Consider the following 57,671-nt stretch of genomic DNA (forward strand, 5'->3'; position numbering starts at 1 on the left):
AAATGAGATAAAAGCCTGGTTAGCTGCATAGCGCAGCGCCCCCCATTGGTCCAAATGGGCCAGTCCGCCAGGGGTATAGGTGACTCGTTCTCCGTTAATGCCGGTCGTCCAGAACTGAATGTTGCGTTCCACCGATGCTGTGAATTTCGGATCGCCGGTAATCCGGGCAAGCAGCAACTGGGCGCCATAGTGCTTGTCGTCCCAGGCATGTGTCCATTTGTAATCCCAGAGACCTTGCTGATTGATTCCCCATGTATCGCTAGCCGTAATCGCTTTGTCCAAATAAGTCTGCTCACCCGTGGCAAGATACAGCCAGACAGCCCCCCAGCTCAACTCATCCTCATATCCGCTCCAGGAATTGTAGAACTGCTTGGCGTCGGTGATGCTGTCGGAATATTTACCGCGGTATTGATCGGCGAAATTGTACAATTGCCGGGCATGCTGCAGCAGCTTGTCCGAATATGCCGGGTCGCTATTCTTGAAGATGATGGAAGCAGAGGCCAGCGCAGCGGCTGTTTCACCAGCCAAATCGGAGCCAGGATGCGTTGCATCGATCTTATAGGATGGACGCTGCATTTGCATAACCTCGGCAGGACCCCACCAATTATGATCTGCCGTTCCGTTGCCGACCTGTCCGTAAAATTCATTGGGTGCAGTATGAGCCTTGATAAAATAGTCTGTTGCCCAGCGAATATTGTCTAATATCTCATCCAGTTGTCCAGCCTTCTCATACCCTTCGCGATATTCATATACCGACCAGGCCAGCATTGTAGCGGTTGCCGCCATAGGGAGGCCGAATTTGACATGGTCTCCGGCATCATACCAGCCACCGGTCAGGTCATGTCCAACATCCGCTCCGTCTTGCAGTCCGGAATCCCCGCGCCATTCAACGCGATTATCGGCTGGCAGCTTCCCGGACCTTTGCGCCTCATAGAAATAGATCGATTTCTGCAGGGCTTCAGCGTAATTGTAGTCGGCAGAGGAAGCGCTGGCGACAGGGGAAGATGGGGAGAAGCCCGAATATGCTGTAAGCGCTAACAAAAAACTGAATGATAGCAAGCAGCTTTTCTTGATCCATGTTCTCATATTGTCTTGTCCCTCCTTCATTGTAATTAACTAATTATGTGCGGGATGCTTGTTCCAGGCTGCGGGTTGCAGGTTCCAAGTGAGAGATTATGAGATAAGTTCATCTTGTGGCTTGGCAGAGGAGTAACTTAATTTATGACAATACAAAAAAGCCCGTTCACCTCACTTTCCGTAAAAGTAGGGGACGCGCTGTCTTAAAATATCGACATTTTTCTCTGGTCCTATCCAGAATATACCATATAGACATATATATTACTATATTTTACAGTAAAAAAATTCTATTATTTCCGAAAAACAGCCAGGATCCTGTTTTAATAGGATCGCTGGCTGCTCGAAAAGAAGCAAATTACGCTTGTTTGCTGCGCGCTTGCTGAATGATCTCCTGCTGAAGCTGGTCGAGCGTCTCAATCATAGTTTGTGAAACGAGCTCCAATTCCATGATCCGCTTGTCAGCCTGCACATGCTGGTTGGATTGTATATAATCCATAGCTTCATTTGCTAGATGATGAACACTTTCGTGCCGTTCCCCTAAAGAGCGGAAGGCGGACAGGGAGGCCAGCCTAGGGTTGTCCTTGTTCTCCTTATGCCATTGAGTCAAGCGGCAAGGCTCTTGAATCTGGTTTCCTTGGTGATCGGCATGATTAAAGCCAAGTGCAGCATTGTATACCCACCAACGCAATAATAGATGATCTGTTTTCACGGTACGCAGTATTTGCGAATGGCTGAGCTGAGCGTTTATTTTAAGCGTTTTCAATCGTAAGGAGTCAACTTTGCGGCTTACCTCGTAAATATCCTTCCCCGTCGCGCTGGCGAATTGCTGAATTTCCTCCTGGTGACGCAGCAAAATAGAGGTGCGTTCCGTAATATCGCTGGTTGCTGCGGCTTGTTGTTCAACAATGGAGGCCACGTTGGCCGTGTAATCACGGAAGCCCTCAATGCGTTCCATAATCTGATCAAGACTGCCAAGCGCTTCGCTTGTTGTCTCTACGCGCTCAGCGATATGAGAACCCATCGACTTGGTCTCTTCTCCAATTTGTTTGGCCGTATCCGTGAATGCTGTGATCACCCCGGTAATTTGTCCAACAGCCTCCTTAGTCTGTTCTGACAGCTTGCGTACCTCGCTCGCTACGACAGCGAAGCCAAGACCCTGCTCTCCGGCTCTGGCGGCTTCAATGGATGCATTCAAGGCCAGCAGATTGGTCTGATTGGCGACATTATTGATTACGTCGATAATATCCGTAATATGATGAATCGATTGCAGAAATTGCTCGAAGTGCTGGCTGGAACGGGAGACATCCTGGGCCGTATCGGAGAAGTCCTGAAGCGCCTCTCGAACGGAATGCTCCACTTGCTTGGCCTGTCTCATCATGTCCTCGGATTGATCGCTTAGCTGAACGGAATGATCCGCTACCTCTTGGATCGAAGCAGTCAGTTCCTGAGCCGCTGAGCTGATATTTGTCGTCTCCTGCAAGGATAGGTTCACGGAATCAATCAGCGGTTTTACTTTATCCATTTGAATCAATTCTTCGATGATCTGGCTGTTGGTCTCTATGTACTGGAAGTCGTGGGCTTCATTGTAGGCTTCAAGCACAAGCTGAGAATCCAGCATCAGTACGCGCTGCAAGGAGATGATAATCTCGGCGACTTCGCTGGCCCTTGAGAACTTGCGGACGATAGCCGGAATGAGAATCTCGTAAATTCTTGTATAAGCCCCGATAAACCATTCAGGCGACAGCTTGATTCGGTTATGGACAAAGCCGATTTTTTTACGGGAAATGACATATTCTTCGTTAAACTCTACTCTCGGGATTGATTTCAGATATTCAACAAATGTCTTTGACAGGCGTTCTCTTGTGCTGTGATCTTTAATGATTTGCAGCATTTCGGGGATTTGGAACAGTATATCGTAATTGCTATCGGTAATGGGCTTGGCCAGATTATCAATTAATTCGGTAAGCTTGCGCAGATTGTTCAGATCTGACTGACTGATTTGCAGGAAGTATAACTTCTGTTGAAGCGCTTGCACAGAGGTGAGTTCGGATTCGGAAAGAGCCACTGGCGCCCCGGAATCTGTTTTATGGCGCATACGGAACATGGTAATAACCTCTTTTCATATGTATTTTAGTAGGATTCCTGTTTTTTCTTCTGCTGGGATAAATTTCTGGATATCGCATAGAAAAGAAGATACTCACCTCATTATGGCAAGCATCCTCTCTTAGCAATCGTTGATTGTTATTCGGCCGCTTTGTTATTTTGCTGTCTAAGCAAATCGCGTATTTCTGTGAGCAAGACTTCTTCATTCGAGGGTTTAGGAGCTTCCTCCGCAGCGGGTTTGGCCTCTTCTTTGCGTTTGAATTTATTAATAGCCTTGATGAAGAGGAAGATAGCTGCTGAGATAATCAGAAAATCAATGACTGTCTGTAGGAATACGCCATAAGCCAGTTCTGCATCCCCAACCGTAAGCACCAATCCGGATAAGTTGACGCCTCCAAGAAGCATACCCACCAGCGGCATAATAACATCACTGACGAGAGAAGCGACAATTTTGCCAAAAGCGCCACCGATGACAACCCCGACAGCCAAATCAAGTACATTGCCTTTAAGCGCAAATTCTTTAAATTCTTTGAGTATACCCATTTATTCACCTGCTTGTGTAAAAATAATGATTCCTTTTTAAGAATCCATCTTTGGTAATATATCAATAAATGTTGGATTATGCAAGAATACTGGAATAGTAGGAGATTAATAATATTGAATATTTATTCATATAATAGTATTATAATTCAAAAATATAAAAGGGAGTGAACTCAAAATGGATAGCAGATCGATTGAGGAATTATCCTTGAATCATTGGCCGTCGTTATCGACGTTAGTGTATGATGGCTGGTTGCTGCGGTTCGCGAATGGTTATACGAAGCGGGCTAATTCGATAAGCCCGATCTATGGTTCAACCTATGATCTTCAGCGGAAAATGGATGATTGCGAGAAAATGTATAGGGATCAACGGCTTCCTGTAATTTATAAAATAACTCCATTTGTGCATCCGGTGAATTTGGACGAAGTGCTAGGGGAGCGGGGATATTCGCAGCTGGATATAACCAGTGTTCAGGTGCTCGATCTGGAGCATGTCAGGCAGCCGCAACTGCAAGGGGTGAAGGTAAGCGAAGAGGCTGACCCGGCGTGGATTCATGCTTTTTGTGCGATAAATCGGGTTAAGGAAGAACACAAAGCGACGATGGTCACCATGCTGGGCAATATCAAGGCTCGTAAGGCCTTGATCAGCTTATATGCTGATGGCAGAGCCATAGCTTGCGGCTGCGGAGTGCTCGAGCGGGGATATATGGGATTGTTCGATATTGTTACGGACCCCGTTTACCGCAATCAGGGTTATGCGGAACAGATGATTCTTCATTTATTGCAATGGGGCAAGCAGCATGGAGCCAGACACAGCTATTTAGCGGTGGTCGCAAATAATGCGCCTGCCCGGCGGCTTTATGAGAAGCTCGGGTACACGGAGATTTATCGGTATTGGTATAGGGTGAAGGGGATGGGAGAACGGGCAACTCATCGTTATATCCAAAAATAAAAACCTTTTATAGCATTGTCAATTGAGGCTTGGGAGTTTGTTGCAAGTAGTATCCCACTTACGGCTTCTTCCAAAGTATTACAGGTTTCCCGTTGATGCTCCGGAGCGCATGTTCCTTTAAATGTTTTATATTGATAGCCTTCTGATTCTATTTTGTTTTCTTCAATGAAGTATGTATTTAACCATGCGCTTTTTTTAAGATCGGGAAAAGTTTGCGTCACAATATATTCGACATCCGTACTTTCTTCCAAAAAGGCTGCTTCAAGCTCTTTCATTTTTTGCTTATTGATGATCTCAATTTCATCTGCAGCAATGATTAAATCTCCATTTTGAGAAGCTGACTGTCTTTTTCTCATTCTATCGATTTCGATTCTGCGTAGATCTTCCCATGCTCTTATATTTGTATATATTTCAACTGAGTCTTTCATTCCCATCCGATGTATCCTCCTATTAATCAGGCCCTCCGGAAATCCGAAGGGCCTAAGAGATGAATCAAATTCCTAATATATATTAAGCTTCGACGGTCGCCTCGATATCCTCTGCTTGAACCTTCGGGGTTACTACCGAGACAAGCAGCTCATTTGTGGCCGAGATCAGGACGAGCCCATCCGGAAGCTCAATGTCGCCAACGTGAATGGAATCCCCAATTTCAAGATGGCTGATATCTACGATAATCGAACCCGGAATCTTGTCCGGGAAGGATTCGATTTCAATAAAGGTACTTTGGGTTTGGACGATTCCGCCCAGCTTTGTACCTCTCGGAGTACCAGCGAACTCGATGTTGACCTTGGTCCGTACGAGTTCATCCTTCTTGACACGCAGGAAATCCACATGAATATATTCCTGTGTTACCGGATCGCGCTGAATCGCCTCCAGAAGAACAGGAATCGAGTCATGATTTTCAAGATTCAGTTCAATAATACCGCCACTGCCTCGTCTTATCCATTTTCCGAATTCCTTCGTGGACAAATGGATGTTCTGATTTTCTGTGCCAGATCCGAATACAACAGCAGGAAGCCGCCCTGAATTCCTCAGTCGCTTCAATCCCGTTCGATTCATTGGTATACGTTCTTCAACTTGAAAACATGTTCTCATTATACTACACTCCTCTGAAATAGTTGGTATTCAATGCCCTCAAAATCTATCGTCTATATGACTACGGATTTCGCCCCCCGTAGCTGGGGAAGCATGAGCACCATCACATCACCCTCCTTAATACATTTAATGTAAAAAGTCGTATAAATACGCGCTAAGGCACTTCGTTCTCAGCGGAACGAAATGCCTTATTAATAGGTACGATAACATAGAAAAATGGTTCTGTCGACCACATACTGGTTTAATATGGAATTTTTCGGCTGCCGGTTTTCATTCGTTCAAATTTTTGCTAATATGAAAGCATTAGTGCTGTATGTGACTGGCGAAGCAAGTGGAATTAACCACGAGGGAGCATGCGGCTGATAAACGATTCCGTTCGCCTGGGGAAAAGTATCTTCGATTGTCTCGTCCATTTGACGGGGCGCTCGTGGATGCTTTTTTTGCTTTTTTGTCAGTAAGTAGATGGATTTGTCCAATAAAATGATGGAGAGGATGTTTGGAATGACATTGCTTATGAAAGCAAAAGTGGCGGCGGATCAAGTATATGAGACGATTCGGGCCAAGGTGGAGGAACTGAAAACCAAGGGGATTCAGCCACGTATGGCAACGATTTTGGTTGAAGGAGACCCGGCCTCTGCCTATTATGCCAAAGTCAAGCAGAAGATCGCCGAGAAACTGGGCGTTCAGTTTACACTTTATAATTTGCATGCCGAGGTCACGGAAGCAGAGGTGCTGCAGCTGGTTGCGGAGTTGAATCAGGATACGAAGGTACATGGGATTATGTTGGAGCTTCCTTTGCCCAAGCCAATTTCTGCCGCAAAAATCGAGCAGGCGATTTCACCACAAAAGGACGTGGACGGCGTGACACCGGCGAATAAATGGGCCGCGATGACTGGTGAAGCCGGACTTTATCCTGCTACACCCCAGGCTTGCATCAAGCTGCTTAAGCATTATGGGTATAGCCTGGCAGGCAAGAACGTTACTCTGGTTGGCCGGGGGCAAACGGTTGGAATGCCGCTATTTCATTTATTGCAGCGGGAGAATGCCACTGTGACCGTATGTCATTCGCGTACCCCGCACATCGCCTCGCATTTAAGTCATGCCGAGATTGCTTTTGTGGCCGTTGGACGGCCTGAAGTAGTGAACCAGCAAATGGTGCATGCAGACCTGGTTGTTATTGATGCAGGGATTAACGAAGCGGAGGATGGAAAAATGGTCGGGGATGTCGCGGCTGATGTAGCTGACCACGTTCAAGCGATATCGCCTGTACCGGGCGGTGTAGGTACATTAACGACCGCTATTTTGTATGAGAATCTGCTGAAGGCGATAGAGATTCAACGGGAGGAGGCTGGCAAGCATGAGTGAAATTACATGGCAGGATTCCATTGAGAGCTTCGTAAGCAAAGCCAGCAGTTCCAGCCCCCCCCCGGGTGGGGGCAGCGTAGCAGCGCTGGTCGCAGTACTTGGCACCGCAATGACCTCGATGGTGGGCAATGAATCGCTTAAATGAGGAGTGCAGGGAGTTATTTGATGGCGATATCGCATCTTTTAACAACTATATGTCCGCTTTGAAGCTGCCGAAGGAGACGGAGGCCGAGAAGCTGGCCCGTAAGCAAGCGATCTATGAAGCTGCGATCAACGCGATCGAAGTTCCGGTTCAGCTTATGGAAGTGTGCAGGACCGGTATAGAATGTGCTTATAGCATCGCAGAGAGCTCGAACAAAAATGTCATCTCCGATCTCGGCATCAGCGCCATTTTGTTCGAAGCAGCCGCTCAATCGGCTTTACTGACCGTTGAGATCAATTTAGCCTCGCTGAAGGATCTGGAATTGAAGCAGCAGTATGCCGATAAGGTGTCCACATTAATGCAGCAAATCAGCGATTTGAAGAATAAAGCGTCGCGAATTATTCAGGATCGAATCGAGGGTTGACCCTTTAGAGCGGCCCAGTCAGGCTCGCGAATTTGCGGCTGCCTTCCCCTGGCGTGGCGTAAGGGGAGCAGTCCTTTTTAGTCTTTTTTTGGGGTTGCCTTTTTGGTTGCTTTTAGGTTGCCTTTAGGTTGTCTTTTGGGCTGCCTGGGTGGGGCGCCCAGTCTGGGTTCCCTGCCTTCAGTACACTAACGGAAGCCACAGCCCTTATTTCGAAGATTTCAGCCATTATACAGATTTAACGGAAATCTGTGCCGCTATTACCTGCCGATTAGCTACAATTCACAATAAATCCCCTTAATAAGGTCGTTCATTTCCGTTAGATTTTCCAAAGCTGCTTTTTCGACCCAATAGCGTCCCTCATTTCCGTTAGAACTTAAACCAACTAGACCCACTCATCAGCTGCAACATTTTGGCGTCTGTATATCGATAGTAGCAAGCATGTGATCCTAAGGTGAATGTCCCATACCATATTCTGTGTGTCGTAATCAGAAAAATGCTTTGTGTACCTTGATGAAATCATAAAAAAGAGGGCGAATCTTAATCCGCTCTCTTTTTAATCGGTACATACAAATCCACCTTGCATTTACCTTCAGGATCGGTGGCCGGGTCGTTCTTGCAGAACTCCAGACACGGCCTCTCATCAGGCTCGTATTCGCTGTTCGGAAGCCATTGCGCAAATATACTCTGGTAGGTGATTCCGAGCTTATCAGGTGTATCATAGAACTGGAACAAAGCGTTCAGTCCGCCAGGCAGCCGCTTGAAGCTAATGCCAACCCGCTCTTGCTTCTTGAAATGAGCGGGCAAGGTGACGCAAGCATCATAACGGCAAGCGAATTCGTCTACGGCACCCGGATCATCCAGAGAAATTCCGATAAAATATTGATCGGCAGGAGAGAGGCTATGTTCACTTGCCCAGCTCCCAATTTGAGCCCATGCATAATGGGTGTCCAGATAGCTGCCGACATGTCTTGCATAAGCTACCTCATACTCGGGTAATTCTTTGACAGATATATTCATATTCCAGATCCTCCTAAAAAAGCTGCTTTCGTTACTTCTATAGTAACTAAGAGGAGCTGTGATCTCTGCCGGAATATTGCTGGAATCTTGCGAGAAATTGCGATGTTTATAGTCGGCTCTTATCTCGCTAGGGGTCTTGTTATAGTATCTCTTAAAGGCCGAATTAAAGGTAGTAATCGAGTCGAATCCGCAAAGCTGGGCGATATCCGTAACGCTTGTAGTAGTGCTAGTCAAGTACTGGATCGCTTTAAGCAGACGTATCTCGTTGACATAGGCAATAGGCGTCTTGCCCACCATCGAAGTGAAAATTCTGCTGAAATGATACTTCGAGAAGTTGGCGTATTCCGCGAGTTCATCCAGCGTCAGCTTGCGATCGCTATGATCCTTAATGTATTGAACAACCTGGTTCATTCTTTCTAAATAATCATGATTCATCGTCGTTATTCCTTTAGATATAATTGCAGGGCAGGGGCAAACTTATAAATCAGTTTCATAAATAAGATCAGCGCTGATTTTCAGCTCTTTACTAAAAATGATGTAAATAAGGAGCTGCCTGGCCCGGCGGGCGTAGCGCCAGCATCATTCCCTATGCAAAATGTACCGTCCTTGTGAAATTCAAGAACAGCCAGAATCAACTCAGATGACATTTTCATCAGGATGGACTGCGTCAACTCAACCAATGATCAGGAACCCTTAAGTCATGAGGTAATCGGGTGTCTTGATTGCCTTTTGCGGAATTCACCTGAGCTTGACTCAGGAAAATACATCCGATCAGATTAGCCCCCGATAAATCAGCATCTCGCAAGTCGGCGCCGATGAAATCTGCTTTTCTTAGGTCAGCATTGTTCAGATTAGCCGCTATCAATAATGCGCCCCTCAAATTCATACCTTGCAGATTAGCCTCCTTCAGATTAGCCCCAATAAGATCGCGGTGTGACATGTTGTCCTGGCTGCGCTGAACATGTTCTGTGCGAACAAGTTCACTGGTATGTATGAGCAGAGGATTCACCATTGCGCGATGGCTGGATATATCGAGGTTCAGAATCTCCGCCGGGCTAAGTCTGGTTAAAGATAAAGTCAGCTCATAGATATTCAACAGCTCGTTCTTAATGGTGCGTGTTTCCGCCAAGTCCAAGGCTTGATTTAAATAGTAGAGCATCTCGTGCAATTGTTGAACAATGGGGAATACCGCATACATTTCTGTGGATAGCACCGTGCTATCTCTCCAGTCCCTGCCTTTGTAGATCTCCTGCGAGACATGCTGTCCTGCACCAAAGCATTCATAGGCAACACATCCGCGAAATCCTTTGTCTCGCAAATGCTCGTGAATGCCGCAGCGATGATCAGCCCCCAGGTTGCGGCAAGGAACCCCATCTGCTTTGCTATATGCAAAATCCGCAGATTTTGCGTACGGTAAGGCCACACAACATAATCCAAAGCATTGTTCACAATTAGAATATAGATTGCGGTTCATGAAGAACACTTCCTAGTTAAAATTTACACTACTATTGTAATGGAATATTTTATTCCCACCAATGCTTTTTCTCGATATTCCTGCATCCTACAATTTGGCGTTTCCAGGGACGGTGATTTTAATATCATTAATCGAACCTATAAACCAATGATTCCTACCAACACAGGATAGCCCATGTAATGAAGCAGAATGTTTCTATATTTTAACGCTCAGCGCCTTCCCAATCCCCACTTGATTTCTTTGCGAATCTATCATCCTCGACATCATCAGGAATAGGATTAATGCTTCAATGATAAACAGGACGAAGGGAATCACTCTACTCATCAACTTATTGTTATGTATAGCGTGAGTTATTTGCGCATCGTTGAAAGTTCGCTCTTTGCTTACTTGATCCCAATAGGGATGAAGCTTGGACTGAGCCTTAAAAACCCCGGCTATTTGTTCATTATCGTAGTCTTTCTCAGCCTCTATCATGAAAAAGCTGTCTATGATTCCAGGAATCGCATCCTGGGTTATGTAAGCTACTCCATAGCTTTTATAATCCTGGATTCCGTTCTCTTTGGTGTATTCAACATTCTCAATTAAGCCGCTAATGATAAATTCCAAGTTCTTTTCATTCGTGTTAATGGTGATTTTATCACCCACTTGAATATGATGTTCCTTGGCATAATGGGAATCCAATAAGAGGTCATCTTTTTTTGACGGCATATTGCCCTTAAAGATTGCAGGTGTATTGATTTCATTGGTGGCGGGAAGCGAATAAATTTTTAGTGTGGCCTTGTCATTCTTGAAGACCTGCGTGGCATCCAAGGTGTAATGTCCCTCCATTTTATGAATACCTTTAATTTTGTTCAAATCAGCTATACCATCCTTGGATATGCGGGTGTAATGGACATTCAAGTCGCTTAGATGGTGTTCAGCAAAGTAATCCTCTGTGCAGCCGCCAAGATTGCCGCTCAAAGTGATTAGTCCGGTACAAAAAAATGCTCCTACTGTGATAACCAGGACAAAGGCTGTAAGCTGCCCGACAGAATGATTGATATCTCTCAATAATTTGATGAATAATCTTATCATTACCACTCAATCCCTTCGACACTTTGTTTCCCCTTATTCGCCGTAATGCTCTCTATCCGTCCGCTCCCCTTGAATATGGAGAAATTCATTCCATTCAGAGCTTTCATAGATATTTCTCCCACTTTGTATTCTTTTGTTGCATCCTTTAATTTGACGAATGGATTCACTCGCTACGGCTCCTCGTCGGGTATTTATTCTAGTATTCATAATATACCGATCGGAAAATGCTGCATCATGCAGCCGATGTATCTTGCTCTCCGTCTCGGGAAGGAGATTAAAAGGCTGCTGCTCTTGCAAAAGGAAAAGAAAACCGGCTCCAAATAGGAACCGGCTTCTGTGTAAATTTACTTCTTGCACGTATTAATCTTCAGGAAACAATCGTATATCATGGGACTAAATACTCATAAATGCACTACCGATAAATCCCTGGCTATAGTAATATACTATTAAGACTAGCCAGATTTGGAGTGAACATGGTTGAAGAAGTTCTTTTATTTTTTAGGTTATTGTATATTATTGTTTGTTCTCGTCGCGAGAGGACTGCATTATACGGGGAAAATCATTTCGCACAATAAACTGAAACCGATTACGAATCAAATTGTAGCCGACCTTAGTTATTTGGCTGAAAATGATAGTTTTAATCCTACAAAAGAATGGATAAATCAATACATAGATCAGTTATATAATTCAAATATCATTAACAATAGGGAAGACATTGAAATCAGAATTTCAGAAATCGAAGACATGTATTTCATTGATGCTTACTACAGGAAATATACAGACCTATTAACTTTGCATGCACATAGCAGTAACAAGGGTTTTTTGGCCAGCCCTGTATCTGGAAATATAACTGTATCCAATGAGAAAGAAGAAACGTTCTATGAAGATGATTCTGAGCAAATCGTAAATGCACCGCTCGAACCTATAGAAAACCATGGGGATATTCCCGTAGATCATCAGATTTCATTAGATGCCTCAGCGTCCAATGCTGCTGATGATGAAGATGAACCGGGATCGGATTATTTTACGCTGCGAGACAGCTTGCCATTGCTTGAGGCAGTTTATAATAGCGATACAGAGCAAGTACTGACACTGCTCAAAAAAACAAATATAAACCTACAAGATGAAAGAGGATTTACTCCTCTAATGATCGCTGTCCGAGTTTGGGATACCGAGATGGTAAAGCTGCTGCTAAACAAAGGGGCGGACCCTGATTTAAAGGATGAAGAGGGATGGACGGCTCTTATGCTTGCCGCAGGAGAAAATAATAGTTCTTCGGTAGATGGTCCTGTTGATGGGGATAGTGATCTGTATGAGATGATGGAATACCTCTTAGATAGCGGCGCAGACCCCAATGTTACTAATCTTGATGGGTACACCGCATTAATGTGGGCAGCCCAAAGTAATGATGTCCGCATTGTTAAATTATTGTTGGATCATTCTGCTATTCCGGGTATAGTTGCATATGACGGGAACACGGCGATGAAGAATGCACAGATGGTGGAAAACAGGTCTATTCAGTCACTACTCATTCAAGCTGAAATAAATGAATGATTATGGTAAGCCATTTGGCGGAATTCGTGCTGAAAGTTCCAGTGGTATGATCCCCTTCCAAGTAGACACTCGGATGAACTTCCCTGTTAATGGAGTTTGAAGTGCCCCTGGAAGGGGATTTTTTTATGGGGATAAAAAAAGGACGTTGTTCTCTTAACGTTCCATCAGAGAGTTCATGATACTAACAATGCTTTGTTTACTTATGGGCTCAGCATGCCCTACAACACAAATATCAAAATCAAATCCTTCTATCGCAGCCATTAAAGAACGCAATTTCTCTTTATTCAAGTAGCAATCATTATAATAATCCACGCCAACCGCATCGCCTATAAATAACACTCTTTCTTGGGGGATCAAGATGCAGACGGAATCCTCGCTATGCGGTGAGGGAAGATGATGCAATTCTGCAGTAATGCCGCCCAGATCGATTTCCAAATATCCGTTGAAGGAGATATCGGAGGTTACCACTCGTATTTCCGATAATGCAGGGTATTCATTCCGGATACAGGTATCGGCAAATTCAATCTCTTCGCCTGCTTCCAATCTCATTTTCATTGCAGAATCTGTCCATTCCCATTTCGCGATCTCCGCTAATTTATCATTCGTTTTTTGATGGGCAAGGGTAGTCCCCTTCACGGCATGCATTCCAAATGTGTGATCCCAGTGCCAATGCGTAATGGCAATGATCTCCGGGTTTCTTAAACCTTCATTGCTCACGGCTTCATTAAATTCTTCCACATGATTTTTGGAATTGCCTGAGTCTACCATTAAGGAACGTTTTTGCCCATTGATATAACCAAGAACCGGCCTGTCCGATTCTTTGCTGAACATCGTATAGAATACATGATCCGTTATGCGTCTTAGTTCCATAAAACAGTTCCTCCAATATCGTATAAATTACACCCTTAGTGAGCCGCGGAATCCTCTGCTGGCATAGTAAGAATCCGCACCGTTATGATACACAAAGACCTTTCCGTAACGGAAATCGCCAAAAATGGCGCCGCCATGTGATCTGATGTCCGCAGGGGTCTTTAGCCAGCTTGATGTTTTTGTATCAAAATTTCCAAGTTTCTGCAGTTCCCTGTATTGCTCCTCCGTTAAAAGCTCTATGCCCATGGAAGCCGCCATATCCATCACGCTGTTTTCCGGCTTATGCTGTTTTCGAGACTCCAACGCTTCACGGTCATAACAAATACTTCTGCGGCCTTTTGGACTTTCCGCTGCGCAATCATAAAAGATGAACTCATTCGTCTCCGCATCGTAGCCAACAACATCGGGTTCTCCTCCGGTGAGCTCCATTTCATGAAGTGACCACAACTTCTCCGCGTTAGCTTCCAGCTTGGTTTGTACTCCAATCCATTCAAGATCTATATGACGGTCCATGCTGCTCTGAAAACGGACCTTTAATGCCTGAAGCAGTTCTTCACGCTGCTCCGGGGATAATTGCCTTTTCATCTTTTCCATAATAAAAACCTCCTCAAATGAGATGTTACGAGTATTAACGGGCCGGCCGAACTGAATACATTATAACAATAAGTCATTGCCAAGGGGAGAATTCACACTTGTTTTAATGAAACATAACTGCCTTCTTTCACGTATATCCCTTTAGTTTCATAATTTTAACCAAGAAAACGATAGAGAAACCTATAGACTATCGTAGAGGATATGTGAATGCCGAATATGAAAAAGCGAAGGTGGATTTTATGGCTGTCAGCTTTGGGGCTTATCGCGGCCATTTCAATGACAATTTTCTTGCAAATCATTATTCATTCTAATGTGCCGGAACTTGCAGAAGGCAGCATTGAGCAGCGGTACGCACAGCAAGGAAGCTACCATGTAAAGGTAAAAGAGGTTAAGAGTACGAGCGGAGAGGCTTTATATAGAATATACTACCCGGCATTTCAAGCGGACGAATCCTATCCTATTATTTCCTGGGGGAATGGAACAGGCGCCACGCCGGATCGCTATGATGGGCTCTTGACACATCTGGCAAGCTGGGGATTTATTGTAATAGATTCCTATAGCCAAACAACGGGAACAGGACGTGAAATTGTCGAGGCTATTGATTATTTGAGGAAGGAAAACGGACTAACAAACAGCTTGTTTTATCAAAAAATACAAATGGAGCAAATTGGCGTAGCTGGACATTCTCAAGGGTCTACCGGGGTTATTAATGCTCATACCAACTACAAAAGCGGATCGTTGATTAAAACGGTTGTATCCATTGCTCTCCCGGATTTGAAGCACTGTGATCCAGAAGATGTGTACGATACTTCGCGTATTACCGTTCCTTTTCTCGTTATGGGCGGTACACGGGATTTTATAATCTCACCGCTATCAACCAATCAATCAGCCTTGCATACCGCTAACGCAAGCACGCCTGTGATGATGGGGATGGCCAAAGGTGCCGCTCATACAGCGATTGAAGGGGAGGGAGGCAATCATAGGGGATATTTGACGGCCTGGATGAGATTTCGGCTGTATGATGATCAGGAAGCTAGGAAGGCATTTTATGGTGCTTCGTCCGAGATGATGCATAATACAAATTGGGTGGACGTTATGCAAGCAAATATGGACGATCAATAATTTGAGCAGCAACAAAAAAACGGCGTATTTGCCGTTTTTTTGTTAGCATTATTATGGGACGTGGTGGCTACTTAATGAATTAGCAACCATTCCCTACAGGCATCTGCACGTAGTTGCAGTTCATTAAACAGCACGCCAGCATGGTAGCCGTCGCAAACGGCATGGTGGAATTGCCCTGACAAGGGCAGCTTTATTTTTCCATCGTGCTGAAAATATTTCCCCATTGTAAAGATAGGGAGCAAATACGTTCCTTCGTTATATATACATTCAGGTTAAAGCCCGTGAAACTGACCCACGGAATGATAGAAATGGAGAAGAGGTTTATCATACCCTTATCACATTCCTTCTAGAAGTGATCTACCGCTTCTATTTATCTGCACGTTATTTCAGTAGGCTGATATCTCTCATCTATTCTTTTCGAACCAACAGGGTTACGGCTTCCACATGACTCGTCTGCGGAAACATATCCACTGGCTGCACCCATTCCAGGGAGTAGCCACCGTCCAGCAGGTCCTTGCAATCTTTGGCTAAGGTAGACGGATTGCAGGAGACGTAGACGAAGCGCTTCGGCTTCGTGCGCAGCACCGCTTTGATGAAGCGGGAATCCAGACCGGTGCGCGGCGGGTCGGCGATGATCACGTCAGGGGAGAAGCCGTTCTTCACCCAGCGCGGCAGCAGTTCCTCGGCGTAGCCTTCGTAGAAGGCGGTGTTGGAACGCCCATTACGAAGCGCATTAGCCTTGGCATCTTCGACCGCTTCCGGGATCGATTCAATTCCGCGCACCTCGCGCGCATAGGGAGCGAGCCACAATCCGATCGTACCCGTGCCGCAATAGGCATCGACGACCGTCTCCTTGCCGGTTAATCCGGCGGCAGCTCTTACCATCTCGTAGAGCTTCACGGTCTGCAGCGGGTTTAGCTGGAAGAAGGCGCGCGGAGACAAAGTGAATTCCAGATCGCCCAGCGATTCCTGAATGCTATCCTCGCCCCACAGGCTTACCGTCCGATTACCGAAAACCAGCGAAGTGTTCTTCGGATTAATATTCATAGCGATACTCGTCAGTCCGGGAATCGCGAGCCGTAATTCCTTGATTAATTGTTCTTGCTTCGGAAGCTTATCGCTGCTCGTCACAAGTGTGATTTGCAGCTCTTCAGACTGAAAGCCGAAGCGAACCACAATAGTACGAACCAGCCCCTGATTGCTTTTCTCCTTATAGACAGGAATTTGCAGCCGCTGCAGCACCTTGCGTGCCTGGTCTACAGCTTCATTCACCTTCGGATGCTGAATCGGGCAACCGGTAATATCGACCAATTGATGGGAGTCAGCCGCATACAGGCCGGCGATTATGCCATCCGGACCCATTCCCAGCTGCAATTGCGCCTTGTTCCGGTATCCCCAGGGATGATCCATGCCAAGCATCGGCTTCATCCGGACATTTTCAAGACCGGCATAACGCGAGAAGGCCTCGCGTACGATGTCTTCCTTCGCAGCCATTTGCCCTTCATAGGATAAATGCTGGATCTGACAGCCGCCGCAGATGCTAAATACCGGACATGGGGCGTCAACCCGATAAGCCGAACGCTTTTCAATGTGCTTGATCTCGGCTCCAATGTATCTCGGTTCTACTTTGGTGACCTCCGCCTTGATGACCTCTCCCGGCAAGGCCCCGTTAATGAATACGGCTTTTCGCCGGTAATATCCGACCCCTTCGCCATTAATACCCAGCCGTTTGATCGTTACGACGATGCGGTCTCCCGCACGCAGCTCCTCCGCCGAATCGCGGCTGGCAACTCGGTCCGGGGCAGGGCGCTTTGGCTTCGGGTTATTTTTAGAATTCGGTTTTGAGCTAGGGTTTGCTTTATGATAGGTTTTGCCTTTCATCTTAAATCTCCATCCTGGATCAGTTTGTTAATGCAAATGATACAGTGTAGCGTGTCCAGGGTCAATGAAACCTCCATTTAATGCAGTAAGAGGCCTCATTGCGGATTGAATCGGTTGCCCAATTGGACAAAGCCCAGTAAACTTAATGAATAGAAACTGGGCTCCGCGATTTAGCGTGAGCAGGAACGGTGCAATAAGGAGATATGTTATGAAAACAGAGTTGCAAAGTATGGAAGAGGCCAAGCAATTGCTGCAAAAGTATTACGGGTATCCCGATTTTCGCGAGGGCCAGCGCAAGATCGTAGCGAGCGTGCTGTCCGGGGCGGATACGCTTGGCATTATGCCAACCGGAGGCGGAAAATCGATCTGTTATCAGATCCCGGCGCTAATGCTGCCAGGGCTTACGCTCGTTGTCTCGCCGCTGATCTCATTAATGAAGGATCAGGTAGATGCATTGCTGGCGGCAGGGGTATCCGCCGCTTATATTAACAGCACCTTGTCCGGTAAAGAGGTCAATGAACGGATCCGCGCTGCCAAACGCGGTGAGCTCAAGCTGCTCTATGTCGCGCCCGAGCGGCTGGAGCTCGACTGGTTCCGCGAGGAAATGAAGGAACTGACCATCTCGATGCTGGCTGTCGATGAGGCGCACTGTGTATCGCAGTGGGGGCATGATTTCCGTACAAGTTATCTGGCGGTTACGCCTTTTGTCGCTGAGCTTCCACGCCGTCCAATTGTTGCAGCCTTCACGGCGACGGCTACCCCGGAGGTCATGGACGATATGATCGGATTATTGAAGCTTCATGATCCGTCTGTGTTCGTAACCGGTCTGGGCCGAGACAATCTGGCCATGTCTGTGCTGCGCGGGGAGAACAAGCGGGAATTTGTACTGCACTACGCCAATACTCACGGCAGCCAGCCGGGCATCGTATATGCCGCGACGCGTAAAGACGTGGACGATCTGTATGAGCGCCTACGGGCAGCGGGGATCCCGACGGGGCGTTATCATGCGGGCTTGCCCGATCAAGAGCGGGAGGAGAACCAGGAGGCTTTTCTCTATGATGATATTCGCGTGATGGTCGCGACGAATGCTTTTGGCATGGGAATTGATAAATCCAATGTCCGTTACGTCATTCATTACAATATGCCCAAGAACATGGAAGCCTACGTCCAGGAAGCGGGTCGAGCCGGGCGGGACGGAGAGCCAAGCGAATGCATTCTGCTGTTCAGCGCCCAGGATATTATGACCCAGAAGTTTCTGATCGAGCAAAATCCTCAGGATGAGACGCGCAAGCACAATGAGTACCGCAAGCTGCAGCAAATGATAGAATATTGCTATTCTGCCAAATGCCTGCGCTGGGGAATGCTTGACTACTTCGGCGAGGAGCATGATCATTCCCCGTGCGGCATTTGCAGCAACTGCCGGGATGAGCGCGAGCTCGTAGATGCTACTACGGATGCGCAGATTATCTTCTCCTGCATCCATCGGATGAGAGAGAGATTCGGCGTCGCCCTTGTATCTTCTGTCTTAAAGGGATCTCAGAACAAGAAGGTGCTTCAATACCGCTTCGACCAGCTATCTACCTACGGTATGATGCGGCGGCGGACAGAGAAGGAGATCTCCGAGCTGATTAACGTATTGATCGCCGAGGGATATTTATCGCTGTCTGAAGGCCAATACCCGGTCGTGAAGCTTGCGCCGCTAGCCATTGATGTACTAAAGGGCAAGCAGCAAGTGATGCTGCGCGCGCCGGAAGCCCCTCAGACAGCGGCTGCGGGAGCGAGCGGTGGTACAAGGCGCCGAGGCCGTAATTACGACGATGGGCCATCGGCGGTGAATGAGACGGTGTTCGAGCAATTGCGTCTGATTCGTCGTGATCTGGCTGAGAAGGAACGGGTTCCGTCCTACATTATTTTCAATGATGCGACCCTGCGGGAAATGAGCGTAGTCTGTCCGACATCCGAGACGGATATGCTAAGAATAAAGGGCGTCGGCGAAGTGAAGTTCCGCAAGTATGGCGCGCCTTTTCTGGAGTTTTTTCAAAATATGGAATAGGGTTGTGAACCAAGCATGAAAGTCATCTTAACGACACTAAACGCAAAATATATCCATACCTCTTTGGCGATCCGCTTGCTCAAGGCTTACAGTGGCCATGAATTCGATATCGATCTGGTAGAGTACACAATTAAAGATCCGGTGATGAATATCGTGTCTGATCTATATCAGCGAAATCCGGATGTGATCGGGTTCTCCTGTTATATCTGGAATATGGAAGAGACGCTCAAGCTTGTTGATTTATTAAAAAAAGTGCTGCCCGACACGTTCATCGTGCTTGGCGGTCCCGAGGTGTCGTACGATACGGAATACTGGATGAAGCGTTGTCCGAATATCGACGCGATCGTAATGGGGGACGGGGAAGAGACGTTTCACCACTTATTGCAGGAACTGTCGGGTGAACGCAAGCTGCATTTTGTATTTGGAGCGGCGTATCGTAAAGGGGATGAGGTCATCGTTAATCCGGGACGACCGAAGTCGGACCTCAACACGCTGCCTTCACCACATCGCTTTTCCGAGGATCTTCCGAACCTCAGCAAACGGATCATTTATTTCGAGACGAGCCGGGGGTGTCCGTTCAGCTGCCAATTTTGCTTGTCCAGTATCGAGGTTGGGGTACGATATTACGATATCGAGCGTGTGAAGTCGGATATTATGTATCTGATTGATCATGGGGCAAAGGTGATCAAGTTCCTCGACCGGACGTTTAACATTAACCGCAGTTATGCGATGGAGATGTTCCAGTTCCTGATTGATAATCATCGCGGCTGCGTGTTCCAATTCGAGATCACCGCCGATATTATGAGGCCGGAAGTGCTTGATTTTCTGGCCGAGAATGCCCCGCCGGGGATTTTCCGCTTTGAGATCGGTGTGCAGTCGACGAATGATCCGACGAACCTGCTGGTGAAGCGTCGCCAGAACTTCACCAAGCTGACGCGTACCGTGACCAAGATTAAGGAGAGCGGCAAAATCGATCAGCATCTTGACTTGATCGCAGGCCTCCCGGAGGAGGATTATGCGACCTTCCGCAAGACATTCAACGATGTGTTCGAGATGCGTCCCGAGGAACTGCAGCTCGGTTTCTTGAAGATGCTGCGCGGTACCGGGCTGCGTATGGATGCTGACAAATATGGATATACATTCATGGACCATGCACCCTATGAAATATTGAGCAATGATGCGCTTCCTTTCCGCGATGTAATCAGGCTAAAGCGGCTGGAGGATGTGCTGGAAAAGTATTGGAACGATCACCGCATGGATCATACGATCGAATATCTGATCACACAGGAATACGCGTCACCGTTTGATTTCTTCCAGGAGTTCGGCGACTATTGGGAAGAACGAGGCTGGCAAAGAATCGGCCATCAGCTGGAGGATTTGTTCTCACGGCTGTATGAATTTCTGAATCAGCGCGGGCTTAAAGAGCCTGAGATCGTGCTTGGCTTGATGAAGCTCGATTACTATTTGGGACATAAGTATAAGCCGCGCAAAATATGGTGGGAGGACCGCATGCGCAAGCATGAACGGAACAGCTACTTCAAGGCTCTGGCTTCCAGAGGGCTGGAACTGCCCGAGCAGCTGGCTGCCCGAAATATGGACGAGCGTGAGCTTATGAAATATGCGGTCGTTGAGGAGCTGCCATTCTCGCTTACCGAGGTGCTGGCAGGCAGCACGCCGGACGCCGCTGCGGAAGCCAAGCAAGGAAACGGAACACTGCTTATTGTTCTGTATCAGCAGGAAGCGGATGAGCGCCCGGTCTACTACTCGCTTCCATTAGCGGGGGCCACCGTTCGCTAAGTCTTATTTTGTAATCAACAATCGTGTATAATCGCCTACTTCCCTGTGGACATAGAGGCTATCGTGTTTAAGCTTTGGACAAGTCAAGTCGCTTGAAAAGGAGAATCGTGTATGAAAAAGATTATGCCGTTTCTAATGTTCCAAGGCAATGCTGAGGAAGCGATGAATTATTATACCTCGCTAATCGATGATTCAGAGATAACTCATATCGTGCGTTATGGCCCTGGTGAATCCGGGGACGAAGGAAGTGTTATGCAGGCTGTATTTGCGCTGAAGGGACAGGAGTTTATGTGCATCGACAGCAATATCAAACATGAATTCACGTTTACGCCTTCTTTTTCGATCTATGTGACTTGCGATACGGAGGAAGAATTGAGCTGTCTCTATGATCAGCTATCTTGCGGCGGCAGCGTACTCATGCCCCTTGGGGACTACGGCTTCGGCAAGCAGTTCGGTTGGGTCGCGGACAAGTTCGGAGTGTCCTGGCAGTTGAATCTGGCTTAACCCCTGACATGCTACGCAAGATCCTGATTAGTATTGATTGCAATCATTAAAGGAGACTTCATGGGAAACTATCAAATTTGTGATTTCTGCGGTAATTTATCGGAGAGAAGAAGCCGGAAAATGTGTCCGAGCTGTGAGGATGCCTACCTCAAAATTCGCAGCATCGCCGAGGTTAAGCCCGATACGATGGTGATCGATATATCCCGGCAGACAGGAATCAGCGTCAGCAAGATTATTGCCTTCGCTCAAAAAGGCTTCTTCATTTTGAAAGAGGGAACTATCGAAGGACTTGACTAACTAACAGTGAAGCTCAAACCGGTTTATGTTCATAGAAATACCTGCGGGTTCTTAGGCTGTTGAAAAAACATAATAGTCTCACGGATTTCTAACGAAACTCCATATCGCTATTTTTAGAAAAATGATAGGAATGAAAATCTAACGAAACTCCATATCTTTATTTGAACGAAATTCGGGGTTTTAGGTAGAAATTTGTCTGAATAGCGATACCCAGTTTCGTTAAAATTCTTATTCGTCTTTTTTGCAGAAAATAACGATAGCCAGTTTCGTTAGCATTTGGGGCCGCGTTAGGGCAGCATGGTCGCGCTTTGCGATTCGCGTTATACAAAGTCCTATTTTCTCAATAACCTGCAGATTAGCAAGAATTCTATTAATCATTCGGAAATGAGCGGAAGAACAACATTTTTGCTCATTGTTGCAGGCTTTGCAGCTCGTACATTTCGGGAGCTTAGAGTTTAAGTGGAGGTGTCATCATTGAGCATCACGGGCATACAGACCAAGAAGCGGGATAAAGAGAGTGATCGTTCCCTCTATGTCAAAGCTGAGGAGTTCATCCGTCAATGTTATGGCGAGTTGAATAAATCCGAGGAAGAGGTCAGTCGTCGATTGGCTGGGATTGGAGCGGAGATAGAACGCCTGGGAACTTATGAATTAACCTATGAAGAACTGGAGCATGGGGCAAAAATGGCTTGGAGAAACAGCAATCGCTGTATAGGGCGGTTGTTCTGGGAATCTCTGAACGTCATCGATGCACGGCGCTTGTCCAAAGAGGAAGAGATCGCGGCAGCTTTACTGCAGCATATTGATTACGCGACAAACGGCGGGAAGATCCGCCCGGCCATCACGATATTCCATCCACGTACGACCGATCTTCATATTCGCATCTGGAATCATCAGTTGATCCGGTATGCAGGTTATGCTGAGGAGCAGGGAGTGATCGGCGACCCCGTCTCTGTGGCTTTTACCAATCAATGCAAGCGATTAGGCTGGACGGGACAAGGAACCCCATTCGATCTGTTGCCTATTGTTGTGCAGGTGAATGAGCAGCAGCCGCACGTGTTTGCCCTGCCAGACGGGGCGGTTCTGGAGGTTCCAATCAGGCACCCTGAATATGTTCGCTTCAATGAAATGAATATCAAGTGGTACGGCGTGCCGATCATCTCGGATATGGGACTTGAGATCGGAGGTTTGCATTTCACGGCTGCGCCTTTTAATGGCTGGTATATGGGAACCGAGATCGGGGCTCGCAATCTTGCCGATGAGGGCAGGTACAATTTGCTGCCGGCGATGGCTGAGGCAATGGGATTAGATGTGACATCCAACCGCTCCTTATGGAAGGATAAAGCATTGGTCGAATTAAATGCCGCCGTGCTGCATTCCTACCGTGAAGCCGGTGTGAGCATTGTTGATCATCATACCGCGGCAGAGCAGTTCGCGCTGTTCGAGCAAAGAGAGGCGAGACAGGGACGCGCCGTCACTGGGAATTGGACCTGGCTGATTCCGCCGATGTCGCCGGCAACTACGCATATATGGCATAAGCAGTACGATCACTCGTACATTACTCCCAATTTCTATATGCAGGATAAATGCTATTAGTAGGGATGGGATACATAGATGCAACCATTTATTTTATCGGATGGAGAAGCGGCTCGGCTAAAGAAGTACATCGAGAAAAAGTATGTCGATCTTGACACAGAGCAGAGACGGGCCATTTGGTCGGATGCCGCTCATCGGGTCATTGACAGCCGTCTGCCCTCTTTTCCGGAAGTGAAAGAGAAGGTGCGATTTGAGCTGCTGGACAAGCAGAGGGATACGCTGATCATCCATCAGGATGATGCATTGCGTGAGTGCCTGACTCTGGATTTGAATCAGAGTGAATTGTTGGGTGCACTGGCAGTCTGGGTAGGCAGCAGATCCGCCATGCCTTTGGAAGGAGAGAGCCTTAGGGACACCCTATTGCAATGGTCCCGGCGCTCACCCGACCAAATCTCCTTGAAGGCGTTGGTAGAAGCAGGCTCCCAAGCTTCAGCTGCCCTTCAACAAATGAATGAGCCGGGCTGTGCTTCGGAGGAGATTGCGGCAGCTGTTGAGACGGCCAGCGCAGGGAATCTAGTGAATACGGCAGAAGTAGATACTTCAACAGTCCATCGGAATTGGAGGGCCCGCCGACCCTGGGCCATTATGACGGTTATGTCAAGCTGTATGGCTGCTGCGATCTTTCTTGTGTTTACAATGAACAGCTTCAGGAACGAGCAGCCCACATCCGGAATACAGACATATCCTAGCGTGATGGAGATGATGCTGCGCGATATTCGCGAGCGGGAGAGCTTGCGGAGAGCTGGTGGTATACCTGCTGAACTTCGCTATGTGGACGTGGATAAGAAGCGGTTATCCCGATTTTTACAGGATCGAAACTCTTTACTGGCTGAAGAACCTTATTTGTCAGCGATCCTTGCATCAGCGAAGCGATATGATGTTCACCCGTTGCTGCTGTTTGCGATTACGGGGCAGGAGCAGGGTTTTGTACCAAAGGATCAAAAGCAAGCGAAGCAAATAGCGAATAATCCGTTTAATGTTTTTGGCAGCTGGGAGAGCTATAACACGACTATCGAGGTGTCGGCTGATATTGCTGCCAAGACGGTTAAAAATATTAGCCGTCGTCGTCCGGGAGATGATCATCCGATTCAATGGTTGAATCAGACCTATGCGGAGGACCCGGAATGGTGGACGATGCGGCAACAAATCGAGGGGAAATCCTTTGAGTGGGCGAAATAGCAGCCGACTCATAAAGAATTTCCCCTCGTCTAAATATCTAACGAAACTCCAGAACGTCATTGCCTCAAAAATAGGAACAAATCGATTCTAACGAAACTCCAGAATGTTATTTTGGCTCAAGGACGAGCTTAAACCCGCAAAACCACCTTAATAACGATACCTTGATTCGTTACCATTCTCAGCAGCCTTTTTTCGCCCTCATAGCGATACTACGTTTCATCGATCAAAGGGTGGCCAACTTCTTCGGTGATTTATCTTATTCTTTTTCCCATCATCGCGCCCTTGAACACTAAGATATATGGCGCTCCAGCCAATGAATCACATTGCGAGTAACTTCATCGCGGTTGATCTCATTTAGCATTTCGTGTCTTCCGCCAGGATACAGCTTCAGTTCCAGGTCCTTTATGCCCAATTGTTCATACAATTGCACCAGTCGTTTGACACCTACACCCCTTAAGCCGACCGGGTCTTGATCACCGCAAAATATGTAGATCGGCTTATCCTTCGGAATCCGGCTTACATAGTCCGGACGATGAATATCCCTTAAAATCCCGAACAAGCCTTGGAAGAATTCCGCGCTGCACAGGAAGCCGCAATAAGGATCGGCAATAAATTTGTCAACCTCCGCCTCGTCACGGGACAGCCAATCAAAGGCTGTGCGTACAGGACGAAATTGACGGTTGAAGCTGCCGAAGGAGATGGCATTCATAAGTACACTCGGATGACTTGGTCCCCGCAGATTCATCTGCAGCTTGGCAAGCCCTTCACCGAAGCCGAGGAAAGCCCTCGGTCCGTTGGTCCCGGACAGAATAAAGCCGGTGTAGTGCTCGGGTGCAGCGTACATCACCTTTTGCGTCAGGAAGGACCCCATACTGTGGCCCAGCAAAAAAAGAGGCAAATTCGGGTGCTTGTCGTGGATAATATCTCTTAACTTCGTCATGTCCCGGACCATGCCGTTCAAACCGTCCTTGCCGGGCCAACCCAGCTCGGATTGATTCGCTGCCGTCAAGCCGTGACCGCGGTGATCGCCTGCGTACACAAGAAATCCGGAGGCGGTGAGCGCCTCTGCGAACCGGGCATAACGCTTGGCGGTCTCCGCCATACCATGGGCAATCTGTACAACGCCGCGCAACGGCAGCATCATATCGTCCGGATACCAATGATAGACGAACACGGGCTGACCGGTGTCATTTTCGAAAGTAAAGGTGTTCTCTTGCATTTATAAGGACACTTCCTCTCCCAATTAGCCTTTGAGTCTAATTCCAGTTTACAGTTATTTCTTCTCGATCGCTATGAGATAAGGTGCATGAGGGCGTTGAATTTGTCGATACAGAATCGTCTGGCCGATCGATGAAGGCAGGTCCGCGGCCCAGGCCTGCACAGCCTCGGCTTCCCGGTCCCCGCCAGGATGACCCGGATAGAGCATGATCGTTGCGATCCCGCGCGGGCGCAGAAGCGAAACCGCTGTCTCCAGCGCGGCGATTGTACTCTCGGGTAGGGTGATCAGCGTTTGATCAGCCGCTTCGACGGGCAGGTAACCCAGGTTGAACATCACGGCCCCAATCCGGCCGTGGGTTGAGCCAGGAAGCTGTTCCCTCATCTCGGCATGGCTCTGCTGCAGCAAGCTGACCTGGGCCAGGGCATCGTCGGACTCGCGATCCAATCTCTCCCGGGTTAGACGGAGCGCTTCAGCCTGAATATCGAAAGCCCATATGCGGCCTCTTCGTCCGCAGGCTTTAGCCAGGAACAAGGTATCGGCTCCGGTGCCTGCGGTAGCATCGATAGCCAGGTCTCCAGGCTGGAGTCTGTCAGCGACCAGCTTATGAGCATAGCTTAGTACAGATAGAAAGCCCATCTTATCCCCTCCAATACTTGCCCTGCCAGGAGTCTCTGTTCTTCAGTTCGGCGTCGATCGCGTTCAGTACTTCCCATTTCTTCAGGCTCCATGTTGGCCCGATCAGTAGATCGCGCGGCGCATCTCCGGTTAGACGATGAACAATCATTTCGGGGGGCAGGAACTCCAAGGTGTCCACAATCAGCTTCACATATTCATCCCTCTCCAGGAAACGGAGCAGTCCTGCTTCATATTGCTTGACCATCGGTGTCTTGCGCATCAGATGAAGCAGATGAATCTTGATGCCCTGAACATCCAGCGCGGCAACTGCGCGGCCGGTATCCAGCATCATCTCATGTGATTCCTGAGGCAAGCCGTAGATGATATGTGTGCATACGCGGATGTTCCTCTTGCGCAGCTTCTCAACAGCGTCCACATAACATTGCGTATCATGGGCCCGGTTAATGAGTTCGGAGGTCGTATCATGGATCGTTTGCAGTCCCATTTCTACCCATAGATAGGTCCGTTCATGGAGTTCGGCCAGGTAATCCACGACATCATCAGGCAGGCAGTCCGGGCGTGTAGCAATAGACAGGCCAACGACTCCGGGCTGTTCAAGAATCGCTTCGAAATATTCACGAAGTACCTCGACCGGTGCGTAAGTATTCGTATAAGCCTGAAAATAACCGATATATTTGGCATGCGGCCATTTCAGATGCTGTTTGTCGCGAATTTTGTTGAATTGCGTCACCAGATCATCTCGCCTGCTGCCGGCGAAATCGCCGGACCCTCTTGAGCTGCAGAAGGTGCAGCCGCCCTTGGCAATGGAGCCGTCCCGATTCGGGCAGGTAAATCCGGCATCCAACATTACTTTGAACACTTTATCACCAAATTCATGCCGCATCTCGTAGTTCCATGTATGGAATCTTTTGTCAGACCAAAGCAGTGGAGAAGCAGATAATGAGGTATTCATTGAAAAACTCCTTTATTTGTCACAGAAATATGCGAATTGGTATCATGACCTGCCAAGTCAGCCATCTGACAGGCTCTTACGAGTTATTGTACCAAAGTTCAATTAAAAAAGGGAATGAAGGCCTACGTACTTTTCTTGCGATGGTTAACCGATTATGTTATTTTGGTTGTAATAACATTCGTTGGACCCCAATTCCAAAATATATGAAAAAGGAATCTTTCCCACTGTCTCCCCGGCGGTGTGGAGGGTTCCTTTTTCTCTGTAACTCTTTACTTTTCCGACGAACTTCGGCACAATATTTCAGTAATCGTTTTATTTTGCAAAAAGCTTGAATTCAAAAGTGATCTATAGTGGAACATCTTTTGAATGATCGCTGTAATAGTGCGTGTTCAAAAAGACGGACTTTTTGAACAACCTCTTAGTAGTATAATCACAGAAAGTGGAGGAATATCATGCGTTTACGCGGTAGAAAAGGTATTAGGGAAAATCTGGAGCAGCAGCCGGAATTGGTTGTGCTTGATCCCAAGCAATATAAGGGGCGTTGGTCCGGGCTGTTTGGCAATGATCATCCGATCCATGTGGAGCTGGGCATGGGCAAAGGCCAGTTCATCAGCGGGATGAGTGTCAAATATCCGGATGTGAATTTCATCGGGATGGACATGTACGATGAACTTGTCCGTCGCGGCAGTGAGAAAGTACGCGCGATTCATGGCCAGGCCGATCAAGAGGAGGCTGATGCGCCGGACGAGGCCATTGAGGCCCCTTCAGCTGGCGAAGGGAGTTCATTTAATGTTCGGCTTGCGCTTGGCAATGTGGAACAGATCGAGGAGATCTTCGCACCGGGCGAGATTGAGCGAATCTACTTGAACTTCAGCGATCCGTGGCCAAAGAAGAAGCATGGCAGAAGACGCCTTACGCATCCGCGTTTTTTAAATAAATACCGGTCTATTCTGAACGAGAATGGAGAGATCCATTTTAAGACGGATTCACGTTCTTTGTTCCAATTTTCGCTGAATTCCTTTGCGGCAACTGGCTTGCAGATGAACGATATATCGCTTAGCCTGCATGAGGACGGCATTAATGAGAAGCATGTGATGACCGAGTACGAGAGCAAATTTGTCGGCAAAGGAATGCCGATTCACCGCTGCGAAGTCATTATTGGGGAAGCGGCCTTAAAACGTTATCATGAACATAAAATGGATGAATTTTAATGATTAAATCTACCTCTAGCAAATGCTGCTCTATTGTGGTTGCGACCGCGATGGGGCAGCATTTGTTTTATTACGCCAAAACGCCCTCAGCATGATTAGTGCCGAGGGCGATTATTGTCGTATGTTGCCGAAAACGTTTAAGTAAACCGGCAACTATTTAATTTCATGATTGTCCACTTTCCATTTGTGGCTATCTGCCAGCAGATCGAGGATCGCCTGGGCACTCTGCATGGGGTGATAGCTGGCGATATGTTCCAGAACTTCTTCACGGGTGCGGAGCACTTCAGCATAATTGTATAGCAGGCGATGGATCCAACCTTCGATATCGCCTAAGGAGTGGATCTCGGTTCCCCAACCCTGCGATGCGAAATATTGCGAATTTTCTTCTTCCTGGCCAGGAAGAGGCTTATGGAACAGCATGGGAATTCCCTTCGCCAGGCCCTCGGTACAAGTCATGCCGCCGGGCTTCGTAATTAACAGATCAGAAACTTCCATCAGCTTATCAACCTCTTTAGTGAAGCCGAGCAGATGGATGTTAGGGTGGATATACCGCGGGTCCTTTTTCATTTTCTCAAGCTGTTTCGTGTTATTGCCGAAGCAAAAAATAATTTGAATCTCATTGTGATAGGAGGCTAGCAAGGAATTGACGGCTTCATCCTTCATAAACCCCCAACCGCCGCCCATCACGAGCACTGTAGGCAGATTGTTGAGAACGAACTGTGACCGGATATCATCCTTTTGATGCCTCTCCCAGAAGTTGGGATGTACGGGAATGCCGGTAATTTGAATTTTGGATGCACCAACACCGCGCTCAAGAAGCTTTTCCTTCACTTGCTCGGTCGATACAAGATAGCGATTCACCTCCCGGCTCACCCATGCCCCGTGCACGTCATAGTCAGTGATAACGGTGCACAACGGTACATCAAAGCCAAGCCGCTTGATCCGGGAAATCACGACGCTTGGGATCGGGTGGGTACAGACGATGACATCAGGACGCAGCTGACGGATGATCTGTAAAGTTCGCGTATAAAATATCCGATGAAGCGCCAGCGTCGTCAATCGGTTTAAAGATTTATTATAATTGCTGCGATACATCATGCGAACGAGCCGAGGCTGGGAGGAGACCGTCTTCTTATAGGCAGTAATAATGACCGGCGCTACTCTAGGGTTGAGAAAACTACCCAATTCCAGCACTCTCGTCTGAACATGCGGAGCAATTTTGCGTAAACTGCTGGAAAGTGCATATGCCGCTTGCGTATGACCTGCTCCAAACCCCTCAGATAAAAGCAATACTCTTTGTTTTTGCACTTTGGTTTCACCTTTTCCTGCAAGGTTTTCTACCAACTACAATATCCCGTTTACGCCCATAATGCAACAGTTCCGAACGCCACAGAGGAACCGATTACGGCCCCTGCAAGCACGTCGGACGGGTAATGAAGCCCCAGATAAATTCTGGATATTCCTACGAGCAGAGCAAGCGGACCAAGGACGATAATGAGCGATGGCATAACGACCATAAACGGCATCGTAACTGAGAAAATCGCCGTTGTATGCCCTGAAGGAAAAGAATGGTCCGTCAACGGATTGGGAAAAGTATTCGTGCCAGGAAGTGCCAGATACGGGCGAATGCGCGGATATATTTTCTTGGCTATAGCTACAGGAATATGGCTTAAGGCCAAGGCAACCAAAGCTTGAATACCTAGACGACTCCAAGGATTTACACTGAAATACCAGATCAATGCAGTGGCGATGATGGTAAACCAGGCTCCACCTAAATGAGTGATATAATAAAATCCGATACTTAAGGATTTACGATGTAAACGTCCGTTAATTCCTTTAAATATTTTCTGATCGAGAGATGTAAGCTTTTGAAGCAAGGAATTCATTAGGATACCTCCGATTTGTAGGGCTCTGTACGGGCCGAGCAAAATTCATGAGCGGTTCATTTGATGATCGATGCTTCATCAGTTTGTAGCATGGCATTTCCGAGTTAGACTTATCATATTTTTATTTTGCGGCCTTTTCAAGGGTAGGACGCTATTTTTTGATTTCTGGTTCAAAGGGCATTACAATGTTTTAATGATAACAGACTTCTGTAAACAATATTGGAGAATTAAGTAACTTTTTTGTGTTGTTTTCGTTATTAAGAATGAGGTAGAAAAGCAAAAAAATTAACACTACGTTAAAAAAAGGAGGGCTGAAGAAATAAAAACCGTCAAAAGTGCTGAAAATAAGACCATACTGCAATGAAACAGAGTTGCAGTGGATCATGCATCAATAAAAGGCTGACTTCAGCCGATATTTCCGCGAGGGAGGCATTACATCGTTTTTGACAAATATGCCGAAGTCGTGGAAAATCGTAATGCAATGTAAGAAAATGTTTTTCAGAAATAATGAAGAAGAAGGGTCAAAAAAAACTCCGAAAAAAATAAAAAATGGAGTTTAAGGGGGTACAAAAACAACATGTTTCAGGCTATTTTGATTGTACTGCAGGTTGTGCTCGCTGTTGTAGGGATCTATCAGTTCGGCTTGTCGTTGTTCGGCTTGTACAAGAAAAAGAGCAAAGTACATTACGAACCGCAAAAGTCATTTGCCGTACTGGTAGCAGCGCATAACGAAGAGAAAGTAGTAGGGGCCTTGATGGAGAACCTCAAGCACCTGAACTACCCAAAAGAATTGTATGATGTGTTTGTAATTTGCGATAACTGTACGGACCGTACGGCTGAGATTGTTCGCCGCCACGGTATGAACGCCTGCGTTCGCAGCAACCCGAATTTGCGGGGCAAAGGCTACGCGATCGAATGGATGCTGAAGGAATTATGGAAAATGCCCCGTCAATATGACGCGATAGTCATGTTCGACGCGGATAATCTGGCTCATCCGGATTTCCTGAGCGAGATGAACAATGATCTCTGCAGTGGCGCACGAGTCATTCAAGGCTACATCGATACAAAGAATCCGGAAGACTCCTGGATTACCGCTGCGTATGGGATCTCTTACTGGTACTGCAATCGCTTGTGGCAGTTGTCTCGTCACAATCTGAGCATGGCGAATTTCCTTGGCGGTACAGGCATGTGCTTTGAGACTAACCTGCTCAAGGAAATGGGCTGGGGCGCGACCAGTCTTGTAGAGGACCTTGAGTTCACGATGCGTTGTGTTGACCGCGGTGTATATCCGGTGTTCAACTACGATGCCAAGCTGTTCGATGAGAAGCCGCTCACGTTCAAGGCTTCTGCACGCCAGCGTTTGCGCTGGATGCAAGGGCACTTTACGGTTGCCCGCCGCTACTTCTTCCCGCTGTTGTGGAAGAGCATCAAGGAGCGCAATCTGGTCAAGCTGGACATGGCGCTTTATGGTGTGAACGTATATATCGTTCTGCTTACGTTTTTGCTGACTGCGGTTATTTGGGTCGACCAGTCGCTGCTTAGCGGGCCGCATTTTGATACCTTGTATGGGTACATGCCGCTGTGGATTTCGTTCCTGGCAATCGCCGCCAACGTATTTATCTTCCTGGCAGCGATGATATTGGAGAAGGTTAAATCCAAGAAGGTCTATGCTTATTTGATCTTGTTCCCGATTTATCTAATCTCCTGGTGGCCGATTACGTTCTATGCATTCTTCACACAGAACAACAAACAATGGAGCCATACACAGCACACCCGCGTGGTGCGCCTGGAAGAGGTTCAGAGCAAGCAAGGCTAATATTTCAGATTCAACTCTTGACATAGGATATAAGAGTGTGATACATTAATTCGTGGTTAATATTTAGGATTGCAAGCAGAGGCCGTGGCTTCTCACCTGTCCGACGTATTGTTGGCTGGTATTGATCCGTTAATTGATGAATGTACATTCATGACGAATTGACGATCAAGTGGGATGCGGGCGTTGACCTGCATCCCTTTTCTTTTGAAGATATCGGTCATAAGACCAGAATATTTTTCGGAGGTGGAGAACTATTAGTAAGGAACATATGATCAATGATGAGATTCGTGCGAAAGAGGTTCGCTTGGTAGGTGCTGAAGGTGAGCAAATCGGCATTAAGCCGCTTCGTGAAGCACTGCAGATGGCCGTGGACTTGAATCTTGATCTCGTTAACGTAGCCCCTACAGCTAAGCCGCCGGTATGCCGGATTATGGACTATGGCAAGTTCCGCTATGAACAGCAGAAGAAAGAGAAAGAGGCTCGTAAAAATCAGAAGGTTGTTGATGTTAAGGAAGTTTGGTTCCGTGCCAACATTGAGGAACATGATTTCCAAACCAAGCTTCGCAATGTCATCAAATTCTTGAAGGATGGCGACAAGGTAAAATGCTCGGTGCGCTTCCGCGGCCGGGAAATTACCCATGCTGACATCGGGAAGAAGATCCTTGACCGAGTTAAGGAAGAGGTTGCAGAAATCTCTACAGTTGAACGCATTCCAAAATTGGAAGGCCGCAGCATGATTATGATTTTAGCACCTAAAAGCAATTAATCGAGCGCAGCATCAGGGGAATTGCTCAGAGTAATTTCTGCTGATGCGCGTCGAATCACACAATTTGAGGGGGATATACCATGCCTAAAATGAAAACCCACAGCAGTCTGAAAGGACGCTTTAAAATTACTGGAACTGGTAAAGTAAGACGCTACAAAGCGAACCGCAACCACTTGCTGTCTCACAAATCCAAACGCGGCAAACGCGTATTGGCTAACAGCCCAGTAGCTTACTCGGGTGACGTTAGCCGCATGAAGCAGCAGCTTGCAAATTTGAAATAATCTAACACAACTTTTCTGGGAGGTTTATTAATATGGCAAGAGTAAAAGGCGGATTCGTGGTTCGTCGTCGTCATAAAAAAGTATTGAAATTAGCTAGAGGTTATTTTGGTTCGAAACACCGCATCTACAAAACAGCTAACGAACAAGTTATGAAATCCATGCAATATGCATACCGTGATCGTCGCACGAAAAAACGCGATTTCCGCAAATTGTGGATCGTGCGTATTAACGCGGCTGCACGCATAAATGGCTTGACTTACAGCAAATTGATGCACGGCCTGAAACTGGCTGAAGTTAACATCAACCGTAAAATGCTTGCGGATCTTGCTGTGAATGATCTTGAAGCGTTTAACTCTTTGGCTAACGTAGCTAAACAAAAAATCAACGCTTAATTTTATAAATAAAGCAGGACAGGCATCCTTTTTGGGATGCCTGTTTTTTGTTATCAAGGCGATGGCATATGCGGAAGGAATCGCTGTTGAATAAGCTGATGGAAGATAGGGCGCGCTCCAGAACAAGAGGCTGGGTGCTTTGTCAGGGGATTCACGGACGACTCTGGAAGGAGGTTATTGTGATGGGTAGAACGGTGACCAAGAAAGAAGCAGAGAAGTGGATTGGCAAATCTATTGTCGCTTACAAGAAGGATGGCGGCTTTGTAACGGGCAGACTCGTAAAAATTAGCGGAAACCGCTTGGTACTGAAGCAGGACTCGGGCAAAAAGGCGAAAACGAAGGCGTTGATTCCGCTCGTATTATTTGATTTGCTCGCGATCGGCACAGCGCCTTATGGGTATGGTTACCCTGGCGGCGGATATGGTCCGTACGGCCCTTATGGCGGATATGGCGGACCTGGGTATGGCGGTGTTGGTCCGTACGGGAACGGCTATGGGCCTTTCTTCTAAGCCCTTCGCTTATACCCGGACGGGAAGCAGCTTCTCAAGTTCATAACATTCCGATTGATCGATATAACGAATGGTCTTGTACCCGAGCTTGCGATAAAAGGAGTGGGCTCGGGAATTTCCCTGATCGACCATCACTTTGGCCCGTTTGCATCCGCGTGAACCGGCATACTGCTCGGCATGGGACATCAGCGTTTTTCCCAGTCGTTGCCGGCGATTCGCGGGTGAGACTGCCATCATGTCAATATATAACAATTCCCCATGGATCATAAAGTGAATAAAGGCAACCGAATCGGCTTCATAATATGGCGAAGCCACTAGTGTAATTCCACGTGCTAATCGCTTGGGGAGGTCTTTGAAAATCGCAGCTATTTCCTCAGGCGGAAGATGGGAATAGGGGACAAGCTCCTTTTCAATCAAATCAATAATGACAGGATCATCCTGCCTGGGTCTTCGATAGCGGATCATTCAGTCAACCTCCTTTTTGGGTTAGGTGAAGATCATCATGGCCTGGTTTTCAGCGGAAATAGGCAAGAATTTAGGCGTTATTTTTTATCATATGACGCTAGGGGTGAGAAGGGTTCCTGCCGGGCTAAAGACCCTATGCCTTGATTTTGGTTAGAAAAAAAGGGTATTGACTCTGGATGTAAAGTGATCATATAATGTTTCTAAACATTTTCATGACAAAATATTGAATCGGCGATGAAGAGGACGAAGGTTTAGGGGCTCTTTGCTCAGAGAGTGGATGGATTTGCTGAGACCACCACCAATATCCCTTAAATGCGAGCTCACCTCGGAGCTGTTTTCCTGAAAGGCTAGCGGACTTATCCTAGGTAAAGTCCAGTCGAAACTTATTAGGGAAAATCGTCAGGTCTGCGTTAGAGACCACAGGTAAGCGCGAGAAGCAAAAGATCGCGAATACTTGTCAAGGCTTGATACTGTGAAGTGTCAGGTAAAAATGGGTGGTACCACGGAAGCGATAACCTTTCGTCCCTCGGAATAGGAGACTATTCCGGCGGATGGAAGGTTTTTTTGTTGTATATCAAACTGAATAATCAAGAGATGATTTAAATCTTGGAAGGAGGATGACTGATGAGCGCGCAAATTCCAGCAGTGCGGTCTACAGAACAATTACGTGAGAAATGGATGAAACCGGAAGTCATTTCAGGTTCGGAAATTTTGCTTCGCAGTTTGCTTTTGGAAGGTGTCGAATGTGTCTTTGGTTATCCGGGGGGCGCGGTCCTGTACATTTATGACGCGATGTACGGATTTGATGATTTCCACCACCTGTTAACCAGACATGAACAAGGAGCGATTCATGCGGCAGATGGTTACGCACGCGCCAGCGGTAAAGTAGGAGTTTGCATCGCGACCTCCGGACCAGGAGCAACCAATACAGTAACAGGAATCGCCACGGCCTATATGGATTCAGTTCCACTGGTGGTGATTACCGGCAACGTGGCAACGAGCCTGATTGGCACCGATGCTTTCCAGGAAGCGGATATTACGGGCATCACGATGCCGATTACGAAGCACAGTTACTTGGTTAGAGATGCAGAGGATTTACCACGGGTTATCCACGAAGCATTTCACATCGCTAACACCGGGCGGAAAGGCCCTGTACTGATCGATATTCCGAAGGATGTCTCAGCGCAGAAAGTAAGATTTGAGCCCGAACAATCGGTTGACCTGCGCGGCTACCATCCGACGGTTGTGCCGAATCGCCTGCAGCTTGATAAGCTGGTGGCAGCGATCTCCGAAGCGGAGCGGCCGGTGATTCTGGCTGGCGGAGGTGTCATCTATTCCGGAGGACACGAAGGATTGCTCGAATTCGCCAACCGTTCAGGCATTCCGATCACGACGACATTGCTCGGACTAGGCGCTTTCCCAAGCGGACATGATCTGTGGATGGGAATGCCGGGAATGCATGGTACTTATACCGCAAATCAGGCGATCCAGCAATCGGACTTGCTGATCAGCATCGGAGCAAGATTCGATGACCGTGTCACGGGGCGTCTCAACGGGTTCGCACCGCATGCCAAGATCGTTCACATCGATATTGATCCGGCGGAGATCGGCAAGAACGTCAAGACGGATATCCCGATTGTCGGTGATGTGAAGACCGTGCTTGAAATGCTGAATCCGATGGTAGGATACAGCAGCAAGGCTGATGCCTGGAGAGCACAGATTAGCAGATGGAAGCAAGAGAAGCCGTTCAAGTATAAAGATTCCGAAGAGATGCTGAAGCCGCAATGGGTAATTGAATTGTTGAATGATACGACCCATGGCGAAGCGATTGTTACGACGGATGTAGGTCAGCATCAAATGTGGACCGCTCAGTATTATAAATTCAACCAGCCTCGCTCATTCATCACTTCCGGCGGACTTGGCACGATGGGCTTCGGCTTCCCGGCAGCGATTGGCGCGCAGATGGCTCATCCCGATCGACTGGTTATCTCCATCAACGGCGATGGCGGAATGCAGATGTGTGCGCAGGAGCTAGCGATCTGTGCCATCAACAAAATTCCAGTGAAGATTGTAGTCATTAACAACCAGGTTCTCGGAATGGTAAGGCAGTGGCAGGAATTGATCTACGAAAACCGCTACAGCCATATCGATCTCGCCGGCAGTCCGGATTTTGTGAAGCTGGCAGAAGCTTATGGAGTTAAGGGGCTTAGAGCTACCGGCAAGGAAGAAGCGGAGCGTGCTTGGCAAGAAGCGCTTGATACCGATGGACCGGTGCTGGTGGAATTCGTGGTTCATAAGGGAGAGAACGTATATCCGATGGTTCCTCAAGGTTCCACCATTGATCAAATGCTGATGGGGGACTGTGAGTGATGATGAAGAACCATGTTATTGCCGTATTAGTGAATGACCAGCCAGGTGTTCTGCAGCGTGTGTCCGGCTTGTTCGGACGCCGCGGCTACAACATCGAGAGTATTACGGTGGGTCAGTCGGAGGAGCCGGGATTGTCCCGGATGGTCATTGTTACTGAAGGGGATGACACGACGCTGGAGCAGATTGAGAAGCAGCTCTACAAGCTCATCGATGTCATCAAGGTCGTTAATTTGAGTGCCAACCCGATGGTATCCAGAGAATTGGCGCTGATTAAAGTGAAGGCAGAGCCGGCGGAACGCCCGGAAATCATGGGCGTCGTGGAGACATTCCGCGCCGCAGTTGTAGATATCGGTGCCGGAAGCATGATGGTTCAGGTCATTGGCGATACCGAGAAGATCGACGCGATGATCGAGCTGCTCCATCCTTACGGGATCCGCGAGTTGTCGCGAACCGGCGTAACCGCAATGACGCGCGGTTAATCATTTAGATTCATAGCACGCAATACCTTCCGTTCCTGTAAGCGGGGGTTTGAGAGGGGCCGTTCCACCATCGTCTGCACTTCGTTAACGCGACGGCCCTCTGAAGCACCCGCTTAACAGGCGGAGGATCAAATTTATGGGACATGCTGCAAGCAGTCCGACATTATCTAGGAGGGTTATTATCATGGCAGTTACTTTGTATTATGAACAGGACGCAGAACTTAGTGTTTTGAAGGGAAAAACAATCGCAATTATCGGTTATGGCAGCCAAGGCCATGCTCATGCACAGAACTTGCGTGAAAGCGGCTTGAACGTAATCATCGGCCTTCGTGAAGGCAAATCATTCAACAAGGCCCAAGAGGATGGATTCGAAGTGCTGTCTGTAGCTGAAGCTACCAAGCGCGCTGATGTAGTACAAATCCTGATGCCGGACGAGACTCAAGCTTCCGTGTACAACAGCGAAATTGCTCCGAACCTGAAGAAAGGGGCAGCGCTGCTGTTCGCTCACGGCTTCAACGTTCACTTCGGTCAAATCGTTCCTTCCCAAGACAATGACGTATTGCTCGTAGCTCCTAAATCTCCGGGTCATATGGTTCGTCGTACTTACGTAGAAGGCTTCGGGGTTCCGGGCTTGATCGCTGTTCATCAAGATGCTACAGGCAAAGCGAAGGAAATTGGTCTTGCTTATGCCAAAGGAATTGGCTGTACTCGCGCCGGGGTTATCGAGACTTCCTTCCGCGAAGAAACAGAGACGGATCTGTTCGGTGAACAAGCGGTATTGTGCGGTGGCGTAACAGCCCTGATCAAAGCCGGCTTTGAAACATTGGTTGAAGCAGGTTATGCACCAGAAATGGCATATTTTGAATGCTTGCACGAAATGAAGCTGATCGTTGACCTGATCTATGAAGGCGGAATGGCTACTATGCGCGATTCGATCTCCAACACAGCTGAATATGGCGACTATGTAACAGGACCTCGCATCGTGACTGATGAGACGAAGAAGGCGATGAAGGAAGTATTGGCAGATATCCAACAAGGTAAATTTGCTCGCGACTTCATCCTTGAGAACCAATCGAACCGTGCTTTCTTGACGGCAACTCGCCGCAACGAGGCCAATCATCCGATCGAAGTAGTAGGTAACGAGCTTCGCGGACTTATGCATTGGATCAAAAAATAATATCTTTCCCGTTATACATTTCATCGAGCGTCATATGTATGTAGCGTAATGACGTTGTCTTTCAAATGTGAATTCAAAGGGTCCGAAATGGACCTGTTGAATCACTTCTCTTCGGAGCTAAAGTATCCATCCCCCCAATGCGGCCGTGCCCTTCGCGTGTGCCGCATTGGGTTTTATTAGGTAGTTTGTACAGGAGGTGTGCATAAGTGCGCAAAATTTATATGTTTGATACAACACTGCGGGATGGAGAACAATCCCCGGGCGTGAATCTGAATACCCGTGAGAAGTTGGAAATCGCCTATCAGTTGGAGAAGCTGGGCATTGATCGGATCGAGGCGGGCTTTCCGGCCGCTTCGCCGGGAGACTTGGCAGCGGTAAATGCGGTCGCCAGAGCTATCAAGAACTCAACGATTATCGGTTTGTCCCGCTCGCGGACCCAGGACATCGATGCGGTAAGAGAAGCGCTGCAGGGGGCGGAAGATCCTTGCATTCATATTTTCCTGGCTACTAGTCCGATCCATCGTAAATACAAGCTGAAGATGGAGAAGGAGCAGGTGTTGGAGACGGCTCAGGCTGCGCTCAGATATGCGCGTCAGTATTTCTCCAAGATCGAGTTCTCTTGCGAGGATGCCGGTCGTACGGAGATTGACTTCCTGTGCGAAATGACGGCGATGGCAATCCGCGAAGGAGCATCGGTTGTAAATATCCCGGATACGGTGGGATATCTATATCCCTATGAATACGGAAATATCTTCAAAACCCTGAAAGAGAGAGTTCCCGGCATCGAGAAGATCCAATTGAGCGCGCATTGCCATGACGATCTGGGAATGGCAACTGCGAATTCGTTGGCCGCAATTCTCGGCGGGGCCGATCAGATCGAGGGAACGATCAACGGGATTGGCGAACGAGCAGGCAATACCGCACTGGAAGAAGTAGCGATGGCACTGGAGACGCGCAGTGAGTTCTTCGGAGCCAAGACATCGCTTGAACTGTCGGAGATTGCTCGCACGAGCAGTCTGATTAGCCGGTTGACAGGCATGGTTGTGCCGGGGAACAAAGCGATTGTTGGCGCAAACGCTTTTGCACATGAGTCGGGGATTCATCAGGATGGCATGCTGAAGGAGAAGACGACCTATGAGATCATGTCTCCGGAGACAATCGGCCTGAAGGAGAGCAAGCTGGTGCTTGGCAAGCATTCCGGACGCCATGCTTTCCGCGAAAGATTGATCGAGCTTGGCTACAAACTGAATGATGAGAGATTGAACGAAGCCTTTGCTAAATTCAAGGTGTTGGCTGATAAGAAGAAGGATGTTACCGATCAGGACTTGCATGCTCTGCTGCAAGAGAAGCTGGTGGACACACCGGAAGCTTATCAATTGCAAGCGATCTATGTGTCCTATGGCAATGAGTCAACCCCATCCGCCAAGGTCCGCATTCTGACAGCCGATGGCAACACGCTGGAATGGGAAGCGGAAGGCAACGGCTCGGTAGACGCTATCTATAATGCGATCGATCAGGCTACCGGAGAGACGGTGACGTTGTCCGATTACACGATCAAATCGATCAGCTATGGCAAGGATGCTCAAGGGGAGGTTCACGTCGTAATGACGCAAGACGAACTCACTGTACAGGGCCGGGGCGTAAGCACGGATATCCTGGAAGCAAGTGCCCGGGCTTATGTTGATGCATTGAATCGACTGATCGAGAAGAAGACGATACAGAAGTTATAGCAGGCTCAGGTGAAGAGTCCCAACGAAGAGTTGGGGCTCTTTTGTTTGCGTACATACCGGGAAATGATAATGTTTGGCGCATCTGTGCATTCTAAGAATGCCTAAAAGCGGCGAAAACGAGCGATAAAAGGAGATAAGAAATGACCAGTGCCAAATATGTGAAGTCGGTGACCTCGCCCAAAAAATTTATTATCGGAGAGGGCTTGCTTGCCTCAATAAACGACTACATGAAAACTTTTGGTGATTCAGCTTATGTGATCTGCGATGAATTTATCCTGGAACGGGCGCAGGAGAAAGCGGGCAAATCGATCCGTAACGGGGACAATAAAGCCGTATTTGAGAAGTTCAACTATCAGATCACGAAGCAGGAAATAGAACGGCACCGCGATCTGTCCCGCAAGGCAGGGGCCAATATCATTGTCGGCATCGGCGGAGGCAAGACACTGGATACGGCCAAGGCTGCGGCTTACTATGAGAAGCTGCCGGTCGTGATCTTCCCGACGATCGCATCTACTGATGCGCCATGTACAGCCCTGGCTGTAATCTACAAAGAAGATGGCTCCTTCGACGAATACTTATTCCTGCCAAGCAATCCGGATGTTGTCCTGGCCGATACGGGGATGCTGGCTGCGGCGCCTTCCCGCTTTTTTGCCGCCGGGATCGGTGATGCGCTGGCCACCTATTTCGAAGCGAGAGCCTGCTATCGCTCATTTGGTGACAATCTGGTGCTTATGAAGCCTTCCGCCACCGGGCTTGGAATTGCACGGCTTTGCTATGAATCATTATTAAAAAATGCGGTCGAAGCCAAAATCGCTGTGGATAATCATGTGGTGACGCGTGCTGTTGAGGAGACGATCGAAGCTACGATTTACTTGAGCGGCGTAGGCGCGGAATCCGGGGGATTGGCCGCTGCGCATGCGATTCACAACGGGATGACTGCCGTAGAATCATTGCACAAAGCGCAGCATGGGGAGAAAGTGACCTTTGGTCTGCTGACCCAGTTAGTACTGGAGAATGCGCCCCGCGAAGAATTGGAAACCGTAATTCATCTCATCAAGGCGGTTAACCTGCCGCTGACATTGAAGGACCTCGGCGTGGATAAGTTCGAGGAGAAGGAATGGCGTCAGGTGGCGATCGATGCTTGTGCAGAGGGCGATACTATGGGAAATATGCCGTTTCCGGTCAGCCCGGATGATGTATACCAAGCGATCGTGACGGCGAACGCCATTGCTGAAGCCTATCATGATTAAGGGACATAGCTGACAATAGCAAGGCAGGGGCTCTCGGAAATTTGAGGGAGAGATCCTCTGCCTTTTTTGATATCAATGCTCAGGATATGATACTGTAGCTATTACAGGTTAGTCATTGAGATGCACTGGAACAGTTTTTTGAAAAAAATGGACTGGGGGGACGGACATGGGAAATACCGATATTTTTGATGCGATGGCCAGTGGATACGATACGCCCGAAAGAATCAGAATCGCCAAAATCATATCCAATGCGGTTCGGGAATACATCGTGGACGGTAAAAATAAAAATGCGATCGATTTCGGATGTGGGACCGGACTTGTTGGAATGGATCTGCTGAATGAATTTCGTTCCGTGACCTTTTTGGATACCTCGCAAAATATGCTTAGACAGATCGAGCAAAAAATGGCTGAGGCCCAGATCCGTAATGCGGCTACGTTATGCTTTGATTTTGAAGCGGCATTTCGCTCGGATATTCGGGCTGATTACGTTATTATGGCTCAGGTTTTGCTTCATATCAGCGATGTTGAGCCCGTGTTATCCAAGTTGTATGAGGTTCTTAATCCAGAAGGCCATTTGCTGATTATTGATTTTGATAAAAATGAGGAGATTGCCTCGGACTTGGTTCATAACGGATTCGACCAAGAGCAGCTTATCCGTCAGATGCATCAAATAGGCTTCAAGGAGGTTGCAGCTAAAACCTTTTATACAGGGAGCCAAATATTTATGAATCAGGATGCGTCCTTGTTTATACTGAATGCCAAGAAATAATATCACCTGGTTAAGCCTTTAAACAGCTTATAGTTAAAACCTATTAGTCTAATAGAATCTATATCTTGGTCTAGCCTCTCCGATTATGTTACAACAGAGTAAGGATGTTATTCGTGAAATGCTTGAGGAGAGGAAGATGGACCATGGCTGACGTAAAAAAAATAGCCGTTATTGCCGGCGACGGAATCGGACCCGAAGTGGTTGCTGAAACAGAAAAAGTAATGAAACGTGCGGAGGAACTGTTTGGCTACCGCTTTGAAACCGAGCATGCCTTGTTCGGCGGGATTGCAATCGATGAGAAGGGGACACCGCTGCCTCAGGAGACGCTCGATATTTGCCGCAGTGCGGATGCGGTCTTGCTTGGAGCAGTTGGCGGACCGAAGTGGGATAACAATCCGAAGGAGCTTCGTCCAGAGACTGGGCTGCTCGGCATTCGTAAAGCGCTTGGTTTATTCTCCAATCTACGTCCGGCTGTGGTCTTCGACTGTCTGAAGGACGCTTCCACTTTGAAGCCGGAAGTATTGGAAGGTACGGATCTGATCGTGGTACGTGAATTAACAGGCGGTATTTATTTCGGTGAGAAGTTCCGCCGTGATACGGAGCAAGGACAGGAAGCGGTTGATACTTGCGCTTACAATGTGAGCGAAGTGGAGCGGATTGTGCGTCAGGCGTTCGAGATCGCCCAGAAGCGCCGCAAGAAGCTTGCTTCCGTGGATAAGGCGAACGTGCTTGAGACTTCTCGTCTATGGCGAGAAGTAGTGATTCGGATCGCTCCGGAATATCCGGATGTTGAGCTGGAGCATGTATTGGTAGACAACTGTGCCATGCAGCTGCTGCGCCGCCCGTCCAGCTTCGACGTTATTGTAACCGAGAATATGTTCGGGGATATTCTTAGTGATGAAGCGGCGATGTTGACCGGATCCATCGGCATGTTGTCCTCCGCATCGCTGGGTGAAGGCAGCTTTGGTCTGTACGAGCCTGTCCATGGCTCTGCTCCGGATATTGCTGGCCAGAATCTGGCGAATCCGATCGCAACGATCCTGTCGCTGGCTCTGATGTTCAGAATGACATTTGGTTATGCGGATGCTGCAGATTCGATCGAAAAGGCAGTATCTGATGTGCTTAATGCAGGACATCGTACCGGTGATATCGCTGTTGACAAGAGCAAGGCGATCGGCACGAAGGAGATGGGCGATCTTATCGTCGCAGCGATGAAATAATATAATTTTGTATGCATAGCATGAAAATAAGTAGTCCAACCTAAATAGAAGCGCCTTTGTTTCTAACCATTTGTTGAGGAGGAAATTTTCAGATGGCAGAACGTTTGGTAGGCAGACCAGCTCCTGAATTCGATCTTGCGATTGTAAACGGAGACGGCCAGGAATTTGGACGCAAGAAGCTGTCCGATTATCGTGGCGAATGGCTGGTGTTCTTCTTCTATCCGTTGGACTTCACAGAGGTATGCCCGACTGAGATCATGGCGCTGAGTGAGGCTTACCCGCGGTTCAAGAAGCTCGATGCTGAAGTTCTTGGCTGTAGCGTAGACTCTGAGCATAGCCACAAAGCATGGATTAATACGCCGAAGGCCAGCAATGGTTTGGGACAGTTGAACTTCCCGCTTGCATCCGATATGACGAAGAGTGCAGCCCGTGATTACGGCGTACTCATCGAGGAAGAGGGCGTCGCTCTTCGCGGCCTGTTCATCATAGACCCGGAGGGCGAAGTGAGATACCAGGTCGTTAACCATAACCATGTCGGACGTAGTGTTGATGAGACCTTCCGCGTTCTTCAGGCTCTTCAATCCGGCGGTCTTTGCCCCGCAGATTGGAAACCTGGAGACAGGAATCTTCAGTCGAAGTGATATTTGCAAGCCCTCTGCATGGTGTTCCATGCAGGGGGCTTTTTGCCCACGGTACGTCATTCGTTATAAATATTTGGTAATAATTTCGTGTGCTACAGAGGAATTACTCGCACCGTTCTCGAATAAATTATTTGAAATCACATCTTGAAGGTGGATATAATACTTGAGTGTGAACAAGGATCTGGAAAGGGTGACAGGGGATGAGTTTTTGCTGCGGTGCTAGTATGCTTGGAACTAAGGGGACTTTGAAGCATTATCGTACCCAGGTCCATAATGTTCCCTTGCTGTTCTGCCCGGTATGCCATCGGGTGGAAGTCCATTACAAAGTGGAGAATGAATATGAGATATTGGCGGAGTACGCACATGGGGATGGTGTCTCAGAAATTGATTTTCAGGATTTCGTCATGGAGGATGAAGAATCGATCTTCTGCAATTGTGTGAACTGTGAGGAAGAGGACCCGCTTGATATCGTTCAGAGCCAAATTGATATGGCGCTTGATCTTTTGGCATTCTCGAAGCATATCGGCGATGACAAGTGGGAAAGAGAGCTTAAGAAGCGGTTAGCAGTCATGAGTCGACGCAGAACCAAATTGCTGCAGAAATAGATTTCCATGTATTGTCAGTGACAAAGTGTATTTTTTCTGTGATAATGTTTACAACTTTATATTGATACCTTTAAATCAGTCCCGTGAGACTGGCAAGGACAGCGGACCTTATGATCCAACAAGGCATTATTATGTCTATTTGGTTTGATCATAAGTAGAAGAGGCGTATTGTCAGAAACGGCAATGCGTCTTTTTTATTGCAAACATTTTTTGCACGGTTCGATGCTCTCCAAGCATGTACAAGCATCATGCGGTATCAATCATCATGTTATTTGGAGGCGGCTATGGAAAAAGTAGATTTGGAATTCTCATTGGAACCTGTGCCCCAGGCACATCGCAACGGATTTTGGAAAATTCTCGCCGTTATGCTGGGCTTCACCTTCTTCTCTGCCAGCATGTGGGCAGGCGGAACCCTTGGCAACGGTCTTAGGTTTTCTCAATTCATTTGGATCGTGCTGGCCGGAAATTTGATTCTTGGTGTTTATACCGGGGCACTGGCTTATATCGCTGCAAGAACAGGGCTGTCCACACATTTGCTGACCAGATATGCATTTGGGGAAAAAGGATCGTATCTGTCCTCATTGCTGCTCGGCTTAACGCAGGTAGGCTGGTTTGGCGTAGGTGTGGCGATGTTCGCTGTTCCAGTGCAGAAAATGACCGGTATGAACGTATATGTGCTGATCCTTATCTTCGGAGTGCTGATGACGGTCACTGCGATTTACGGGATTAAAGCACTGGCGATTATCGGCATTGTCTCCGTGCCATCGATTGCCATCTTGGGGAGTTACTCGGTGCTCGAGGCGACCAACACGGCAGGGGGACTTCAGGGCTTGCTATCCTATGAACCGTCCCAAGCGATCGGGATTGCTACGGCCCTCTCGGTTTGCATCGGTTCCTTTATTAGCGGCGGAACGCTGACGCCCGATTTTGCAAGATTTGCAAAAACGGCTCGTTCCGCAGTAGTGTCCACGGTAGTGGCGTTCTTCCTTGGCAATTCACTAATGTTCTTATTTGGCGCCGTCGGGGCGATTGTATATGGAAAGTCAGATATCTCTGACGTGATGTATCTGCAAGGCTTAATCATTCCAGCGATCATCGTACTTGGTCTGAATATCTGGACCACCAACGAAAATGCCTTGTACGCTTCAAGCTTAGGATTCTCCAACATTACGAAGATATCGCGTAATAAATTTGTAATTGGAAATGGGCTTCTAGGTACGGTTGCTGCGATGTGGCTCTATAACAATTTCGTTGGATTCCTTACGATATTGGGTTCTGTTCTGCCTTCGATCGGAGCGATTCTATTAACCGATTTCTTCTTGCTCAAACGTGGCAAGTATCAGAAGTTTGAGGATATGAAATTCAGGCAAGTGAACTGGAACGCTCTAATCGCATGGGGAGGGGGCGTACTTATCGCCAAGTTTGTACCGGGGATTCCACCGGTCAACGGGATTCTGGGCACAGCAGTGATATATGTAATCGCCATGAAATGCTTCCCACTGCGTGAGGAGCAAGCGGCAACAAAGATAATTCATGAGGGGGTTCATCAATGATTATTCAAAATGCAAAATTAAGAGCTCAAGAGGGGCTATGGAATATCGTTGTACAGGATGGGAAATTTGTGAGCATTACAGAGTCTCCGGTGAATACAGAGGGACATGAAGTAATTGATGTCGCTGGTTCGCTCGTGCTTCCACCGTTTATTGAACCGCATATCCACCTGGATACGACGCTCACGGCCGGTGAGCCGGAATGGAATCAAAGCGGCACGTTATTCGAAGGAATTCAACGTTGGTCACAGCGTAAGGAGACGTTGAGCCATGATGATGTAGTGCTTCGCTCCAAGACGGCGCTTAAATGGCAGATTGCCCAAGGCATTCAACATGTGCGGACTCATGTTGATGTGACGGACCCTGATCTGACCGCTCTGAAGGCGCTGCTTGAGGTCAAGGCAGAGATGGCTCCATATGTAGACATCCAGCTTGTCGCCTTTCCGCAAGAGGGCATTCTATCGTTCCCGAACGGTGCAGAACTGCTGGAGGAAGCGATGAAGTTAGGAGCGGATGTGGTTGGCGGGATTCCGCATTTCGAATTTACACGTGAATACGGCGTCGATTCCATGAAGATCGTGTTTGACCTGGCTGAAAAATACGATCGTCTGGTGGATATTCATTGTGATGAGATCGATGATGAACAATCCCGGTTCGTCGAGGTTGTGGCCAAAGAAGCCTTTGAGCGCGGCCTCGGGGCACGTACGACAGCAAGCCATACCACAGCAATGGGCTCTTATAATGACGCTTATGCGTACAAACTGTTCCGTCTGCTGAAAATGTCAGGCCTTCATTTTGTATCTAACCCGCTCGTCAATATTCACCTTCAGGGCCGATTCGATACGTATCCGAAGCGCAGAGGTCTCACCCGTGTAAAAGAACTGCTGGAAGCAGGGCTTAACGTATGCTTTGGGCATGATGATATCTTCGATCCATGGTATCCGCTGGGCACAGGGAAGATGCTTCAAGTCCTTCATATGGGAATTCATACCGCTCAGCTCATGGGGTACGAGCAGATTGTTAATTCCATTGATATGATAACGACAAACAGCGCCAAGACGCTGCAAATTGAGGAGAAGTATGGGATTGAGCCAGGCAAGCCCGCCAATTTCATCGTCCTGTCCGCAGAGAATGAATATGAAGCGATTCGGAAGCAAGCGACCGTTCGCTATTCCTTCCGTAACGGTAAGCTTATTTCCCAGACGAAGCCTAGCGAGACTACAATTAACTTGTTGAAAGGAACGGAAAAAGTTGATTTTAATAGAGAAAATTAAACTTTTAGACACAAATCAATAAATAAAATAACAAGAGCACTTCCAATGGGGGTGCTTTTTAACTTTTTTGGATATTTTTTTGGAGAAAATGGGTAAATTTAAGCGATACCTCTTTTTTCGACAGTATCTCTGATTGACGTTTTCTGGAAAAGTTTACTATGATTTAATTAGGGCTATTGTACAAGCGTATAAGGAGTTGGTTATAATCTGTGTTGAGGGGTTTCCTTAAGAATTTAATAGCAAGAACCTTTGAGTAAAGATCAATGCCGTAAGAACGTGGAATGGGACTATTGCAAAATGACCGTAGACCGTAGGTTGACGTATATAGGCAGGTAGATCATTTGAAAAAGGGGGATCAACTTGTTGAGTGAATTCCAGGATACATTACTTGAGTCCGTCAAAGCATTTCAATCAACCCAGCTTGTAATGAACAAGTATGAAAATGTGCTCCAGCATATGGATAGCGGAATTATGCTGTTCGATAGTGAGGGAGTGCTGACTTTTATTAATGTGCAGATGGCTAAGCTCCTTGAAACCCCGCGTCATGCATTGATCGGATGTAATTTGTTGCAAATATTGCTTCACCCGCATCTGAACCGATTTAAGAAGAGGAAGATTTTGCGTATTTATCGCGAGACTATTTTTTATCGCAAAAGGAATCATGAGGTCATTGATGAATATGGCCGTCACTGGTTGATCACGGTAAAGTATGGGGACCAGATGGATGGAGATTTCCTGCTCAGTGTAAAGGATGTTTCTGAATTCAGGCAGATTGAGCAAACGGCATATCAAAATGATAAGCTGGCCATGCTTGGGAAAATATCAGCCGCCATTGCTCACGAGATTCGCAATCCGCTGACGACGATCCGCGGCTTCATTCAGTTGCTGCGCCCTCACCTGGTCCAATTGGGCAAGGATGAATATGCAAGGATTATTCTGGCCGAAATTGATCGCGCCAATGATATTATTTTTGAATTTCTCAACTCTTCCAAGCCCACCGCTCCGCAAATGGTTGTGGTTAGCGTCTATTCCTTGTTGAAGGAAGTTGTGCTCCTGACGGAAAGCGAGGGGCATATGAAAGGCTGCGAAATCAACCTGCTCCTGTCCGAGGAGGCAAACCTGAATGTGTCCATTGACGTGAAGCAGATTAAGCAGGTTCTATTAAATATTATTAAGAATGCGCTGGATGCGATTGAAGAAGTCAAATGCGATCACTCCGGAGTTATTAATATCACAGCAAAACCCGAAGGGAAATATGTGAATATATCTATTCAGGATAACGGGAATGGCATCGATAAGACGCTGTTAGCCCACCTCTTTGATCCTTTTTTCACGACGAAGGAGAAGGGGACTGGACTTGGCTTATCGGTTAGCTACCGGATCGTAAGAAATCACAAGGGAACGATTTCCGTCGATAGTATCAAAGGAGCGGGGACGATCTTTGAGATCTGGCTCCCCATAGTATAGATTTTGCATAAAGAGAAAAAAGGCAGTTCATCGTTACAACGATATGCTCCCCTTTAAGTAGACAGGTTTAATAAATAAACCGCTATTTGAAGGGGAGTTTTCCATTTGGTGAAAATGAATGAGTATATTGCGGCGGAAAAATTGGCGATATTAGGGGAACTACAAACCGGTAAAGGTACCCGGGTGGAGATCGCCCGGAAGTATAACATCAACGTAAGTACACTGGTGAAATGGCGACAACGTTATGAAATGTACGGGATTGAAGGATTAGAAATACGGGTTCGAAATCGCAAGTATTCCCCAGAATTAAAGCTTCAGGCGGTTCAGGACTATTTGTCAGGAAAGTATTCGCAGAATGAAATTATCAATAAATATAAAATAGCAAGCCGCACTCAACTCCAGAAGTGGATCGGCAGGTATAATAGTCATAGCAGCTTCAAATCGGATAACAAAGGAGCAAGGGTTATGACAAAAGGTCGGTCTACCACATGGCAGGAACGAATGGACATTGTGCACCACTGTATTGCACATGAGCGCGACTACGGGAGGACAGCAGCGCAGTTTAAGGTTTCCTACAACCAGGTGTACCAGTGGGTCAAGAAGTATGAGGATGGCGGAGAAGGCGCGCTTCAGGACAGACGTGGACGGAAGAAAGCGCCTGAGGAACTGACGGAGAGCGAACGCCACAAGCTCGAACTCAAGAAGCTGGAGTACGAAAATGAGCGGCTTAGAGCAGAGGTCGCGTTTCTAAAAAAGCTGAAGGAACTCAGAGGGAGGCGAGGCTAAGCCGTCACCGGCAAACCCACGTATATGAGGCCATAAAGTCCGTACATGGTGAACAGCAGTTTAGCGTAAAGCTCCTGTGCAGGGTTGCCGGGATCGAGCGGTCCAGCTACTACAAATGGGTAAACCACAAGCCCAGCCCTCAGGAGCGTGAAAATGAGCTGCTGACTCAGAAGATACTCGCCCTCCATTCACAATTAAGAGGTATTTACGGCTACCGTAGACACACGACTCAGCTCAGTCGAGATACGGGCAAGCCTATTAACCGCAAACGGATCCTAAGGCTTATGAGACTCTCAGGGATCCAGTCTGTCATTCGCAGGAAGAAGAAGCCCTACAAGCGCTCCACTCCACAACACATCGCCGAAAACCTGCTAAATCGTAAGTTCCAAGCTGACGCACCGAATGAAAAGTGGCTGACGGATGTAACGGAATTCAAGTATGGTAACGGCCAAAAGGCTTATCTCAGCGCCATCCTGGATCTCCATGGCAACACAATTGTTTCCTACGTGCTAGGCCATTCAAATAATAACCAACTTGTATTTATGACACTGGACAAAGCACTAGAGGCAGCGCCGGGTGCTAAACCCATGCTCCACAGCGACCGGGGATTCCAATACACCTCAAGAGCCTTTAAGTACAAACTGGACAAAGCAAACATGACCCAAAGTATGTCGCGTGTCGGGCGGTGTATCGATAACGGACCGATGGAAGCCTTTTGGGGAACCTTGAAATATGAGATGTATTATCTGAATACATACCGCACGTTTGAAGAACTCAAGAAGGACATTGAAGCCTACATCCACTTTTACAATAACCGGCGTTTACAGGCAAAATTAAACGGCCTTAGTCCCATGGAATTCAGGACGAAGGCCGCCTAATATCTTTACTTATTTGTGCTGTCTACTTGACGGGGTGCAGTTCACAACGGTGAGCTGCCTTTTTTACATTTCAAGCTATGACTCATTAAGATTGGGATTCACAACGGGAAGAAGATGATGTCTGATTGGCATCCCCACAGGCCGCGCAGGAATTACGCTGTGAGCAGCCGGCGCATTCGCCTTGTTTGCTCTTTTTGAAGCCACGATACAGAGCAAACAGAGCAAATCCGAAAACCACACCAATGATCAGGATATCCGCCATCACTATCACTTACCTTTCCTTGAACTTATATAGTTCTTATACATACCCTAGCAATCTTCCGCCCTTATAAATGATAAACGACATGATATAGGCAAGCGTTAAAGAATAGAAAACAGCGAACGCTGTCCATCTCCAGGAGGCTGTCTCCTTGCGAAGAACGCCTACCGTAGCGAGACAAGGTGTATATAATAGTATAAATACCATGAAGCTGATAGCTTGCAGCGGTGTGAAGGCCAGCGCAATTTGCCCTTGCAGTCCGGCCATGTCCGGCACATGATAGATAATATTCATCGTTGATACGACGACCTCTTTGGCCATGAAGCCTGTAATAAGGGCTGCTCCGGATTGCCAGGTGCCAAAGCCAAGCGGATGAAGAAGGCTGGCGAACAGCCCGCCGATATGAGCGAGGAAGCTGTCATCCATCGTATCGGCTACTCCTCCTGGTCCCACATAGGATAGCAGCCAGATCAATACAGACCCGCCAAGAATGAACGTCCCCGCTTTGCGTAAGAAGCCTTTGCCCTTCTCCCAAGTGCTGCGGAACAGGGTGGTGGATTGCGGCATACGGTATGGCGGCAATTCAACCATGAAGAAGGACTTCGAATCTTTGAACATGAACAGCGAGAACAGCTTGGCTAATACTAACGCCAGTACGATCCCCAGCAGATATAAAGAGAAGACAACAAGCGCCTGGGCCCGTGCAAAAAATATACCTGCGAACAAGGCGTAGACGGGCAGACGGGCTGAGCAGGACATCAGCGGAACGAGCAGCATGGTCAGCATCCGTTCCTTCGGTTGTTCAATACTGCGCGAGGCCATAATGCCTGGAACATTGCAGCCAAAGCCGATGATGAATGGGATCAGTGCCTTGCCATTAAGCCCTGCAAGCTCCATGATTTTGTCCATCATGACGGTAATCCGTGCCATATAGCCTGAATCCTCAATGAAGGAAATAATCAGGAACATAATGAAAATCTGCGGAATAAATACAAGCACACCACCTACACCGCCGATAATCCCGTCGATTAAGAGCGCACGCGTAAATTCTGAAGCTCCCACCGCTACAAGTCCGTTCTGGATCCATGTGCTGAGCGGACCAGAGAAGAAGGACTCCAATAGATCGGACAACGGATTACCAAGCCAGTCAAAGGTCAGCTTAAAGGTAAACATCATGAAGACGAGAAATATAGGTATTCCCCAAAAGGGATGAGTCACGACGGCATCGATTTTCTCCGTGAATGTGTCAGGCTTGCGATGACTCGTGTCGACAGTTTTTGCACAGATTTCTTGAATATGCTTCGTTCTTACTGAGCGGATATACTCCTGTAAAGTGGATGGGGTTCCTGCGGTGTGCAGCCGCTGTTCAGCCAAATCGCAAATGGATTGCACCTTGGCCTTCTGCTCATCACTAAGCTTCAGTGAACGAATAACAGCTTCATTGCGCTCCAACAGCTGAAGAGCGATGAAGCGATCGGACGGGATATGATCAGGGATAACAGAATTTAATTCCCGGGAAATGTTACTGATGGCCGCTTCGACAACATTTCCGTAATCGATGCGAAAATTCGGTGCTTTCACTGAAGAGCTGCTGAGTAGGCCAAGCAGTTCTTCAGTGCCTTTTCCCGTACGGGCCACAAGGGGCATGACAGGAACGCCGATTCGAGCTGCCAAGGCTTCCAGATTAATGCGGATACCGTTCGATTTAGCAACATCGATCATATTGAGTCCAATTACGATCGGCTTCCCGTATTCTAAAAGCTGAAAGGTTAAATAAAGATTTCGCTCAAGTTGAGATGCATCAACGATATTAACTAAAAGACTGGGGGAATCCGACACCAAATATTCAGCGGCGACCCCTTCATCCCTTGATAAGGGGTGCAAGGTATAAATGCCGGGGAGGTCGGTTAATTCTCCACTTTTATTCTTAAGATGTCCAACCTTCTTCTCAACAGTTACTCCCGACCAGTTGCCTACATATTCATATGAGCTGGTGAGCGTATTAAATAGCGAGGTTTTACCTGTATTCGGATTACCGATAAGAGCCGCATTGTTCATGAGACCGCCACCTTGATTTCCGCCGCTTCTTTCTGGCGGATTCCAAATAGCTGACCGCTGCATTCCAGCATTAATGGTCCTCCGCATGGGCAATATCGCTTGATCGTAATATTGGAGCCAACGGAGATGCCAAGATCAGCAAGACGACGCTTCAGTGCAGGATCGATGGATCCAAAGTGACGTATTTCCGCGGAGATTCCCGGTCTCAGACCGAGTAGACAGTTATGGCAGTCAGACATGGTAGATCGCCCCTTATTATAATGAAAGAATTAGAAGTGGGTCATTGATTTGCTTCCATAATAAAGCATTCATCATAAGCTTCTCTATGAAAGTACAATAATAATTAATATTAAATGGTAGTATTTCTTAGCTGATAATCTGATATTGATAATCACTCTCAGTAGTCCCCAATAAATATAGCAAAGCGAAAAATAAACAACTGTGATGTGAATCACAGCGTTTTGTATCTTTCCCTTTACATTTTCAATTACCTTCAAGTAAGATGGATAATAAAATAGATGAGTGAAAGGGATAGGAAGATGAAAGCGAACCAATGCAAGATTGTCGATTGTACTATCCGGGATGGCGGGTTAGTCAATAACTGGGATTTTAGTGTGGATTTTGTGCAAAAATTGTATGCCGGTCTGAATGAAGCAGGCGTGGATTATATGGAAATTGGATATAAAAACTCTCCGAAGCTGCTTAAGGGAGCAGATGAGGCAGGTCCTTGGCGCTTCCTGGACGACGATTTCCTGCGCAAAGTGATTCCGCAGAAAGGAACCACCAAACTTTCCGCCCTGGTGGATATCGGTCGGGTAGATGAGAATGATGTCTTGCCTCGCAGCGAGAGTATGCTTGATCTGATTCGAGTAGCCTGCTACATCAAGGATGTGGATAAAGCTCTGGAGCTTGTTCAATTGTTCCATGACCGCGGTTATGAGACGACGCTGAATATTATGGCTTTGTCGAATGTGATGGAGAATGAACTGCTTGAAGCATTCGAGATGATCAAGGAGAGCGTAGTGGACGTTGTATATGTCGTCGATTCTTATGGTAGTCTGGATTATAAAGATATGGAGTACCTGGTAGACAAGTTCAAGACCCATTTGCCTAATAAACGCTTGGGCGTTCATACCCATAACAATATGCAGTTGGCATTCTCGAATACGTTAGTTGCAGCGGACAATGGGGTGGAATTTCTTGACGCTTCTGTGTACGGGATGGGGCGCGCTGCAGGCAACTGTCCTACAGAACTGCTCGTCACACATTTGAAAAACACGAAATATAATCTTCGTCCCCTGCTTGTTGTGCTTGAGGAGCTGATGGTGCCGCTTCGCGAGAAGGAGGAATGGGGTTATCTGATCCCCTACATGATCACCGGAACATTGGACGAGCATCCACGTTCAGCTATGGCGCTTCGTGTATCGGATGATAAAGATAAAGTTGTTGATTTCTATGATAAGCTCACGACGCCTGAAGTGAATTTCAAGAAGAAGTAAGATAGACTATGGGAAGCCCGGTTATTTTCGATAACCGGGCTTTTTTTAATGTTCAGAAAGAAACGCGGTTTTTAGCGATTTTTGTCCTTGGGTCAGGGGAAAGGCAGGAAAATAGCGGATGATGTTGAATTGTACAACTAAAGAATATACCTCCGGGGGTTGAGAGCGCAAAGATGGGCACAAGGACAGAGAGAAGAACAGCTTTAATCCAGGGAGGAATCGGGCTGGCAGGTATGCTGGCTTTCATAATAGCATCCGCTAGGCTGGACAGCTTGGGTATTTCTGCGGATAGCATGCGAGCGTTATTGATTCTTGCCGGATTGGTGATTGGAACAGTATCATTTGCGATTTTTGCTCAAGGTTGGATTTTGTTTGCGGACAAATTGTCAAGACAGCGTTTGTATACGGCGGTCCTCTTTTTCATAATCGGTTTATTGGATGTATTACATATATCGGCATATAGCGGGCTTAAGCTGTTTGGAGTAGAGACCGGGCTTCATTTATCGGATACGCTGCTTGCGATTTCGCATATGCTTGGGGCTTTGGGAATTTTGTTTATTTTCAGTAAGGAAGATAGGCAGTTGTCGGGCAAACATAAATTTACGGCCTTTATCGGTGGAGCATTGGTCAGTGCCATCGGGATTGGACTGCTATATACATATCAATGGAAGCACCCTGAATGGCTGGAGTACGACGGACGCAGCCTCGGCAATTCAGTCATTTGGATAGCGACGCTGCCGATAATCTTATTGGCGATGGTATCGATGGTTCGCCGATCGTGCAAGGCGAGTTCCTCTGCGGCGATCACGATGGTTCGGGCGTTGATGTTTATGCTGCTGGGGCATATTTTGCTTATGTTGGTAGACATGCAGGCTAGCTTACTTCATGCTGTCGGTGAATGGTATATGGTACTCTCTTATTATTTTGTAATGAAGGGAGTATACCGCCTTACGATTGAAGAGCCGTTCCGCAGCCAACAGGCCATTGAAGCTATGATGAAGCATATGGTCGATCATGATGAATTGACCGGATTGCCTAATTTGCGGCGGATGAAGGAGGAGCTTGGACAAGCGGTGCGTTCCGGCGCTTCGTGTATCGGCATAGCGGTGATTAATATCGATCGCTTCAAGGCGATTAATGATTCTCTCGGCTATAGCGCTGGCGACAAAGTGCTGACGGAGGTAGGCGAACGACTGACAGAGGTGTGTCGGGACGCCGAGAAGGTCTACCGGATGGGTGAAGATGAATTTGCTCTTGTTTTCGGCGAGGTGAGCGATGCGGAGGCGGCTGAACGTCGTGCGGTGTGCTTGCTTCATACAGTCAATCCATCGGTCATCCTCGATGAGACAGAATACCACATCTCCCTTTCAATGGGGTTAGCCGTCTATCCTGTAGATGCAGCATCCGTTGAGCAGGTCATCCAATACGCTGATATGGCTGTTCATCATGCCAAGGATCAAGGGCAGGAGTTCTCACGTTACGTCGATAAGTTAAGGCTGGTAACCCAGGCCCGAATCGAATTGGAAAATGATATGCGCAAGGCGCTGGATCAGGAGCAATTCTTCCTGGAGTTTCAGCCGCAATTCAGTCTGCAGACAAATCAGATGGTAGGCATGGAAGCGCTAGTGCGGTGGAGGCATCCGAAGCGAGGGATCATTCCCCCAGGGGAATTCATTCCGATCGCTGAGGATAGCGGATTGATCGTTCAGCTAGGTGAGTGGGTATTAAGAACGGCCTGTCAGTACAATAAAAAGTGGCAATTAGCAGGTTATCCGCCGCTATGTATGTCTGTTAATCTCTCGATGCGCCAATTCCGTCAGTATAACCTGGCTGAAAGAATCGGAGCGATCCTGACGGAGGTAGGCATGGAGGCGAAGTATCTGGAGCTTGAGGTCACGGAGAGTATGACTTATGATATCGAGACGGCGCTAAGCCAGCTACACAGCTTGAAGCAGCTTGGCATCCAAATTAGCATTGATGATTTTGGAACAGGCTATAGTTCGCTCTATTATTTGAAAAGCCTGCCGATTGACCGTTTGAAGATCGACCGGGCTTTTGTGCAGGAGCTAATGCTGGATGGAAATGATGCCGCTATCGTATCTACAATCACGGCGATGGCGCACCACCTGCAGCTCAAAGTGACGGCCGAAGGGGTAGAGAGCGAGGAGCAGCTTGAGTTTCTGAAGCAGCAGAATTGCCATGAGGGGCAGGGCTTTCTATTCAGTAAGCCGGTTGCTGCAGGCATATTAGAGAATGAGTTCCTTAGTCGGCTTGCCGGCTAGGGAGCTTTTTATATGAGGTGAGGCACCTATGCGGTATAAAGCGGAGTGCTATTTTACAGGAGCATATAAAATTGTGAGACAACAACAGAAAATCCCTTGCATCGCAAGGGATTTACATGAGAAGCGGGTGATGGGAATCGAACCCACGCTACCAGCTTGGAAGGCTGGAGTTCTACCATTGAACTACACCCGCAAATGACGAAAATATGGTCGGGATGACACGATTCGAACATGCGACCCCCTGGTCCCAAACCAGGTGCTCTACCAAGCTGAGCTACATCCCGTCGTCGTAATCAAAGGAACTGACTCCTTTTGAAGACAAGAAATAATATATCATTTTTAGAGCTGGAAGGCAAGACCTTTTTTAAATAAAAATCTGTCCCCTTTGATCAATTTAGGTCACTCGTATCCGGACTATGATTAGTTGATAGCTAGGGCAGTCATTCAGGTCCGGGAAGCTTGCCATTTGGGGGGAGTTTGCATATAATATTGGATAAGTGTAATCAGTTAAGCCAAACATATAAATGTAATGAT

51 protein-coding genes, 2 tRNA genes, 2 pseudogenes, 1 riboswitch and 1 other annotated feature (2 of these 57 only partly in view) are annotated in these 57,671 nt (G+C 47.5%); of the genes and pseudogenes, 32 read left to right on the forward strand and 23 right to left on the reverse strand.

Features of this window, described 5'->3' with window-relative positions:
• The 3 genes from BN1360_RS12050 to mscL form a co-directional block, all read right to left on the reverse strand.
• Positions 1–1,086, reverse strand: the start of a protein-coding gene (locus BN1360_RS12050; RefSeq protein WP_068780098.1) for a glycoside hydrolase family 9 protein. Its footprint begins 1,644 nt before the window's first position; the window shows 1,086 of its 2,730 coding nt (coding positions 1–1,086); the start codon lies at positions 1,084–1,086; its stop codon lies beyond the left edge, outside the window.
• A 346-nt stretch (positions 1,087–1,432) separates the two neighbouring features.
• Positions 1,433–3,181, reverse strand: coding sequence for a globin-coupled sensor protein (locus BN1360_RS12055; protein WP_068780099.1), 1,749 nt, complete (start codon positions 3,179–3,181; stop codon positions 1,433–1,435).
• 137 nt (positions 3,182–3,318) lie between these two features.
• On the reverse strand, positions 3,319–3,717 hold the full coding sequence (gene mscL / locus BN1360_RS12060; RefSeq protein ID WP_195714315.1) for a large conductance mechanosensitive channel protein MscL: 399 nt from the start codon (positions 3,715–3,717) through the stop codon (positions 3,319–3,321).
• A gap of 181 nt (positions 3,718–3,898) precedes the next feature.
• On the opposite strand from mscL, the gene BN1360_RS12065 reads away from it, so the two are divergent.
• Positions 3,899–4,672, forward strand: coding sequence for a GNAT family N-acetyltransferase (locus tag BN1360_RS12065; RefSeq protein ID WP_068780101.1), 774 nt, complete (start codon positions 3,899–3,901; stop codon positions 4,670–4,672).
• Here BN1360_RS12065 and BN1360_RS12070 read toward each other — a convergent pair.
• Together BN1360_RS12070 and BN1360_RS12075 are read right to left on the reverse strand one after the other, a co-directional pair.
• Entirely contained in the window at positions 4,657–5,106 is a 450-nt protein-coding gene (locus tag BN1360_RS12070) for a hypothetical protein (RefSeq protein WP_068780102.1), read from the reverse strand. The genes BN1360_RS12065 and BN1360_RS12070 overlap by 16 nt on opposite strands.
• Positions 5,107–5,182: 76 nt before the next feature.
• Complete coding sequence (locus BN1360_RS12075) at positions 5,183–5,767, reverse strand: 50S ribosomal protein L25 (RefSeq protein ID WP_068780103.1); 585 nt, start codon at positions 5,765–5,767, stop codon at positions 5,183–5,185.
• A gap of 305 nt (positions 5,768–6,072) precedes the next feature.
• Positions 6,073–6,160, forward strand: a riboswitch (ZMP/ZTP riboswitch).
• 108 nt (positions 6,161–6,268) lie between these two features.
• Here BN1360_RS12075 and BN1360_RS12080 point away from each other — a divergent pair.
• Both BN1360_RS12080 and BN1360_RS12085 read left to right on the forward strand, forming a co-directional pair.
• Entirely contained in the window at positions 6,269–7,132 is an 864-nt protein-coding gene (locus tag BN1360_RS12080) for a bifunctional 5,10-methylenetetrahydrofolate dehydrogenase/5,10-methenyltetrahydrofolate cyclohydrolase (RefSeq protein ID WP_068780104.1), read from the forward strand.
• Positions 7,125–7,698: pseudogene (locus BN1360_RS12085) on the forward strand (cyclodeaminase/cyclohydrolase family protein). The gene BN1360_RS12080 and the pseudogene BN1360_RS12085 overlap by 8 nt, the downstream one beginning before the upstream one ends.
• 537 nt (positions 7,699–8,235) lie before the next feature.
• On the opposite strand, the gene BN1360_RS12090 reads toward BN1360_RS12085, so the two are convergent.
• From BN1360_RS12090 to BN1360_RS12100, 3 genes are all read right to left on the reverse strand, one after another.
• The gene (locus BN1360_RS12090) at positions 8,236–9,150 is read right to left on the reverse strand and encodes an AraC family transcriptional regulator (RefSeq protein WP_082790041.1); all 915 of its coding nucleotides are present in this window, start codon (positions 9,148–9,150) and stop codon (positions 8,236–8,238) included.
• Positions 9,151–9,382: 232 nt separating this feature from the next.
• Positions 9,383–10,189: a pentapeptide repeat-containing protein gene (locus tag BN1360_RS12095; protein WP_068780105.1), complete on the reverse strand. Its 807-nt coding sequence runs from the start codon at positions 10,187–10,189 to the stop codon at positions 9,383–9,385.
• A 195-nt stretch (positions 10,190–10,384) separates the two neighbouring features.
• Positions 10,385–11,263 carry an ABC transporter permease family protein gene (locus tag BN1360_RS12100; protein ID WP_068780106.1) on the reverse strand — a complete coding sequence of 293 codons (879 nt, stop codon included), beginning with the start codon at positions 11,261–11,263 and terminating at the stop codon, positions 10,385–10,387.
• Between the two features lie 477 nt (positions 11,264–11,740).
• Between BN1360_RS12100 and BN1360_RS12105 the strand changes: the two genes are divergently transcribed.
• Positions 11,741–12,817: an ankyrin repeat domain-containing protein gene (locus BN1360_RS12105; protein WP_068780107.1), complete on the forward strand. Its 1,077-nt coding sequence runs from the start codon at positions 11,741–11,743 to the stop codon at positions 12,815–12,817.
• 153 nt (positions 12,818–12,970) lie between these two features.
• Here the strand turns inward: BN1360_RS12105 and BN1360_RS12110 are convergent, their stop codons facing one another.
• Positions 12,971–13,687: an MBL fold metallo-hydrolase gene (locus tag BN1360_RS12110; protein ID WP_068780108.1), complete on the reverse strand. Its 717-nt coding sequence runs from the start codon at positions 13,685–13,687 to the stop codon at positions 12,971–12,973.
• 27 nt (positions 13,688–13,714) lie between these two features.
• Positions 13,715–14,281, reverse strand: coding sequence for a DUF4256 domain-containing protein (locus BN1360_RS12115; RefSeq protein ID WP_068780109.1), 567 nt, complete (start codon positions 14,279–14,281; stop codon positions 13,715–13,717).
• Between the two features lie 207 nt (positions 14,282–14,488).
• Here BN1360_RS12115 and BN1360_RS12120 point away from each other — a divergent pair, with 207 nt between their 5' ends.
• Entirely contained in the window at positions 14,489–15,403 is a 915-nt protein-coding gene (locus BN1360_RS12120) for a poly(ethylene terephthalate) hydrolase family protein (RefSeq protein WP_068780110.1), read from the forward strand.
• Between the two features lie 71 nt (positions 15,404–15,474).
• Here the strand turns inward: BN1360_RS12120 and BN1360_RS12125 are convergent.
• Both BN1360_RS12125 and rlmD read right to left on the reverse strand, forming a co-directional pair.
• Positions 15,475–15,725, reverse strand: a pseudogene (locus BN1360_RS12125) (CatA-like O-acetyltransferase); the annotation flags it as partial.
• Positions 15,726–15,811: 86 nt separating this feature from the next.
• Complete coding sequence (gene rlmD, locus BN1360_RS12130; protein WP_068780111.1) at positions 15,812–17,284, reverse strand: 23S rRNA (uracil(1939)-C(5))-methyltransferase RlmD; 1,473 nt, start codon at positions 17,282–17,284, stop codon at positions 15,812–15,814.
• 208 nt (positions 17,285–17,492) lie between these two features.
• On the opposite strand from rlmD, the gene recQ reads away from it, so the two are divergent.
• The 6 genes from recQ to BN1360_RS12160 all read left to right on the forward strand — a co-directional run bounded on the left by recQ (position 17,493) and on the right by BN1360_RS12160 (position 24,710).
• A complete protein-coding gene (gene recQ, locus BN1360_RS12135) occupies positions 17,493–19,337 on the forward strand; it encodes a DNA helicase RecQ (RefSeq protein ID WP_068780112.1) in 1,845 nt (614 codons plus the stop codon).
• A gap of 15 nt (positions 19,338–19,352) precedes the next feature.
• On the forward strand, positions 19,353–21,134 hold the full coding sequence (locus BN1360_RS12140) for a B12-binding domain-containing radical SAM protein (RefSeq protein WP_068780113.1): 1,782 nt from the start codon (positions 19,353–19,355) through the stop codon (positions 21,132–21,134).
• A gap of 111 nt (positions 21,135–21,245) precedes the next feature.
• Positions 21,246–21,638, forward strand: a complete 393-nt coding sequence (locus BN1360_RS12145) for a VOC family protein (protein WP_068780114.1) — start codon at positions 21,246–21,248, stop codon at positions 21,636–21,638.
• A gap of 60 nt (positions 21,639–21,698) precedes the next feature.
• Complete coding sequence (locus BN1360_RS12150; RefSeq protein ID WP_068780115.1) at positions 21,699–21,935, forward strand: hypothetical protein; 237 nt, start codon at positions 21,699–21,701, stop codon at positions 21,933–21,935.
• 474 nt (positions 21,936–22,409) lie between these two features.
• Positions 22,410–23,531, forward strand: a complete 1,122-nt coding sequence (locus BN1360_RS12155; protein ID WP_420707895.1) for a nitric oxide synthase oxygenase — start codon at positions 22,410–22,412, stop codon at positions 23,529–23,531.
• A gap of 18 nt (positions 23,532–23,549) precedes the next feature.
• Positions 23,550–24,710, forward strand: coding sequence for a glucosaminidase domain-containing protein (locus BN1360_RS12160; RefSeq protein WP_068780116.1), 1,161 nt, complete (start codon positions 23,550–23,552; stop codon positions 24,708–24,710).
• Between the two features lie 289 nt (positions 24,711–24,999).
• Here the strand turns inward: BN1360_RS12160 and BN1360_RS12165 are convergent, their stop codons facing one another.
• Genes BN1360_RS12165 through mnmL form a run of 3 tightly spaced genes read right to left on the reverse strand, consistent with a single transcriptional unit; the run spans position 25,000 to position 27,517 of the window.
• Complete coding sequence (locus BN1360_RS12165; protein ID WP_068780117.1) at positions 25,000–25,929, reverse strand: alpha/beta hydrolase; 930 nt, start codon at positions 25,927–25,929, stop codon at positions 25,000–25,002.
• 54 nt (positions 25,930–25,983) lie between these two features.
• On the reverse strand, positions 25,984–26,565 hold the full coding sequence (gene mnmM, locus BN1360_RS12170) for a tRNA 5-(aminomethyl)-2-thiouridylate-methyltransferase MnmM (RefSeq protein ID WP_068780118.1): 582 nt from the start codon (positions 26,563–26,565) through the stop codon (positions 25,984–25,986).
• A gap of 1 nt (position 26,566) precedes the next feature.
• On the reverse strand, positions 26,567–27,517 hold the full coding sequence (gene mnmL / locus BN1360_RS12175) for a tRNA modification radical SAM protein MnmL/YtqA (RefSeq protein WP_068780119.1): 951 nt from the start codon (positions 27,515–27,517) through the stop codon (positions 26,567–26,569).
• A gap of 452 nt (positions 27,518–27,969) precedes the next feature.
• Here mnmL and trmB point away from each other — a divergent pair, with 452 nt between their 5' ends.
• Entirely contained in the window at positions 27,970–28,728 is a 759-nt protein-coding gene (trmB, locus tag BN1360_RS12180) for a tRNA (guanosine(46)-N7)-methyltransferase TrmB (RefSeq protein WP_068780120.1), read from the forward strand.
• Positions 28,729–28,881: 153 nt separating this feature from the next.
• Here trmB and BN1360_RS12185 read toward each other — a convergent pair whose 3' ends face one another.
• Both BN1360_RS12185 and BN1360_RS12190 read right to left on the reverse strand, forming a co-directional pair.
• Positions 28,882–30,036: an MGDG synthase family glycosyltransferase gene (locus BN1360_RS12185; RefSeq protein WP_068780121.1), complete on the reverse strand. Its 1,155-nt coding sequence runs from the start codon at positions 30,034–30,036 to the stop codon at positions 28,882–28,884.
• Between the two features lie 50 nt (positions 30,037–30,086).
• Positions 30,087–30,614: a phosphatase PAP2 family protein gene (locus tag BN1360_RS12190; protein ID WP_068780122.1), complete on the reverse strand. Its 528-nt coding sequence runs from the start codon at positions 30,612–30,614 to the stop codon at positions 30,087–30,089.
• Between the two features lie 577 nt (positions 30,615–31,191).
• Between BN1360_RS12190 and BN1360_RS12195 the strand changes: the two genes are divergently transcribed.
• The 5 genes from BN1360_RS12195 (at position 31,192) to BN1360_RS12215 (ending at position 34,378) form a co-directional block, all read left to right on the forward strand.
• Positions 31,192–32,430: a glycosyltransferase family 2 protein gene (locus BN1360_RS12195; protein ID WP_068780123.1), complete on the forward strand. Its 1,239-nt coding sequence runs from the start codon at positions 31,192–31,194 to the stop codon at positions 32,428–32,430.
• A 268-nt stretch (positions 32,431–32,698) separates the two neighbouring features.
• A complete protein-coding gene (infC, locus tag BN1360_RS12200; RefSeq protein WP_068780124.1) occupies positions 32,699–33,196 on the forward strand; it encodes a translation initiation factor IF-3 in 498 nt (165 codons plus the stop codon).
• A gap of 80 nt (positions 33,197–33,276) precedes the next feature.
• Positions 33,277–33,477 (forward strand): 50S ribosomal protein L35, encoded by a 201-nt coding sequence (gene rpmI, locus BN1360_RS12205; RefSeq protein ID WP_068780125.1) that lies wholly within the window; start codon positions 33,277–33,279, stop codon positions 33,475–33,477.
• Positions 33,478–33,509: 32 nt separating this feature from the next.
• Complete coding sequence (gene rplT, locus BN1360_RS12210; RefSeq protein WP_068780126.1) at positions 33,510–33,869, forward strand: 50S ribosomal protein L20; 360 nt, start codon at positions 33,510–33,512, stop codon at positions 33,867–33,869.
• Positions 33,870–34,051: 182 nt separating this feature from the next.
• Complete coding sequence (locus BN1360_RS12215; protein ID WP_068780199.1) at positions 34,052–34,378, forward strand: hypothetical protein; 327 nt, start codon at positions 34,052–34,054, stop codon at positions 34,376–34,378.
• 9 nt (positions 34,379–34,387) lie between these two features.
• On the opposite strand, the gene BN1360_RS12220 is transcribed toward BN1360_RS12215, so the two are convergent.
• Positions 34,388–34,843 carry a GNAT family N-acetyltransferase gene (locus BN1360_RS12220; RefSeq protein WP_068780127.1) on the reverse strand — a complete coding sequence of 152 codons (456 nt, stop codon included), beginning with the start codon at positions 34,841–34,843 and terminating at the stop codon, positions 34,388–34,390.
• Between the two features lie 624 nt (positions 34,844–35,467).
• Between BN1360_RS12220 and ilvB the strand changes: the two genes are divergently transcribed.
• The 13 genes from ilvB (at position 35,468) to BN1360_RS26405 (ending at position 51,039) form a co-directional block, all read left to right on the forward strand.
• On the forward strand, positions 35,468–37,213 hold the full coding sequence (ilvB, locus tag BN1360_RS12225; protein ID WP_068780128.1) for a biosynthetic-type acetolactate synthase large subunit: 1,746 nt from the start codon (positions 35,468–35,470) through the stop codon (positions 37,211–37,213).
• Positions 37,213–37,692 carry an acetolactate synthase small subunit gene (gene ilvN, locus BN1360_RS12230; protein ID WP_068780129.1) on the forward strand — a complete coding sequence of 160 codons (480 nt, stop codon included), beginning with the start codon at positions 37,213–37,215 and terminating at the stop codon, positions 37,690–37,692. The genes ilvB and ilvN overlap by 1 nt, the downstream gene beginning before the upstream one ends.
• 184 nt (positions 37,693–37,876) lie before the next feature.
• Positions 37,877–38,869: a ketol-acid reductoisomerase gene (gene ilvC, locus BN1360_RS12235; protein WP_068780130.1), complete on the forward strand. Its 993-nt coding sequence runs from the start codon at positions 37,877–37,879 to the stop codon at positions 38,867–38,869.
• A 206-nt stretch (positions 38,870–39,075) separates the two neighbouring features.
• Complete coding sequence (locus BN1360_RS12240; protein ID WP_068780131.1) at positions 39,076–40,599, forward strand: 2-isopropylmalate synthase; 1,524 nt, start codon at positions 39,076–39,078, stop codon at positions 40,597–40,599.
• Positions 40,600–40,739: 140 nt separating this feature from the next.
• Positions 40,740–41,849 (forward strand): glycerol dehydrogenase, encoded by a 1,110-nt coding sequence (locus tag BN1360_RS12245; protein ID WP_068780132.1) that lies wholly within the window; start codon positions 40,740–40,742, stop codon positions 41,847–41,849.
• A gap of 166 nt (positions 41,850–42,015) precedes the next feature.
• Positions 42,016–42,618, forward strand: coding sequence for a class I SAM-dependent methyltransferase (locus BN1360_RS12250; RefSeq protein WP_068780133.1), 603 nt, complete (start codon positions 42,016–42,018; stop codon positions 42,616–42,618).
• Between the two features lie 143 nt (positions 42,619–42,761).
• Positions 42,762–43,838: a 3-isopropylmalate dehydrogenase gene (leuB, locus tag BN1360_RS12255; protein ID WP_068780134.1), complete on the forward strand. Its 1,077-nt coding sequence runs from the start codon at positions 42,762–42,764 to the stop codon at positions 43,836–43,838.
• 92 nt (positions 43,839–43,930) lie between these two features.
• Positions 43,931–44,479: a peroxiredoxin gene (locus tag BN1360_RS12260; RefSeq protein WP_068780135.1), complete on the forward strand. Its 549-nt coding sequence runs from the start codon at positions 43,931–43,933 to the stop codon at positions 44,477–44,479.
• A gap of 200 nt (positions 44,480–44,679) precedes the next feature.
• Positions 44,680–45,084, forward strand: coding sequence for a hypothetical protein (locus BN1360_RS12265; RefSeq protein WP_068780136.1), 405 nt, complete (start codon positions 44,680–44,682; stop codon positions 45,082–45,084).
• A gap of 284 nt (positions 45,085–45,368) precedes the next feature.
• Entirely contained in the window at positions 45,369–46,637 is a 1,269-nt protein-coding gene (gene codB, locus BN1360_RS12270; RefSeq protein ID WP_068780137.1) for a cytosine permease, read from the forward strand.
• Positions 46,634–47,908, forward strand: coding sequence for a cytosine deaminase (locus BN1360_RS12275; protein ID WP_068780138.1), 1,275 nt, complete (start codon positions 46,634–46,636; stop codon positions 47,906–47,908). Before codB ends, BN1360_RS12275 begins: the two co-directional genes overlap by 4 nt.
• Before the next feature lie 360 nt (positions 47,909–48,268).
• Positions 48,269–49,375: an ATP-binding protein gene (locus tag BN1360_RS12280; protein WP_068780139.1), complete on the forward strand. Its 1,107-nt coding sequence runs from the start codon at positions 48,269–48,271 to the stop codon at positions 49,373–49,375.
• Positions 49,376–49,483: 108 nt separating this feature from the next.
• A protein-coding gene (locus BN1360_RS26405) for an IS3 family transposase (RefSeq protein ID WP_420707930.1) occupies positions 49,484–51,039 on the forward strand; the annotation gives its coding sequence in 2 pieces (ribosomal slippage) (positions 49,484–50,135 and positions 50,135–51,039; 1,557 coding nt in all).
• Between the two features lie 85 nt (positions 51,040–51,124).
• On the opposite strand, the gene BN1360_RS12295 is transcribed toward BN1360_RS26405, so the two are convergent.
• From BN1360_RS12295 to BN1360_RS12305, 3 genes are read right to left on the reverse strand one after another with little or no spacing between them, the layout of a single operon-like run.
• Complete coding sequence (locus BN1360_RS12295) at positions 51,125–51,301, reverse strand: FeoB-associated Cys-rich membrane protein (protein WP_082790043.1); 177 nt, start codon at positions 51,299–51,301, stop codon at positions 51,125–51,127.
• A 36-nt stretch (positions 51,302–51,337) separates the two neighbouring features.
• Entirely contained in the window at positions 51,338–53,356 is a 2,019-nt protein-coding gene (gene feoB / locus BN1360_RS12300; protein ID WP_068780142.1) for a ferrous iron transport protein B, read from the reverse strand.
• The gene (locus tag BN1360_RS12305) at positions 53,353–53,595 is read right to left on the reverse strand and encodes a FeoA family protein (RefSeq protein WP_068780143.1); all 243 of its coding nucleotides are present in this window, start codon (positions 53,593–53,595) and stop codon (positions 53,353–53,355) included. The genes feoB and BN1360_RS12305 overlap by 4 nt, the downstream gene beginning before the upstream one ends.
• 300 nt (positions 53,596–53,895) lie before the next feature.
• Between BN1360_RS12305 and BN1360_RS12310 the strand changes: the two genes are divergently transcribed.
• Positions 53,896–54,855, forward strand: a complete 960-nt coding sequence (locus BN1360_RS12310) for an aldolase catalytic domain-containing protein (protein ID WP_068780144.1) — start codon at positions 53,896–53,898, stop codon at positions 54,853–54,855.
• A gap of 293 nt (positions 54,856–55,148) precedes the next feature.
• Positions 55,149–57,137, forward strand: a complete 1,989-nt coding sequence (locus BN1360_RS12315; protein WP_229520992.1) for a putative bifunctional diguanylate cyclase/phosphodiesterase — start codon at positions 55,149–55,151, stop codon at positions 57,135–57,137.
• 122 nt (positions 57,138–57,259) lie between these two features.
• On the opposite strand, the gene BN1360_RS12320 is transcribed toward BN1360_RS12315, so the two are convergent.
• Both BN1360_RS12320 and BN1360_RS12325 read right to left on the reverse strand, forming a co-directional pair.
• A tRNA-Gly gene (locus BN1360_RS12320) sits at positions 57,260–57,330 on the reverse strand.
• 14 nt (positions 57,331–57,344) lie between these two features.
• A tRNA-Pro gene (locus BN1360_RS12325) sits at positions 57,345–57,421 on the reverse strand.
• Between the two features lie 236 nt (positions 57,422–57,657).
• Positions 57,658–57,671: a binding site (T-box leader), on the forward strand; it runs 270 nt beyond the window's last position.

The organism is Paenibacillus sp. GM2 (assembly GCF_900069005.2).
GTDB lineage: Bacteria > Bacillota > Bacilli > Paenibacillales > Paenibacillaceae > Fontibacillus.

Bases quoted from the DNA above. Each gene is read 5' to 3' on its own strand.
- BN1360_RS12310 (WP_068780144.1), top strand. From the start codon at position 53,896: ATGAAAGCGAACCAATGCAAGATTGTCGATTGTACTATCCGGGATGGC.
- BN1360_RS12100 (WP_068780106.1), bottom strand. From the start codon at position 11,263: ATGATAAGATTATTCATCAAATTATTGAGAGATATCAATCATTCTGTC.
- BN1360_RS12165 (WP_068780117.1), bottom strand. From the start codon at position 25,929: ATGCAAGAGAACACCTTTACTTTCGAAAATGACACCGGTCAGCCCGTG.
- recQ (WP_068780112.1), top strand. From the start codon at position 17,493: ATGAAAACAGAGTTGCAAAGTATGGAAGAGGCCAAGCAATTGCTGCAA.
- BN1360_RS12245 (WP_068780132.1), top strand. From the start codon at position 40,740: ATGACCAGTGCCAAATATGTGAAGTCGGTGACCTCGCCCAAAAAATTT.
- ilvB (WP_068780128.1), top strand. From the start codon at position 35,468: ATGAGCGCGCAAATTCCAGCAGTGCGGTCTACAGAACAATTACGTGAG.
- rlmD (WP_068780111.1), bottom strand. From the start codon at position 17,284: ATGAAAGGCAAAACCTATCATAAAGCAAACCCTAGCTCAAAACCGAAT.
- rplT (WP_068780126.1), top strand. From the start codon at position 33,510: ATGGCAAGAGTAAAAGGCGGATTCGTGGTTCGTCGTCGTCATAAAAAA.
- BN1360_RS12150 (WP_068780115.1), top strand. From the start codon at position 21,699: ATGGGAAACTATCAAATTTGTGATTTCTGCGGTAATTTATCGGAGAGA.
- BN1360_RS12095 (WP_068780105.1), bottom strand. From the start codon at position 10,189: ATGAACCGCAATCTATATTCTAATTGTGAACAATGCTTTGGATTATGT.
- BN1360_RS12115 (WP_068780109.1), bottom strand. From the start codon at position 14,281: ATGGAAAAGATGAAAAGGCAATTATCCCCGGAGCAGCGTGAAGAACTG.
- BN1360_RS12140 (WP_068780113.1), top strand. From the start codon at position 19,353: ATGAAAGTCATCTTAACGACACTAAACGCAAAATATATCCATACCTCT.
- BN1360_RS12195 (WP_068780123.1), top strand. From the start codon at position 31,192: ATGTTTCAGGCTATTTTGATTGTACTGCAGGTTGTGCTCGCTGTTGTA.
- mnmL (WP_068780119.1), bottom strand. From the start codon at position 27,517: ATGAATACCTCATTATCTGCTTCTCCACTGCTTTGGTCTGACAAAAGA.
- BN1360_RS12065 (WP_068780101.1), top strand. From the start codon at position 3,899: ATGGATAGCAGATCGATTGAGGAATTATCCTTGAATCATTGGCCGTCG.
- infC (WP_068780124.1), top strand. From the start codon at position 32,699: ATGATCAATGATGAGATTCGTGCGAAAGAGGTTCGCTTGGTAGGTGCT.
- BN1360_RS12055 (WP_068780099.1), bottom strand. From the start codon at position 3,181: ATGTTCCGTATGCGCCATAAAACAGATTCCGGGGCGCCAGTGGCTCTT.
- BN1360_RS12275 (WP_068780138.1), top strand. From the start codon at position 46,634: ATGATTATTCAAAATGCAAAATTAAGAGCTCAAGAGGGGCTATGGAAT.
- codB (WP_068780137.1), top strand. From the start codon at position 45,369: ATGGAAAAAGTAGATTTGGAATTCTCATTGGAACCTGTGCCCCAGGCA.
- ilvN (WP_068780129.1), top strand. From the start codon at position 37,213: ATGATGAAGAACCATGTTATTGCCGTATTAGTGAATGACCAGCCAGGT.
- BN1360_RS12265 (WP_068780136.1), top strand. From the start codon at position 44,680: ATGAGTTTTTGCTGCGGTGCTAGTATGCTTGGAACTAAGGGGACTTTG.
- BN1360_RS12215 (WP_068780199.1), top strand. From the start codon at position 34,052: ATGGGTAGAACGGTGACCAAGAAAGAAGCAGAGAAGTGGATTGGCAAA.
- BN1360_RS12305 (WP_068780143.1), bottom strand. From the start codon at position 53,595: ATGTCTGACTGCCATAACTGTCTACTCGGTCTGAGACCGGGAATCTCC.
- BN1360_RS12295 (WP_082790043.1), bottom strand. From the start codon at position 51,301: ATGGCGGATATCCTGATCATTGGTGTGGTTTTCGGATTTGCTCTGTTT.
- BN1360_RS12220 (WP_068780127.1), bottom strand. From the start codon at position 34,843: ATGATCCGCTATCGAAGACCCAGGCAGGATGATCCTGTCATTATTGAT.
- BN1360_RS12080 (WP_068780104.1), top strand. From the start codon at position 6,269: ATGACATTGCTTATGAAAGCAAAAGTGGCGGCGGATCAAGTATATGAG.
- rpmI (WP_068780125.1), top strand. From the start codon at position 33,277: ATGCCTAAAATGAAAACCCACAGCAGTCTGAAAGGACGCTTTAAAATT.
- BN1360_RS12090 (WP_082790041.1), bottom strand. From the start codon at position 9,150: ATGAATCATGATTATTTAGAAAGAATGAACCAGGTTGTTCAATACATT.
- BN1360_RS12145 (WP_068780114.1), top strand. From the start codon at position 21,246: ATGAAAAAGATTATGCCGTTTCTAATGTTCCAAGGCAATGCTGAGGAA.
- BN1360_RS12160 (WP_068780116.1), top strand. From the start codon at position 23,550: ATGCAACCATTTATTTTATCGGATGGAGAAGCGGCTCGGCTAAAGAAG.
- BN1360_RS12250 (WP_068780133.1), top strand. From the start codon at position 42,016: ATGGGAAATACCGATATTTTTGATGCGATGGCCAGTGGATACGATACG.
- BN1360_RS12315 (WP_229520992.1), top strand. From the start codon at position 55,149: ATGCGAGCGTTATTGATTCTTGCCGGATTGGTGATTGGAACAGTATCA.
- trmB (WP_068780120.1), top strand. From the start codon at position 27,970: ATGCGTTTACGCGGTAGAAAAGGTATTAGGGAAAATCTGGAGCAGCAG.
- feoB (WP_068780142.1), bottom strand. From the start codon at position 53,356: ATGAACAATGCGGCTCTTATCGGTAATCCGAATACAGGTAAAACCTCG.
- ilvC (WP_068780130.1), top strand. From the start codon at position 37,877: ATGGCAGTTACTTTGTATTATGAACAGGACGCAGAACTTAGTGTTTTG.
- BN1360_RS12110 (WP_068780108.1), bottom strand. From the start codon at position 13,687: ATGGAACTAAGACGCATAACGGATCATGTATTCTATACGATGTTCAGC.
- mnmM (WP_068780118.1), bottom strand. From the start codon at position 26,565: ATGGGCTTTCTATCTGTACTAAGCTATGCTCATAAGCTGGTCGCTGAC.
- leuB (WP_068780134.1), top strand. From the start codon at position 42,762: ATGGCTGACGTAAAAAAAATAGCCGTTATTGCCGGCGACGGAATCGGA.
- BN1360_RS12260 (WP_068780135.1), top strand. From the start codon at position 43,931: ATGGCAGAACGTTTGGTAGGCAGACCAGCTCCTGAATTCGATCTTGCG.
- BN1360_RS12070 (WP_068780102.1), bottom strand. From the start codon at position 5,106: ATGGGAATGAAAGACTCAGTTGAAATATATACAAATATAAGAGCATGG.
- BN1360_RS12075 (WP_068780103.1), bottom strand. From the start codon at position 5,767: ATGAGAACATGTTTTCAAGTTGAAGAACGTATACCAATGAATCGAACG.
- BN1360_RS12190 (WP_068780122.1), bottom strand. From the start codon at position 30,614: ATGAATTCCTTGCTTCAAAAGCTTACATCTCTCGATCAGAAAATATTT.
- BN1360_RS12120 (WP_068780110.1), top strand. From the start codon at position 14,489: ATGCCGAATATGAAAAAGCGAAGGTGGATTTTATGGCTGTCAGCTTTG.